Genomic DNA, 57671 nt, shown 5'->3' with positions numbered 1-57671 from the left:
ACCTTTCCTTAATCATGTTTGATATTGATCATTTCAAAAAAATCAATGATCAATATGGACATTTAACAGGAGACATGGTCTTAACTCATGTAGCAGCAATAGCAAAAGCGAGTATAAGAAAAGACGATATTATAGTCAGATACGGAGGAGAAGAATTTATCATACTTCTTCCAAATACAAAAATAGAAGAAGCGATTATTCTCTCAGATACAATTAGGCAAAAAGTATTAGAAATTTTTCTTCTTAAAAATAACAAGAAGATTCAAACGACATTAAGTTTAGGAATATCCTCTCACTATGTTCACCCTAGTTGCTTAGGTGACACCATACATGAATTAATTAGAGAAGCAGATGAAGCATTATATACTGCAAAACAAAAGGGAAGAAACAATAGTCAACCATATACTAAGGAATATAGTATGCAATAGAAAAGTCACTGAGGGATTTCAGTGACTTTTTTCAATAAATGCAAATGAATATCTATAATAATTCTATATAACCATCTGTACCATTAAGTCTAATCCTTTGTCCGTCTTTTATTATATTAGTAGCGTTTTCTAGCCCTACCACTGCAGGCAAACCATATTCACGTGCAATAACTGCACCGTGAGTCATTAGCCCACCAACTTCTGTAACTAAACCAACTACCGCTACAAATAAAGGTGTCCAACTAGGATCCGTAAATTTTGTGACTAATATATCTCCTTTTTCTAACTTTGCATCTTCCATACTTAGTATCACTCTGGCACGCCCTTCCACAACTCCAGTAGAAACCGGTAAGGCAGCAAATGAATTAGCTGGAAGGTTTTCGTGCTTATATTTCCCCATAAGAATTTCTCCATCTGATGTTAGTACACGTGGAGGTGTTAGCTTTTCATAAAATAGAAAGTCCTTCTTACGCTGCTGAATCATTTGCTTATCTACTTGTTTCGTATTGATTACTTTTTGCAGCTCTTCCAAGTTGAGATAGTATATATCTTCTTTTTCCATAAGAACTTTTCTTTCAACTAGAGAATGAGCTTCCCTTAATAATGCTTGTTTATATAGAAAATATCTTGTAATCATAGTGTACTTTGGATATTCTCGGTATCCGCTAAAGTTACGAATAAGGTCAATTCTTCGCTTGGTTTCTAATACTTTTCTCTCACCATCAGGTAATTCCTTCAATTTATTCATTATTTCTTGCTCTTTTTTCCAGGCAAACTGTTGTCCTTTCTCAAACTTTTTCTTACTAGCATTCGTCTCAAAGTTTCTGATATTGCCTAAAATCATCGGCAGAATAGTGCTAGGTTTTTCACTCCATCGATTTCTTGTTATATCAATTTCACCAGCACATCTCATTCCATAATTTTCGAGAAAACGAAGAATTACACGTTGTACATTTACTCCACCATGAAAATTAACTATTTCTGTTAAATAGTTATCTTCTCTTACCTCTTTTAAGTATTCTATTATTTCTGGATAAGGTCGAATAACATCGGCAACGTCTAAGAGTGCTAAACCCATTTCCGATGTTATATTGTTTGGTACAGATTGAGATAAAATGTCAGCTACATTTTTCTCTCCTAACCAATTATAAATATTTTCATTAATCCATGCTGAAGCCTCCATCGTAGCCATAATCACCTTTAAGCCCTGTGGATCAAATAAGTGCTTCTTCAATATATGGATGTCTTCTATAATAAAGTTAATTAGCTCACTACCAGACTTCAAATGGAGGTTCTTCTGTAATTCCTTAATGGAGGTTACATTTTTCTCGATTAAGGTAGAGATAGTAGTAGGATCGATTTCATCTGGCATTGGTTTACTAGAAGATTTTTCTTCCTTCTTCTCAAATGCTTGCATTGTTTCTTCTTTTTGAAAAAATTCTAAAAATCCTTCTCTCTCCACAATCGTCATCAGTGCATCTTTTATAAGTGGATCGGATTTTCCGAGTGAATCTATTATATTTTTTCTGCTAGATGGAATATTTAAGTGATTAGTAATATCAACAAATAGGCGTCCACCAGCTGTTTTCATTGGTGCACTCGTTGTTAAAAGATAAAATGATAATCCTAATGGCTTCATGGAATCTGTCATCATTTGTTGGTGACCAACAGAAACATAGACATGCTTTTCTTGGTCTGTTTCTATAGGGATGGGAAATAGAGTCGTAATGGGTCTACTTTGAACAATATGAAATATATTATCTATCAAACACCACTCAATATCTTGTGGACATTTAAAATAAGCTTCAATTTTTCTGGATATTTTCTCAAGTTGTATAATTTGATCCTCTGAAAGACTAGATTGATTTTTAACAAGTAAGTCTTGTTCCTTTATTTCTGTTCCACCCTCCTCTAATACATGCATCACCCTATTTTTACTAGCAATGTTTGATTCTATTATCTTTCCTTTCTGCACTTTATAATTGTCGGCTGAAATTATGCCAGAAACAATTGCCTCTCCTAGTCCAAAACTCGCATCTATAGAGAGTACTGTTCTATTTGACGTCAAGGGATCTGCAGTAAATACTACTCCTGAAACCTCTGGGAAAATCATTCTTTGAATAATAACAGATAAATATACTCTGTCATGACTAAACCCGTTTTGCATACGGTACGTTACTGCACGATCAGTAAATAAGGAAGCCCAACATTTACGAATATGTTCTAATATAGAAGTCTTCCCTTTTATGTTTAAATAGGAATCTTGTTGCCCAGCAAAGGAAGCATGTGGTAAATCTTCAGCAGTTGCACTTGAACGAATGGCATAGGCATGATCATCACCGTACCTTTTAAGAGAAAGAAAAATTGCTTGCTGAGCGTTAGAAGGAATTTTGGTGATCATTATTTGTTGTCTAATCTTCCTACTAATATCCCTAATTTGATCTCTATCTTCCACTGAAAGCAACTTTAGCTGACCAAATAATGTGTTCAATAACTCATTTTGTTCTAATGTTTTTCTAAACACAAATGTTGTCACACAAAAGCCCTCTGGTACGGAAATATCAGGAATCTTACTAAGCTCTCCTAAGTTCGCTCCTTTTCCACCTACTAGCATTTGTTTCGTATGATCCACTTCGCTAAAATCCAACACATATGGTCCCATTCTATTCCCTCCTATAGAAACACCTTAAATTGTAGCTGAAAATAGCTACTTCACTTGATTAATCATATCAACTAAATAATGAAAAAACAGACTAATAAAAGTCTGTTCAGCATGCTATAATTAAACTAGGGAGAGATAGAGTTTATTAATGAAACTGTTCTTTTCTTTTTTTATTTTTGAAAAAAAGACGGACGAATTGGTTAAATAACCCTTTATTTTCCAGTTATATTATTTAAAATTCTTATTCATCACTATAACGTTTAAGAAGTTTATCCTGTGTCGTTCAGTCTATTATTTACTTAATAGTAAAAGTAAATAACTAGCTGAGCAAAGAAATAATGCAATGTTTGTTACTACATATATGATATTCTGTCCTAAACTAAGTTTTGTCTCTCTCTTGACTTTTATGAAATAGCGATAAAAATAGATAGAACAAAGAAGTAGTATTATTGCAGTGATTTGAAATATAAGCTCTAGTATTGTAATCAAGAAAACCGCTCCAATCTGAGTCTAAATTCTCTTACAAACCCTTCAGACTTATTCTCTCACATTACCTCTTAACCCTATTTAATAAATATAGTCATTTTCCATATGATTTAATTATCTATTTTCTTCATAATAACTGCACTCACTAACAAAATCACTCCTATAACTAATCCTATTAATTGAACTAATAGAATATCACCTGTTCTAAAATATTGAATGGTGAATATTCCACCAAATATAATAATCATCAAGAAAGCAGCTCTAAACAAGAAAGTAACCATTTGAATGATTCCTCCTAATTAATACTTTAAAACCTAGAAAGAATAAGTTACTATCTATAACCTCGGAATACATCTTCTATATAATTTGCGATAGAAAGCTATTTATTTTTGTTTATATAAAAATAGGAGCTTCCTCCCATCATAAATCCACCAATAATTGCAAAAATTGTGCCCAACGCAACCCAAATTTCATCTAAAAGAGTAGACAAAATGATACCTAGTAAAAATAGAACAAAGCCAGACAATAAGAAAACAATAAACTTTCTCATAACCATCTCCTTTTCTACTACCATTTTTTCTCGGAAACATGCTCAGTACTTCTTTAATCTGTAACCACATCATAATTAATAACTATTTCGTTACCATCGAAATTAATTACCAACCATTCACTATCAATAGAAATAAGCCCTCTTTCATATCCTAGATGATATACAATATTATTATCTTTTTTAAAGTACTCTGTTTCCGATGGTGTGCCTAGTATATTTATCACCTCATTCTTTGTCATTCCTTTAAAATCATAATTTAGTAATAAATCATCTATTATTTCTACTCTTTTGGAAGGTTTCTCACTCCATTTACTCGAAGTGAAATTTGAATTATATTCATTTAGCCCTAACATAAACAGACAAACTAAAACTGGAATGAGGCAAATGATGGTGACTTTTTTAAAATTTTTATGTACTTTCATTTCAGCTAACGAGGAATCAATAAACTGTTTCCATACTATGTATTCAAAAAGTAGTAGGAAAAGAGACGGTATTAAAATAGCAGATATACTTACAATACTAAACAAAGCATTAAATACATGTATGATAAAAATATATATCATAGATAGCAAAAGATGCAAAATTACAAATAGTACTAACATATTCCATAAGATGCTCTGTTTTTTGGTCAAAGTTTCTCCCCGCTCGCACAACAACTGCTTTAGCTTGCTATTGTTCCGTATAAAAAACTTGGCTTTATACCAAGTTTTTTTTACTGTTACGTTTAATAATATAATCTGTTATAAATCCAACAATAAAGCCAACTATAATAGGGATAAAGGATATGCTTGTTTCAAATATTGTTCCTTCAGAATCACTTCCACCTGTAATAGATATACGGAGTAACTCTATATGCAAGATATTTCCTATCGTGTATAAAAGGACAATAGCTATTAAGGCTGCTAATAAAGGAAAAGAAATATATTTTTTTTGCAAAAGTAACACCTCCTATTTTTATTACGAAGAATCAGGAAATAAGATTCAAAAAATGGTAAAAATAGTTCATTTTTGCTCTTTAAATCAAATGAAAGTAGAGAAAGAGCTATCCGTTATTGCTCGTTTTTATTTAGTTTTTGTATACCTAAGTTCAATATAAAACCAATCATACTCCAGATATTTAACACTACACTTGCAAATAATAAAGAATATTTGACAAGCGGTGGTCCATCTATACTTGATGAAATTACTAGAATGCTACAACCTATTATTAACAAAGAGAACAAGAATGGTAAGTTCTTCACCATAATCTCCCACCTCCAATCATCCTTATTATACCATAATTGTTTATTATTACTGGCCGTTGATTCTAAAGGTACTAGCTAAACTCCCTATATACCTCTAAATATTATTGTTTTTTATTATATTTAAGCTTCTTACTATAAGTATAAAAAGAAACAAAATTTAATGAAATGGTAACCATTAATAATACGACGGATGCTAATGACACTGCATACATAGTATCCATAAGTGCACTCCAATCTTCTATCACTACTAAATGATAGGTATAAAAAATCTGAAAACATAATGAAATACCACAGGCACTTAAGCTTAGTAAGGAGCTAACAAGCAAACTGTGACTACTATATTTCTGCAATCTCAATAGATACACAATTGGTATGAACCATGCAATCAACCCGAGAAGTAAACTGCCTATATTGAGCAAACCAAAATCTAGCATGAATTAATCCCCTTTTTAGTATTCGTTTACTTTGTTTTTCTAGATTAAGCTTTCTTCCTTTTTTACTAACATTTCGATGATACTGTGATAGTGAGGTTCTCCATGATTTATATCCAGAAGATAGCTATCTGCCATTTTTATAGTTTGATATCCTGTGAAGTAATTCATTAATTCTTCCTTAGAAAAGTAGTGGATATAAGAGTTTGTTGCTTGGCGGTAAAAGGTTAAGTCATTTAATCTTTGATGTCCATTATTTCTATTTCTTTCAAGACTCGGGTCTTTTCTATCAAAGACATTTATATAGATGAAACCATCTTTCATCAAGCCCTTTTTAGCCTTTTCTATAATATTTTTTATATCCTTTTCTTGAAAAAAGTTAAGAACATTAGCCAATATAATTAAAGAGTAGGTGTTCTCCTTAATTTCAAAACTTGTTACATCACCTACTTCTGCTTTCATTGCTAGATTATTTTCCTCTGCATACTTCTTTGCTCGTAAAACAGCTGTTTCTGAAATGTCTATCCCCTCCGTAACAAAACCTCTTCTTGAAAAATAAAGTGCATTTCTTCCTTCTCCCATACCAAGATCCAACACCTTGCTCTTTGACTCTAGTAAACTTGTATATTCAACCAATGTATGTATTGGCTGTAATCCCCATAAATTATTTTCAGTTTTAGCATACTGTTTTTCCCAAAATTCTTGATTTCCGATCATATTGGCTTATACCTCTTTCCCTTTTTATTAAATCATTAATTTTTTGAATATATGTTAAATTATGTAATTTATTCTTATTATACTATATCTCCCTCATAAAGAGGAGCGGTATACAGGAAACAAGGTATACTTATTTCGTACACCTTGTTTAGAAATTCATTTGGATGGTCCTAGTAAGAGATTGTATTAAGAAGACATAGAAACGGGGTGGTTAACTATTAATAAATGATGGAGAACTATTTATTTACACAACCGTTACAAAATTTTCAACATTTAGACGGTATAACTCATACCCAACAAGAATTAACGCATAAACACCAGTTTTATCCTTAATTAATCCTTGAAATGTTCCATAAGCTGGATGACCATAAAATGGCACAGTAGCTTTTAGTGTAAAAGTGATACCTTGATTTCTAGCTATCCCCGCGAATAGACCTTGTTCTGTAATAGGAATATAAACAGAATGGTCATTATGTTTCTTTTTATCATCATGTTTCTTTTTATCGTCATCTTTCATTTTTTCCCAAGGTTTTTCTCCATTTGGTTGCATCATCATATAATCTTCCCCTTTGTTAGTAGAATTTTCATTCATAGAACTCAGATTCTCTATAGGCTTGTCCTTTACAATTCTTCCATCATTTAAATTAACCTGACCCATATTATTGTGCTTATGCTTTTCAAATAACTGTATTTCAAATGAGAATTTCATTGTTAACCCCCTTTCGAATGTATTCTTAATACACTAATAGTATATTAAGACTTACCAATCGGAGAAACCGCTTTTATCTATTATTATGTCTATTTTCAGAAAATTGATAAAAAGGTGGAAAAGGTAAAAAAGAAGTTATGTATATGAGTAAGATAAGGAAGTTCTTGTTAAAAAACTATCTAAATTGAATATTTGCTACCCACATTACACATTAGAATACAAGCTAATGTAAATTTAAAAAGAGGCTGGACAAAAAGTCTCGATAAGTGAAAAAACTGAAGTCGACTAGTGCGATTTCACTTTTTTCACTTATTTTAGAGATATGTTGGCAATAGCTTATCTTCTTGCCGCATATTTTCGTATATTTACAGCCATTAATGCGGCGCCGGGTTCGGTTTCTACTTTTGATCTTCCACGAACCGAGAATAGAAAAGGCTTTGTCATTATCTCGTCATTTCATTTCTAAATCTAAAGGCAAAATTATCTGGATTCATGTTAGAATCTTAAACATAAGGACCCTTCTTTCGGATAAAATTTGGTGTGGTAAACTGATTTTATCAGAAGTAGTCCTTATGTTTATTGAAAAACAAACAAAGCCGTGAAATTTTACTTTTCGTAAAATCCCACGGCTTTTTCGTCTAAAAAGAGGGTTTTGTCCCAACTTGATTTAAGAATTCTCTTACATGCTTATCCTACTAGTTTATCAATTTCCTTCTTGACCGTTGTTGCTTGAGATCCAATGACAATTTGCAAATGATGCTTATCAATCTTTATGACCCCATGTACACCAGTCTGTTTAATCTTATCCTCATTGATAATATCTGTATCCTTTAATTCCAGACGAAGCCGAGTCATACAGTTATCATTTGTGATAATATTGTCTTTCCCCCCAATATACTGGAGTATTTTTTTAGCCATATACTCATGATTAGAGTGAGATAGCGTTAATTCTTTTTCTTGCTCAGAGGATTCTACTCCAAATTCAATATCTTTTTCTCTGCCAATAAGGGGAATATCCCTTTTTATTATTACATAGTAGAATGTAAAATAGTAAAGTGCAGCAAAAGCAAGCCCCACTGGAATAATTAAATAGCCTCTATCAGATAAATTCATATTTAAAATAAAATCGACAACTCCAGCTCCCCAAGAGAAACCATGGCGTATGTGCAATATGTAAAGAACTGCTCCAGCTAAGCCAGTATATACTGCATGTAAAAAGTATAAGAGTGGAGAAGTGAATAAAAATGTAAATTCAATAGGTTCTGTAATACCAGTTAAAAAGGAAGTCCCTGCTCCTGAAACCATTAGTGATTTTGTTTCTTTCTTTCTTTTCTTCTTAGCTGCTCTGATAATCGCCAAAGCAATTGCTGGAACTCCAAACATCATGGAGACATAGAACCCACCAATAAAATATCCTGCAGTCGGATCTCCACTTAAAAAACGAGTAATTTCCCCAGTCACAACTTCTCCTGCTGAAGTTTCATATTCTCCTAGACCAAAGTATACATAAGTATTAATAACATGATGCAGACCAAAAGGTAGTAAGAAGCGGTTTAAGAATCCGAAAATAAAAATACCTAAAGCTCCTAGCCCCATTAATGTTTGAGCAAATGTATCAATTCCTGATTGGGCATATGGCCAGATTATTGACATAAGCCCAGAAACTGGAATCATTGTGAAAATTATAACGGTAATTGGGAACTTTTCCTCACCAAAGAATGCTAGCATACTTGGAAGCTTCGTATCTTTGAACTTATTATAAATAAAGGCAGCTAATAAACCAGCCAATACACCACCAAACACACTCATGTTGAGTGCAGGATCCATGATTTTAAGTCCTTCTTTTAAAACAATGATAGATAGAAATCCAGTTAATGCCGGTATTCCTTTATCCTTTGTTTTTGCAAGACCCATGGCAATTCCAATTGCGATAATTGCATCCATCTGATTCAATATAACTCCTGCAGCTTGGTACAGAGGGATATCTAATAAATCTTCTGCACTTAAACGTAGTAATAATCCAGCAATAGGCAAAGCAACAATTGGTATTAGCAAGGACTTTCCAAACTTCTGTAGAAAATTTTTCATAATATGAATCCCCCTCTATATATTATTAAGTGGTTCTTAGATGTCCTTAAATGTACTTAATTGAATGTCGTTTCTATTTCTGAATAGTTCGATAATTTTTTCGCTCATTAAAAGCTCTAATTCATCCACTCTTGGATAGGAAAAAGAAGATCCAGATAGAATTTCTTTATCAAGATAGCCAGGATGTGACATGACCTCCACTGAATGATTGCCCTCAAATATTTGGTCTAATGTTTGGTTATCTTTTATAGATGACTCTAGGACGTATAAAAAAGAATCAGTAGTTTTTACTCCTTCTTCTTGCAATATCCTTGAATATTTCGGAACCATGTTGTTTCGTACAGGTAAATCATATTCTTTTGCCAGCTTTATAAATATATTAGGTATGTCTCCAAATGAATTGGTATGGTGATGACTATCAAGGTGTGTTGGTATTAATCCATAGGACAAAAACTTTTCAATCTGTGCCTTCCATTCTTGATAGACTTCCTCATAATCAATCGTGAATGCTCCTTTATAAAAATCAACCTTTCGAAAATACCCATTGCTATCTACAATTGTTTTGTGCTGATTTAAAAGTGGTTTTCCACAAGTCAAGACTAGATGGATACCTACACCAAGCTCTTGATGCTGTTTCGAAAGTTCTGCCGCATGATCTGCACCAGGCATATTTGTCATAAAAGTGGTAGATGTTAATACGCCTAATTGATGCGCATCAACGATTCCGAAGTTGATTCCTCTTGAATAGCCAAAGTCATCTGCATTGATGATCAGTTTTTTCATTTCATATCCTCCTATCGTATTGAATTGGGAACTGTATGTTTTGATTATAAGTTTTATTAACTTACCTTAGAGTGAAAAAACGAAAGATACTTACTAGTTTTATTTTTGGAGATTAAAAAGAATTCCCGTATACCTGTTTATGGTGTAAGTAGAAGTTTATAACTGATTCATAGATGGGAATTGAATTTTAGTACCGAATTTGGAATGGAAGTAGATCGACGTATATTGGTGCAATGAATAATATGGGTAGTGATTAACCCCAAAAAATCTTAAGTGTATTCGCAAATATCAAATTATGTGGATAAATAACTTAGATCCAAAATTTCTTAACAGAACATATAAGTATATGAGATTATTAACCAATTATTTTTGTAGCTCTGGCCAAAAATCTTTATTTGCTTCTATTAAATCATCTAAAATTGCCTTTGCAGTGGAGACGTTGATTACAGTTCGATTCAATGTTAAAGCTTGAAGTAGTTTGGTGTAACTTTTTTCAAAATATCCTTCTACGACTAATTTTTCATAAGCGTATTGGTTCTCTATTAAACCTTTGTAGAAAGTAGGGATTTCCCCAACAGATAATGCTTTAGGTCCGTTTTTCGTTAGGATTACAGGTACTTCTACCATAGCTTCTGATGGTAAATTAGATATGATACCATTATTCTCCACAATCAAAATAAATCTCTTCTCTAAGTTGTATGCAAGAGATTCTGCTGCTTTAATCATGAAGACACCATGAATATCGACATGAAGTCCTTCCTCTCCTTGTGCAGTATTGTTCTTAATAATGCGGTCACATAAATTGTGCACACGATTTTGACGACCTTCGATCACTTTTCTTGCCCTTGTATGTTCTGGATCCTCTTTTTCTACCATTTGATCTGGATAAAAATAATATTGTAAATAAGTATTTGGTAAGTACTCAGGTAAATCTATCATCAATTGGCGTGCTTGTTCGAAGGTTTTTTGCCAAGATACATCATTTGCAATTTCTTTATCTTCTGGTCTGAATCCTCTCTCGAGAATAAGGTTCTTTAATGTCTCTGTATGGTCGTTGCCTTGCTTATCTAGAATTTTAGTGAACCATCCAAAATGGTTAAGTCCAAAGTACTCAGGTACGATATCCCATACATCTATATTAAGAATTTGCGCATAACTAATCATAATGGCAATTGGCATGTCGCAGATATTTAGAAGTCGATTATCCTTTGGGAATTCTCTTTTCAAGGCTATGGAAACGATAGCTGCTGGATTTGTATAGTTTAAAATCCAAGCTTCAGGTGAATATCGACGAATATCATTGACTAGATCTATCATATCTTTAATAGATCGTAACCCATAGGCCATTCCCCCTGGTCCGCAAGTTTCTTGGCCAACAACACCGTATTTAAGAGGGATTTGCTCATCTAGTTCTCTCATTGCTAGTCCGCCGGTACGAATTTGAACGAAAACAAAATCTGCATCTTGAAACGCTTTTTCTTTATCCGTAGTATACGAGAAAGCTTCAAGTTCTGGATAGCGCTCCTTTAATAGAATTTCAGTAGCTTTTGCATTTCGTTCCTGACGTTCCTTGTCCGTATCATAGAAAACTAATTCTCTGAGGGGAAAATGATCTTTTTCTTCTATTAAGCTCATCATCATTCCCATTGTGTAAGTGCTTCCACTTCCAGCAATAACCAATCGTTGTTTTTTCATATTGAGTGACCTCCTTGTTTTTTATTTCTTTTACATAAATTATTTATATCACTAAAATAAAACAAATACAATACTAATGTTGTATTTAATTTGTATTAAGTGTTATATTGATAATAAGGAATGTTGAATGGTAATGGTTTGCATTTGAGTGTGAGAGTGATTTTATGTATAGTTGTATAGGGTAGTACTAATACAAATACAATACAACAAATACTGGTGGTGCAAGTTTTTTGACTATTCATTCTCCTTTATATAAACAAATTGCAGAGAGAATTAAGAAAGAAATAATTATAGGTAAGTTAAAAAAAGATGATGCCATTCCTCCTGAAATAAAGCTTTCTGAAATGTATGATGTCAGTAGAGTGACCATTCGACAAGCGATTGGACAACTTGTTTCAGAAGATTTTCTTTATAAAATAAGGGGAAGTGGCACCTATGTGAAAGGAGAGAAAATTGAACAAGATATATTCAGACTACAAAGTTTTACTGAAGAGATGAGACAGTTAGGTAAAATTCCCTCTAATGAAATATTAGATTTTCATATGCAAGAAGCAGATGAAGTAGTGCAGGAGAAATTACAGTTAGATGATGAAGAAAAAGTCTTTTTTATTCGGAGATTACGGTATGCAGATGACGAGCCATTGATTTTAGAGGAGACATATATGCCGGTTTCTCTATTTCCAGATTTGTCTATTGAAGTGATGAGACATTCTAAGTATGCCTATGTTGAAAATAAAGGTTATATCATTAAAGAAAGACAAGGTGAGGTATTTCCGTTCTATCCAACTGAAGGGTTAAAAAAGGTTCTTCAACTAGAGGAGCATGAACTGACATTGTCGATGAATTTGTGGGCGGCACTTGATAATGGAACAATTTTTGAGTACACGAAGTTATACTTTAGAAGTGATAAGTACACCTTTAAATTTGTGTCGAAACGAATATAAAAGGAGACTTTATAATGGAAATAATGGAAGTTAACTCATTCGATGAAATGAGTATTAAAGCAGCGGATATGATTGTGAACCAGATTAGAGAGAAATCTTACTCTGTGTTAGGTCTAGCAACAGGCGGAACCATGTTGGGGGTTTATGAGAAGCTAGTCGAGGATTATTTGGTAAATAAGACTTCGTACCTTAAAGTTAAAACGTTAAATTTAGATGAGTATGTGGGGTTAGATTACAGGGATATAAATAGTTATCGTCATTACATGAAGGAGAAGTTATTCGATTATATTGATATTCCTTCTAAACAGACTTACTTGCCAAACGGTATGGCGAAAGATTTGGAAAAAGAGTGTCTACAATATGAAGAGTTAATAAACCATTTTGGTGGGATTGATTTACAGCTGCTAGGTATTGGAGAAAATGGGCATATTGGGTTTAATGAGCCAGGGACTCCCTTTCAAAGTTTAACGCATGTGGTGGAGTTGATGGATTCAACTAGAAAGGCAAATGCTAGATATTTTTCATCTTTAGAGTCTGTTCCGACACAAGCACTTACAATGGGTGTTAATACCATTTATCGTAGTAAGAAGATTCTTCTACTGGCCTCAGGTATAAAAAAAGCTATGGTACTCGATCGGCTAATAAACGGTAATAATGTATCAGAGGATTTACCTGCGTCCATTCTAAAAAAACATAGCAATGTTATTATTATTGCGGATAAAGAAGCGTTATCCCTTGCGAAGTTGAATAGTAATTCTATCTTTTAAGTCAGTGAATTTAAAGAGTGTGTAAAATAGTCACTACCAGCAACTTCTATAGATGATTGAATGAGAGGATTGGACCTAAGTATTTCAGCCAATGATAGATCCGAACTATTAGAAGTTACTATTTTCTATTAGTTTGGATCCTTTTTGTAGTTCTTGAATTTTTCGGGCTAGATGGGAGACCACTGAAAAAATGATAGTAAGTATAGACATTTCTTTTATTTATAGGATACTACTAGTTTGGAAAGGTTCCGCTCGACTCCTACGGGAGATGTGAGACAGTCCGAGACCCTGCAAGAGCGAAGAGGCTCAGCGCGAGCACACGGAAAGCCCTCCCCCCCCTCTCTATTCAGCCGAATGGTTAAATTTGCTACATTTTTCATTCCTAAGATTCCATTTAGGAGTTTGTCTACAGCCTTCAGTCTAATCTATAATAATGGATTAGACTTCCGTATGTATATTTAATTGTTATTTATTAACTTCTTTTAAAATTTCCTCTCTGTCTTTCCCCCCCTACTTTTCAAGATTTTTAGGATTCTCCACATAAATAGCTAAAACATACCCACATTCTGAACAATAATAGGAGGTTAGAGGAGATGATCTGCTTTTCGGATTATCATAAGGAAACATATGCACTACACCATTACCAGCATGAATGATTCCTTTCTTGATTTCGCTATTGCTACACTTAGGACATCTATCTTCCTTCACTTTGGACCCCTCCGTTCTTTATAAGGTGAATTTCTATTTAACATATTCTTCTACTAGATTAAATACGAATCAACAACCTTAAAGTTTCTTTTTCTATTAAACTAGCACCACTTAAATACCGATTCCTAATAAAGCATGGTTTCAATATAGATTTATCTAATCGTTTAATAGCTTAGATTTTTTCAACTATGATAGAAACTTGAATTAAAAACTACTATTTATAACCTTAATCAATTATCATATAGAATTTTCATTAATTATGCCTTTTAAGAATGCAATCTTTTTACTGTCTTTATGATTATTTTTATCTGCTCGATAACTATCTTTTGATGAGGATTCATACACACTTAAATATTGCTCATCATTTAATAAATAATACTTTATGTCTTTCAAAACATGCATTTCTAGTTCCTTTAATTGAACACCTGCAAAGCTTGGAAGAGTGTCGATAATTCCGAATTCAACAGATATGTCTCCATTAGAGAATTCATGTTCATGGAGATCCATTAACTCATACCCCAAAGAGTTCATTATAGTTACTATTTCATCCCAGTAATAGATGTTGGATTCTGGTGAAACCTCCCACCCTCTTTCATCACCTGGAACGTGAATATCTAAATCTTGTGCATCCCAACTTCTATTAGTAAGCCTTTCTAATCCAACGGAGCCCATTATTAATGGAGTAATGTTTATCTTATTAAGTCTTTTTGCAATCTTGATGAACTCATTAAATTTTTTATCTTCCATTAAGCCTACCTCCTATCCTTTATCACTATATTATTAAATACTTTTATTTTCACCTATCTCTTTTAATGCCAAAAGCCCCAATATCTTTAGAGGTAATTCTTTATTCGGTACTAAGTAAAAATCATGTATTAACATTTCTTCATAACTCCTTATTTTTTTCCATTAAATAATACCATTTTTTCCTATTATACTGTATACAAAATGGATACAGAAAACAACTGTGTTTCTGCTGATTGATATGGAAATTACCTCGATTTCCTTATGTGAATAATAATAATATTCAGTTATTTAAAATAGCTACTTACTATACTATCTGCTAAGTTGTAAATAATCTCTAAGCATAATGTAGATATCAAAGTATATCCTATAAATGTTTGGAAATATTAAAGCAGAGGTGAATTTTATATGGGAAAAATGGTGCTAACTTCTTCTGAAATTGGCTCTTTATGGGGCGAATACATAAATGGTACTGCAGCACATATGGTAAATAAATATATGTACTCTATTATAGAAGATAAAGCAATAAAAGCATTGTTTCATACTGCTATTAAAACATCCGAACACCAAAAGAATGAGATTAGTAAGTTCTTCACCGAAGAGGGTTTCCCCGTTCCAATTGGGTTTAATGAAACCGACTTATATTTAGGCAAAAAAAGACTTTTTTCAGATGCATTTTGCCTAAATTATTTACATATTATGTCCATACATGGGATATTAGGGCATAATACAGCTCTTTGCATTTCTGTAAGAAAAGATTTGAGAAGCTTTTATGATGCATGTAGTAAATCTGGAACGCAAATGTATCATCAAACACTAGAATTATTACTTGATAAAGGCTTATTTCAAAGAGATCCTTTGTATTATTCTTATGAACATCCGAGTTTTATATCAAATGAAGATTTTAAAAATGGTTACTTTGGTAAAGGTCGAACACTTGCTGCAACTGAAATAATTAGTCTCTCTCTAAACCTTAAGAAAAATATAATGGCTAAAACTCTTTCTATTGCATTCTCTCAAGTAGCAGGCTCTAAAGATGTTAGAAAGTTTTTGGCAAAGTCTGAACAAACTGCTGATGCGCAGATAAAAGCATTAGCAAAGATACTTCAAGCTGATAACTTACCTGTACCAAAATCTCTAGAAACAGAAGTAACCACTTCTACTGATTCACCATTTTCTGATAAATTGATACTTTTCCATGTGGGTTTTTTATTTCAAGCAGCACAAAATTATCATGGGGCTGGTTTAGCATCAGCAATGAGAACAGATTTAGTGGCTACTTACGAGAAAACAATTATAGAAAATCTTATGGTTACAAAAAATTGGTTTGAAATTATGGTCGAAAATAAATGGTTAGAACAACCACCACTTGCTCCAAATAGAACAGAAATCGCTAATCAAAGATAGACATTTAAAGCCCTTCCAAACTGGAGGGCTTTTCTGATAGTAATTTAAAGCAAGCGAAAGGTACCATCCAATTTCTACAAAGTTAGCATTGATCACACCGCTCCATTATAGTCCCTAACATCTTACATATTTACGTTTAAAACCAATTCTTCCTCTATCCACTTCTTTTTGAATAGTTTCATAAGCATTTAAGAAGCTGTTTTTCTTATTTTCTCTCTTCACCTCTACAATTCCTATTGCATTCGCTATCTGTAAAGCCTTTTCATGTAAAGGCTGAAAGGAAACGCCTACTGTATAAACAAAATTATTCATTGAAGCTTTCGCTCTTTCTGGTGCATCATGGATAGTATTTTTCACCTTATCAAGCATATTAGAAATCTTCTCTTCGGAAAATTCATGATCAAGGCGATTTCCCAATAACCAGCAGTAACAGCTCCAGCCTGCTGACATGATTAACTCTTTACCACTCTCTATCCATTTATCAGCAACTTCTTGCGCAATATCTGTTTCAGCTAAAGTAACAGCTACAACATAATCAGACAGCATATAAAAGTAAGCTCCATCTATCCAACGATTAAAATCAGCTTCGGTCATCGCTTTTGGATCGGCAATAATTCCTGCAAAGTACATAGCATCATAGTTCCCTGTTGCATAAAGCTCTTCTGCTAATAATTGATTTATTTTAATTTTCTTTACAATAGGTTTCATTGCACCTGTAGCTACTCCATAAAGTGGTTCTCTGGCACCATTAGATACGTATATTTTTTTTGTTCTTTCCTTGCCAAGTGCTTCAAGCTCTTGCAAAACCATTTCTTCATTCATCACTAAACACTCCTTTATTAAGTTTCTCTTATTGTCATATTTCAATTTACTCATCTATAAACTGTTGCCAAGGTAGTGGCAATGTATTTCTCTGGTTACCTTTACATATTAACATGATTAACACTATTAGTAGGGAAATATCGTATCATCTTTACATTATCTAATATTATTCATGAGAAAGTATTTCCAAAAAAATGATCAATAATCTGCTAGTCCACTATGTTATAATTCTCTTACATGTTCATCATAACCAATATTTGCTATACTCTATATACAAGAACAACAAAAAGAGGTGATATTATGTATTGGAAACCGTTATTTGAATTAGATGTACCAGTAGCACACTTCAGCTTCTAATGGAGTGATGGTTACTACCTCTCTCCGTTAGAGCTAATCTATTAGTCTAACTTAAATAACGGAGGGAATAAAAAATGAAAAACACCTTATTAGGTTCTTTATATTTAATAATAGCTTCTAGTATTTGGGGCGGAATGTATGTTGTAGTAAAAGTGGTTGTAGCAATAATTCCACCATTAGAATTAGTATGGTTTCGCTATTTAGTTGCAATAATAGCTTTAGTAATAATTGGGCTTATTACTAAGCAAAAATGGCGGATAGAAAAGCGTTTTATTATGTTAATTGTTGCCATTGGCGTTATAGGTAATACCATTTCTATAGTGGCACAAGAAACAGGAACCATGCTTTCTACTGCACAAATGGGTGCTATTATAACTTCTTCTACACCAGCATTTATGGTCGTTTTTGCTTCTCTTATTTTACAAGAGAAATTAACCTTTAAAAAAGGAATATCTGTCATTCTTGCTTCAATTGGCGTCCTTTTCATTGTTGGGGTTGGAAATATTGGGATGTCAAGTATGTTAGGTGGTATTTCACTTGTTATCGCGGCACTTACTTGGGCACTAATGTCGGTCCTGGTGAAACGTTTGCCAAGTAATTATTCACAAATAGTAGTAACAACTTATTCTATTTCAGTAGCATTCCTTATCTTGACCCCATTTGTGCTACCTCGCCTTCATGAATTATGTATAACAGAATTGACTTCTCCTACTATTTTAGGTGGGCTATTATATTTAGGGATTGTTTCAACAGCCGGTGGTTTTCTACTTTGGAATCGGGGACTACAAATGCTCAATACCTCAAGTGGTGGACTATATTTCTTTTTTCAGCCACTAGTTGGGACACTACTAGGTTGGTTAGTACTAGAAGAAAGAATCAGCACTACATTTTGGATCGGATCTATTTTAATTCTAATTGGTGTTGTTATCGTAATAAGAGAAAAGAATTAAAAGTATCCCCTTTCAAAATGAAAGGGGATTGTAGGATGTTATTGAAGGGTACGCCAATTGTATTACTTCTACTCCAATGCCTAAAGGCCTTCCTCTATTTTATTTTTTCGTGACTTCTTTATCCTCAAATGGATTGATATGCTCCAACATCATTTGTTTTCTGTATTCATCTATCATCTTCTGTTTCCTTTTTCCCATATTTGTATAAAAAGGGTCTACTTTTATCGGTTGAAGAATTAGGTTAAGCACCCATTCAGATAAATAGCCAGAGAAAATCCCCTTATTTCGTTACAACCATGAAATTAACTCAAAATAGACGGAGAATTTCCGGCTATTTTCTTAAAACACATGAAATACAAGGACTTTTTCTTGCTTAACCGGAAAAAATCCCCTTATCATCCTCAAAATAAGTGTCCATATGCATTTAACCGGATATTCTCCGCTTAAGTTGGATGATTGCACCAAAGATTATTAGAGCGAAGTTTCACCTAACTCTCAATGAACTTTCTGCAACTCTAGGCATAACCCAGAATTTACTTTCCTCGAAAAATAAAGCAATCCCCCATTACTTGAAGGGGGATTGTTCGAACATTTATGAATTTAAACTATTTGTATTTACTACATTCTGTTTTATCTTTGATACTCTTCCATGCATTACATAGTAAACACCTAAGCAAATCAAAATATAGAAGCTACTAAAGAAATAGAAAGAATCAAATCCAATAGCACCGCCAATTATTCCTACGATAAACGAACCAAACCCAATGCCCATATCAAATAGCGATAAAAAGGTTGCAGTCGCAAGTCCTCTTCTTTGAGGAGCAGCCTTTTGGATAGCAATGGTTTGCAGACAAGGAAACATGGTTCCATATCCTAAGCCAATTAATGCTGCAGCAAGTAAAAACATCCAAGGACTTTGTACCATGCTTAGTATAATCATTCCAACAGCAAAAAGAATAATACATGGATAGATAATCACATTTGCTCCATATTTATCAAACCATCTACCAGCAAAGGGTCTTGCTAGTAACATAACAATAGCATATACAACAAAAAAGTACCCTGATACACTAACAAGACCCTTATTTTCTGCATACACAGAAACAAACGACAAAATGGAAGAATAAACAATTCCAAATAAAGCAGCTACTAAACTAATTTTCACTGCTGTTTTCTCTAATAATTGATTCATTTGAGGTCCTTTATTCTGTTCTACCTGAAGTTTCTCTTGGACATTCGATTTTGGAATAGTAATGAGGACACCAAGTATTAAAGCCATACAGGCAAAAACCATCGCTAAAATGAATAATATAGTACTTCCCCATGTGTTAATAGCCTGTAGCCCTAGAAAAGGACCTATAACCATAGCTAAGTTCATACTCATAGAGTAATAACCCATTCCTTCTCCTCTTCTAGTTTGAGGAAGAAGATCCGCAACAATCGTTCCCGTAGCAGTTGTTGCCATTCCAAACCCAATTCCATGGATTGCTCGAACTAGTAATAATCCCCCCAATGAGTGAGTAATAGGATAAAAAAGACTTGCTCCTAAAAAAATGATTAAAGAAATAACAAACAAATTTTTTGTTCCTATTTTTTGCATTATATTCCCGGCAATGGGGCGAATAATAATGGCGGTAATTAAGAAAACGGTAACGATTAAACCAGAACTTGATTGCTTAGCCTCTAATTCTCTCAAAGCAAAAACGGGTAAAGATACAAGTAAATAATAAAATGTTAAAAATAAAAAAAAGTTACTTACCCAGATTTGGATAAATCCCCTTGTCCATAAAGCTTCCTTCTGCATACTATTCCTCCCTGAAGGTTAAAGAGTCAGACCATGAAGTAACAATGAATTTTAACTGTTCATAAGAAGTGTCTGGCAACTTCTGAATTAATAATTCATTAGCCTGTATAACAGCTTGCTCCCATTTAGGAAACTCTTTAAGAGCTAAATCTGTTAACACTACATGATTTGAACGCTTATCACTTCCTTTTACTTGCATGACATAGCTTTTCTCCACTAATTTTTTAATAGTACGTGTTACTGGCGGTGCTTCAATTGCTAAGTATTCAGCTATTTCCCTTTGTGTAAGCGGTCCTTTATTTTTCAGTACATATAACACTGTCCATTCTGAATGATAAATGTTGAAAGGCTGTAAGCTTGAATTTAAACTTTTTGTTAATTGTCTTGCAAGTTGTTGTATGGAATGAAATAATTCATGTGTTTCACTCATGTCTTTCTCCTATCTCACAATTAGTTACCTAGGTAACTATATCACAAAAGAAACTCTTTCGGCAATAGAAGTTTTCCTATAGAATCTATATAATAAAGAAGCACGCTTACGTTATTAGAAAATTACTTAGGAGGTTTAATGATTAAAATATCAAATAAAATCCTATCTATCCTCTTCTTTTGTTTCTACATAGTACTGCTCTTTTATCTATTATTCTTTTCCAATTACAGACAAAATGTACATGGTGTGTTAGCTTATAATTTCATCCCTATTTTAAGCATTGTGAAAGAGATGCAGCATCTATTTCCTTTACATGTATCAGCATTAACAGGTAATTTACTTGGAAATATTTTTGCTTTTATTCCATTTGGATTGTTTATAACTTACTGGGTTAAACAACCTTCTTTAACACTCGTTCTATTTAGCTCTGTTTTATTATCTATTGCTATTGAACTATTACAACTAGTTTTCTATATCGGTGTTTGTGATATAAATGATGTTATTTTAAATGGAATTGGTGGAGGAATAGGCTATTTTATCATGAAGGTTTTCCGAAGCTTACTATTAAATCGATAATTAATACATAAACATAAAGCCTTACAAGCATACTAAATTAATTATTTTCTTTTAGTATGCTTGTCTTTATATGTTATAACAAATAAATGGGATCTCCAATCTTTATTTCCCCTGTATGTATGACAGAAGCATATACACCAAAAAGATTTTCATACTTCTTTACAACATGTTTTAAGAATTTAGGTTCTCTTGCACCAGTTACAGGATCTACTGAAATAATCATACATCTTTCACAAAATTTATTCATTTGTACACTTACTTCATTCCCTATTTGTAACGTTTTTCCGATAAGCATGCTTTCTGTCCATTCTTCATCTAAGTCAAAAATAATATTGCCTCTAAATCTTCTCTCATCCACATTTTCTTCATAGGTGTCTTCCAATTTAGCTAATGATTGTTGAGATATCATCAAAAGATTGTCTACTTCTAAAGCAGGAAAAGGTACAAATGACGGTTCATATACTTCTCTTTCTACTTCTTTCTTAGATTCTTGATTAATTCTTGCTAATAGCTCATCATCATACCAATCATACTTCTTTTCGTCACTTGCTATTACCTCAATTTTTGGATATGTATCTTCTTGCTCCGTACCTACAAACCTTGCTTTATATGTAACCATATTAGGAAATTGCGTAATGGTTAAATGCTTATTATTTGCTTTCTGTACAAATGTGTGACTTCTATCACCATATATTCCATAAGACATCACTTTTGCCTGCTGTAGATTTTCTCCTGTAAAAGATTTCACAGGGTGTCTAATTATATTTGTCACTTTTCCGATCATCATTTTTCCTCTCTCCTCCTTTTATTCAATAGGCTATTACTGCTTACTTGTTTATATTGACAGCCTTTCTTTCATTAAAACAGAAAAACTCTCTTAAAACTACTAATTTAAGAGAGTGAGGTACCGTTATGGTTGTGTTTCTGTTAAATCAACAGAAAGAAGTCTTTCCGTTCTTGTATCAAAAGTCAAACTTACATTAACACCAATTTCTTTTTTATCTTGTTTTATAATTAATTTGAATTTTTCTGTTGATGTGCCTTCTTTATCCTCTTTTCCTACATGCAGATAATCTGTAATCTCACTTCCAGGGTATTTTTCTTGAACCTTTGTCATAGCAATTCTACCCCATTTTACATAAGAAGGTAGTTCTTCTGCTTGAACTTGTGCATGCATGCTTGTGAATAATAATAGAAAACTAAACACACTCATGGTTATTAAAGGAAATTTAGTTAATTTCATTCTATCTTCTCCTTTCTTGGCTATTTCTAGTATGAGCAAATTCATTCTTTATATGTATAAATATTTGTTAACCTATATTATTTTAAGTTGACACAAAACGAAAAGGAAAGTATATTTGATAAAGCAAGACTATAACAGAAAGGATGAATGAATATGAACCACTGGAAACCAATAGAAATAACAATGGTAGCTCTATTTGTCGCATTTATGGCAGTTGGTGCTAATATAACAAGTTTTCTAGTTATAGGAGGAGTACCTATTACCCTACAAACATTCTTTGCCATTTTAGCCGGTCTATTATTAGGAAAAAGATTAGGAAGCTTTGCGATGATTACATATATGTTCATTGGATTAATAGGAATTCCAATATTTTCTGGAATAAGTGGAGGACTTATTGTATTAACAAAGCCATCATTTGGATTTATTTTAGCATTTATTGTGACGGCATTTCTTTGTGGCTTATTCGTGGAAAAAAAGAAAACAATGACTACCTTCCTATTTAGTGCATTTATAGGATTACTTATAAATTATATATTAGGGACTCATTGGATGTATTTAGCATATAAGGTTTGGTATGCTGCTCCAGCAGGCTTTAATTATGCCCTTGTATGGAGTTGGATGATATTACCTTTCATTAAGGACATTATCTTTACTGTTATTGCCGGTTTATTAGGATATAGAATGTACCAAGTATACTTTAAAAAAAGTACACTATTTAATACAATATCTACAAAAAATAGTGTCTAAAAGGGAGAAAATCTTCCTTTTTAGACACTATTTTATCCATTTCATGATAATTCGACTTAATTAATTCGAACAATGTCATAATATGCGCTTTCCCGAGAAATAGTATTAATATTTCTATCCATCCCTCATCTGTGAGGTTGTTAATAGAAGATAAAACAATAATCTTATTAATCTTCTCACAGGGTAGAGTAGAAGAATTGCAATAATAAAATGTCTATTTCTTCAAATTTCTTTCATTGTAAAATGGGCTCCATAGACTTATTTTTTGTACATTTCATTTATTAATTTTTCATATACACATTTTATGTTTCTTATGCTTAAACGAAACCTATTATTGTTTAGCAATCATAAGATCATTAATCATTCCATATAAACTTCCCTTCACACTTATAAAACATTTTACCTCTAACTATCCTTTTTTGTCTTTCTTTGTAACATATTGCGCTTTCCCAAGAAATATTTCTCTATGCTTTAAGGTATAGTTTTTTAGATAATAGGAAAAAATAAAGATAAATGTAAAGGAGGTAAGTCAAATGGATATTAGCATGACGGCTGACGATGTAATGGTTGCAATTAAACAATTACGTTCAACCGGTGAGAATTTGAATAAAAAGAAGATAAAACATAGCCATCCAGAATTAATGCGACATGCTCTTCATTATTTTCCAGATTGGAATACTGCATTAGACAAAGCGAATTAACGCATTCTATTGCATCCATACTTCTTAGTTTATACATATTCAAATCAACATGTTAGAACCATCTAAGACTTGCTAGAATAAAGGAAAAGAGGCTTCCACATGTAATGTCTATGCACTGGGTAAATAGACATTTAAAGGATTAGCCTCTTTTTTGAATGGATAAACGTAAGAGAAAGGTTTGAGTAAGATGAAAGAATTCTTCGTTTTACTGAAGAATGGTAATAAATCAGCTTTACTAGCGACAATCATTAACACCATAATCGCCATTATAAAAGGAATCGCTTATTTTATGACAGGAAATGTTGCCATGTTTGCTGAGACCATGCATTCTTTAGGTGATGCAGCTAATCAACTCTTTGTATTTATTGGTTCTGCTTTAAGTAAGAAATCCCCTACTAAAAGATTTCCTGGTGGTTTTGGCAGACTTGTAAACTTAGTATTATTATTTGCCGTACTAGTAGTAGGAATTATGGCCTATGAAACGATTCGAGAAGGGTTTATACATACCTTTTATCCAGAAGAATCCACTGGTTTTCTTTTAACTTTACTCGTATTAGGTGCATCTGTTTGTTTGGAGTTTTATGTACTAATTCGTGCTATGAAAGAAATAGTTCTAGAATCTAATGGAACTGCAAAAGGAAGAGGATTATTTAGGGCAAGTCTTTCATCTCTAAAAAATGCGAAGCCCGCTACAAAGTTAGTCTTCTTAGAAGATTCAGTGGCAACTGCTGGTGGAATATTAGCCATTATAGCTGTAACAATCGCAGAGTATACAAATTTCAAACAAGCAGAAGGGCTCGTTTCCATCATTATTGGTGTGATGATGTTCATTGTCGTCACAAGAGTATTTCTTGACAACGCAGCAGGTGCCATCGGAGAAGCAGATGCGGAAATGGAAGGAAAAATTGGAAATATTGCCATACGAGACCCAGATGTTCGTGATATCCAAGCACTTGCCGTATATAAAGAAGGCGAAGATTTTCATGTAGAATTAAGTATCGAAATTGATAGTAAGTTAACAGTTGAACAAGCTGATAAAATTCGTAATCGGATAGAGAATCAAATTCTAGGAGAAAAAGGCGTTTCAGATGTCATAATTGAGTTTGACAAGGATGATGGAGTATTAAATTGGACTAGGACTGATAAATAAAAGTTAAAAAGCGTATAAAGAGACATGAAGGAGTGTGTCACTTCATACGCTTAATGCTCTATTACTTTTTTACAGCATCCTCAAACGGAGCATAAAACACATCTTTAGGAGCTAACATATCTGTTTCCGTCTCTTCCTCTCTTCCATTTATTTGATACGAGCCTGCAGGAAAATAATCATAGAACCCTGATTTTAAATGTAATTCCATATAATATTCATCTAGTTCTCTCATTAAAATGTGATATTTTTCTTTATCAAGGATATCTCCATATTCGTCCAGTTCAAAGTTATCATTTACTAACTCTTCAAATTCAGGATAGGACTCTGATGCAATATACAAATCTACATCACAGCACTCCATACAAAGCAATACTTCTTCTCCTTTGACACTTTCATACCCGTTAGACACCATTTTTTTTAAGAGCTGCTCTAATTTGTCTCCGTTTACTAATTTCATGCTAGTCTTCATTTTTCTACCTCCATAACTTACATATACAAGTTTGTTATATTTATCATACAGAAAAACAAGTACAAAGGAAAAGAATATCCCTCGTACTTGTTTGTATTAAGACATAACAATACTTTGTAGAATTTCATAAGACTTTAATCGATCCTCTTGTGAGAAAGCTTGTGTATTTACAATCATCTCATCTGCTTGTGTTTCTTCTAAGAAAAAGGAAAGTTTGCGTTCAACTGTTTCTTTTGATCCAATAATAGATGCTTTTAATTGTTGATAAACCACTGCTTTTTCATGTGCATTCCAAAGCTCATCCATATTTTCTACAGGAGGCTTTACTTGTGTAGGATTTCCTCGAATAAGACTTAAGAATTGTTGCTGAGAAGAGGTAGCTAAATAATGAGCTCTCTCGTCTGTTTCAGCTGCTAATACATTAACACCAACCATTATATAAGGTTTCTCTAATACATTTGATGGTTTAAAGGATTGCTTATATATTTCAATAGCAGGTTTTGTGTAATCAGGAGAAAAATGGCTAGCAAAAGCAAAGGGAAGTCCTAATTCACCGGCTAGTTTTGCGCTAAAGCCACTTGATCCTAATAGCCATATTGGAATATTTGTTCCTTCTCCTGGAATGGCTCTAACACGTAAGTATGTTTCTTCATAGGGTTTTAAATATTGTCGTAACTCGTCTAGCTGATCTGGAAAATCACTACCATCACTTTGATTATTCCTCCTTAACGCTCTTGCTGTTAACTGATCACTACCAGGAGCTCTTCCTAATCCTAAGTCAATTCTGTTTGGATACATAGCATCTAATGTGCCAAACTGTTCCGCAATTACTAATGGCGAGTGATTAGGAAGCATTATTCCCCCAGATCCCACTCTGATCTTTTTCGTACCACCAGCAATGTATCCAATTAATACAGAGGTTGCACTACTTGCTATACCTGGCATACTATGATGCTCTGCCACCCAATATCGGTGATAGCCCCATTTCTCTGCATGACTAGCAAGTTCTAAACTATTTTTAAAGCTTTCTCCTGGATTACTTCCTTGAACAATAGGTGCTAAATCTAGGACTGAAAACTTTATATCTTTTAATGATTTCCCCATTAATCTCTTCCTTTCCCGTCTACATTCCTACTATATAATGCTCGTCCTCTCATTACAAATGAACTGCTTAGACTTATTTTTGTTCTTCTAGATAATTTAATGTTCCTTGATGATAATTAACAAGAATATCATCAATAGGAAGATAAGGAGAGACTATGGGTACTTTTTTTTCTTTAAGTATGCGAATAATAGGTTTAGCCTGTGATTTAGAATCAACGATTTTCCAGCGATTATTCTTTCTTTCAATAAGTAGGTCAATAATACCTAAATGATTTCCCCAAAAACCTGCTTGCACTGCGGGTTTTCCATTAATCAAACCCCTTTCATGATCAATTAGTTCTGATCCCTTCTCTCCCTTCATTGGGAAAAGCAAATGAGAATGACCAAAAAGAATCACATCTATATCTTTTACTTTACTAACTGCTAATACATTATTTCCTTGCTTTTCTTGATTTCCTTCGTCAGATTGTAAGCCTGCATGAACTAATGCAATAATAATATCAGCACCTTCTTTTTTCATTTGCGGTACTATTCTCTCTGCAGATTCTTGCATATTCTTAATAATAAGATTGTCCTCAAAATACTCTTTATCCCATTCTTGTGTAATAGGCGTAATAAGACCAAGAACACCAATTTTAAGCTCTACCTTTTCACCCATTTCATCTACTACTTCTTTATTTAATAGTAAGTAAGGAGGAAATAAATACATATCATCACTTTCTAAATGATTTTGGTCGTCTAAATAAATATTGGCATTTGTATACGGAAATGTAGCACCCGCAGTACTAGTCCACATATAATCTAATCCAAAGTTAAATTCATGATTGCCAACAGTTGCTCCGTCATACTCCATCAGATTCATGGCTTTATATGCGGGGTGAATATCGGAAAAAAAGAGCAACTTAGACTCTGCAACATAATCTGCTATAGCACTTCCTTTTAAAATATCCCCAACATCAAATAATAGGTTATTTGGTGATTCTTTTCTGGCTTGCTGTATTAAACTTGCAACCCGATTATAACCGAATTCTACTGTTCGCTTCTTTTCTTTATAGTCATAATCTAACAAATAAGAATGAGTATCAGTCGTTTCTAAAATACGTAATTTCACATAGGAAGTGTCATTTCCTATTTCGTTTGCACGTAATGAATATTCAGGTTTGATAAAAATAAAGCATAATGCCAGAAAAAGAATGGTATGCAGTCTTTTTTTCACTTGAACATCCCCTTTGTTGCTACTTCTTCTTAACCTCTCTAAAATGGCATCTTTTTATGTAAAATCTTCATGAATTAATGTTATCCTCCTTCATACGAAGAAATATGCATAAAAAAATTGTCAACTCTTTAGAAGTTTTGAAAGCTTTTGTCTTCTTGCAGGATTATCCTTTCTCTGTCTATAACCTTTATAGGTATAGAGCTCTACTGAACATACATAATCTATTTTAAGGGAGAGATTGAAATGAAATCATACACAATTCGAGAAGCATCGCAAAAACTAACGATAAGTCCTACGCGCATTAAGCAATGGGAAAAAGAATTAAAAGGGTTATTAATTATACCGAGAACAAAAAATGGTACACGTTTTTATACAGAAAAGGAGATTTCCTTATTAGGTGAGGTAAAGAATTTATATAATGAGAAAAAAAACGCCAGAGATGTAAAAGAATCGTTAGCGATGCTTGTCCAACCACCTACTATTAATGAAAAGGAAGATAGTATTTCTACTAGTACAAACTTAGTTGAAATCGTTGATGCAGCTACCATCGAAAAACTAGAACAACAAAATGGGCAAACAATGATGGAAAATAATATCGGAGTACTACTGGCTTCTTTGGAGACATATAAGCAAAACCTTTTGGAGGAAGTAAAAGGTGAAATCAAAAATGGAATAAAAAAAGAAGTGGTTGAAAGTATAGTGAAAGAAATAAATCACGGAAAAGAAGAAACCATTTATGAGATTAATAAATCATTACATAAGGCCAAAGAAGAAGCTAATGAGAATATCGAAGAAATCACCAATATACTTACTAGCAGTACGGATAAAACTACTTCTGAATACCAAGAAATACGCACTAAGATACAAAGACTTTCTCAAATATCTAAGTCTGAAAGAAAAACCTATTCGAAACAATGGACAAATACAACAGCCACTTCACAGGAAATTAAGTCCATGATTCAGCATTTATCCAAATCAAATGAAGAATTAAACAAATCAGTCGAACAATTATCTGAAAATGACCGTACATTATTGGAGAGATTACGATTAGATAAAGAAGAAATGACAAATGAGATACAACAAAGAGAAGCAAGTTTTCAAGAATTAGTACAATCTTTTAGAGTGGCTGCCACAGCTACAGAACCCAAAAAACAATGGTGGAGAATTTGGGCATAACAATAATTGGGCTGTTTTATATTGGGAGAAAGAAAGATCATTACTTTTCTTTATAACTCTCCTATATAAAACAACCCTTTTTAACCTTACAGTAAAATATGATAAGATGTAATGGTAAAACGCTTTTAATACATATCTATGGAGGTACAAATGACTGATCATTATAAGATATTATTTTTAGATATTGACGGTACAATTCTAACACCAAATGACACCATACAAGATTCAACCAAACAAGCTGTTCATTTAATAAAAGAAAAAGGAATGGAAATCTTCCTTGCTACAGGTAGACCACTACACGAAATCATGGATATCGGAGAAGAATTGGGTATTCATTCATTTATTGGCTATAACGGTGCATATGCCATACATAATGGAAAAGATGTATTTAAAGTTCCCATGAGTGCTGACCTTATAACAAACTATCTTGATATTGCCAAAGATAATGATAATGAATTAATTTTATACACTAACGCCAATAATTTATTAACAAATCCAAACGGTGTCATTACACAAGAATTTTGTAAAAAATTTCATTTAAGACAGAACCGAACTTTTACCTTGGAAGATAAAGAGAATATTCTTGGCATGACCATCACTAATGTAAAAGAAGAAACAATTCAAACATATGAAGCTTATCCGGACATTCATTTATCACAAGTGAATATAGATGGATTTAAACATTCCTATGATGTTATTAGTGATAAAGTAAATAAAGGCTTTGCTGTATCCTTTATTTTAAAAGAACTAGGTATCGACAAGGAGCACTCTATTGCTTTTGGTGATGGGTTAAATGATAAAGAAATGCTTCAAACAGTTGGCGAAGGATTTGCCATGGGAAATGCACACGATAAGTTGTTTTCCTATGCAAAACATAAAACAACCTCTGTAACTGATAATGGAATTTTCAATGGACTGAAACAACTAGGGGTTATTGAAGGATAAAAGGAGGGTTTCCCCTCCTTCTTCATTCAGCTTTTTCTTCTACTTCTTTTACTTCTTCTACTTCTTCTACTTCTTCTGGTGTATAACTTGTTAATTGTTGACTAATTTTTTTATGGTAATAATCCTCGTTCATTTTATAAGAAATTTCGAAAGATGGACTTGTCGCAAATTCCTTTTTGATAAAGTAAAAATTCTCGTCATGTACAGCTTCATCTAATCCCATCATAATCACAATTTCTAGTGAAATTAAATTTTTATTTCTCGTAATATTAACAGTCGGGTTAGTTGATCTTGCCACTTTATTCATTAATTTCTTATTAAAAAGCATGGAAAAATATAATTCATTCCCACTTTTATTTTTCTTATTTAGTTTCAGTAAATAGGAATCCCCCAAATCTACTAATTTCTCACGATCCATTTCTTCCATAGTTAGTATTAGCTTTATGTACGTGTCTTCTACTGGGGAAATATTAATTTTTGTTGAACTCATTTGTATCCTCCTCTTACTTGAAACTGCAAAATGAACACTTCTTATCCTATGACATTTCTGTATAATCTATAACAAAAAAATCATATTCTAGGTTCCACGTTTTTCTATGCAGCATTTTATATAATAGTATAATTGGACCTGTTATGACAAGTTCTTTTATAACAAAAAGAATGTTAGGTAGCTCATTAAAAATATCTTTTTAAAATTTCGTATTAATTTAACCCTATTTTCGACCAGAAGGACATAGGCAGCTTTAAGGTAATTTTACTGGCATCGGTGTATAATAGGAATTAACTATATGATATAGTTATTAAATTTCTATATATGGGGTGTAAGGAAAGAATGAAAGAAATTAAAACACTAGCTGAATTCGAACAAATTATCCATAATGGAGAAACAAATATTATTAAATTTTTCACCACTTGGTGTCCAGATTGTACTAGAATGGATATGTTTATTGGCGAAATTATCGAAGCAAATGCAGATAAAAATTGGTTTAGTTTAAATAAGGATGAATTACCAGAGCTAGCTGAAAAATACGATGTAATGGGTATACCTAGTCTACTTATTTTTAAAAACGGGGAAAAAACAGGTCATTTACATAGTGCAAATGCTAAAACACCTGAGCAAGTGGAAGAGTTTTTAGCAACTAATTAAAGATTAAATAAAAAAGACGAATGAACTTGCATTCGTCTTTTTTTGTTGCCTCACTACTATATTATCCCCATTATCAACCAGTATTTCGTAATCCTGCTGCTATTCCATTAATGGTTAACAATACTTGGTTCATTAATTCAGGATCAGGATTCTCTTCTTCACGCAGTTGTTTTATTAATTCCACTTGGAAGAAATTTAATGGATCTACATAAGGATTTCTACGATAGACAGATTCCTGAATAGATGGTGTATGATCCAACAACTCCTCTATTCCTGAAATTTCTAAAAGGATCGCCTTCGTTTTATTGAATTCTTCTTTAATATTTTCATAAATCCGTGTACCAATATCCTCATTTTCAACAAGTTCAGAATACTCTCTTGCTGTTGTTAAGTCAGCCTTCATGAGTGCCATTTGTAAATTATCAATAGTAGATCTAAAGAATGGCCATTTTTGGTACATATCTTTCAATTTGTTCATATTCCCAGGATCTTTTTGAGCAAACTCTGTTAATCCTGTTCCTGAAGCATACCAGGCTGGTAATAGCTGTCTACTTTGAGTCCATGCAAATACCCATGGAATAGCTCGCAAATCTTCAAAGGTCGTTTTATTTTTTCTACTCATTGGTCGAGAACCTATATTTAAGTTCCCTACCTCATTTAGAGGAGTAGCTTCTTTAAAATAAGTCATAAAATCAGGATCATGGAAAACTAGTGATTGGTATTTCGCTAAAGCAATGGTTGAAATTTCTTCCATACTATTTTCCCATTTACTTCTTTCATCTTTATGACCTGTTAAATCGTCTTTTGAGATATGTGCAAAAGCTTTTAATAAGGTAGAAGTTGCTTGTTCTAGACTACGGAACGCAATATCTTCTAATAAATATCGAGAGGATAAAACTTCTCCCTGCTCCGTAATCTTTACTCCGTCTCCTAATGTTTCTGCAGGCTGAGAAAGAATACTTCTATTTAATGGACCGCCTCCACGACCTAAAGATCCACCACGTCCATGGAAGAATTTCAATCCAATCTGATAAGAACTAGCCATTTTATGGATTTCTCTCTGAGCTTTATATAGCTTCCAGTTGGCAGTTAAAGTTCCACCATCTTTACTTCCATCAGAATAGCCCAGCATAATCTCTTGCTGATCATTCATTTGGCGTAAATGCTCTCGGTAAACAGGCAATTTAAAGAGTGTTTCTACAATCTCAGGTCCAGCAATTAAATCATCAATTGTTTCTAAAAGTGGTGCAACATTTAAATGACTTTCTACTGTTCCGTCTGCATGTAATCGATAGATACCAGCTTCTTTAGCAAGTACTAAAACTTCTAGAATATCACTAGGTGCTTGCGTCATACTTATTAAGTATACATTTATCGCTTGCTTACCAAATGTTTGATGTGCTTCTCTAATCATCGTAAATGTTTTAATCATTTCTTGTGTTTCTTTAGAGTAATCTTCATTCAGTAATAATATTGGTCTTGGATCGTTTAAGATTGTTTCAAGAACCTGCATTTTTTCTGTTTCAGACAATTCTTTATAGTTGTCTACTATGCCAACTTTACGAAGTATTTCATCCATAGCAGCTTCATGTTCTCCACTATGATTTCGAATATCTAAAGTGGCCAAGTGAAAACCAAATAATTGTACTTGACGAATTAATTTTTGCAAGTCTTTTTGTTGATGATCTTTTGGCTGATGCAAGGCAAAGCTTTTTTGAATTAATGTTAAGTCATCAAGCAATTCCTGTGCATTTGTATAACCCTTTTCTGACTTACCATAATGATACAATCTTTCTAGAATAATAGAGAATTTACGACGGTAGATTTCTTTATCTACTTGCCATTTTCTATCAGAGCTTAAATATAACTGTTCTTCTTCCGCAATCGTTTGGATTAATTTTGAACTTACTTTCACTCTGTTTGTAGAATGACTGAATTTTTTCATAAGTTCATTCACTGCATCCATATACTTTCTTATCACTAACTCATTTTGTTTGTGTAGTGTTTGCCATGTAACTTCAGGAGTTACATTTGGATTACCATCCCTATCTCCCCCGATCCATGATCCAAAGGATAAAAAGTTAGGTACTTTCCATTCAAAATTAGGATAGTGATCACAAAGAGCATCTTGAACTTCTTGATGAATTTCAGGAAGAACATCAAATAACGTTTGATCAAAATAGTATAAACCATTTTTTACTTCATCCATAACGGTTGGTCTAATCTGTCTAAGTTCATCTGTTTGCCACATTATCGTAATTTCTTCAAATAATTCCTCATCCAATTGCTTGCGTTCCTTCTTCGTAATCATTGGATTGTCTAAAGCTTTAATAATATTGGCAATTCTCTTTTGAATCTCCAAGATAGATCGCTTCGTCGATTCAGTTGGATGAGCCGTAATAATTAACTCTAAAGACAGTGTATCTAATACACTTTGTATTGCTTCTTCTGACAAGTTTTTCTCTTTAAAAGCTAAAATGGCACTTTCAATTGAAAAAGGTTGAGCACCATGCTCTTCTTTTAATTGATAATCTCTTCTTCTTCTAATACGATGATTTAACTCAGCAACATTTACTAAATGAAAATATTTAGAAAATGCTCTAATTACTTGTCTTCTTACCGGTTTTTCTAAATTTTGCATTTCTGATTTTAATTGATTGTATGTATGTTCATTGTTTGTTTCTCGCAGTTCTTTTGCCAGCTTACGAATAGATTCAACTTTTTCAAGTAATTCTTGCCCACCATGATGGACTAAAACTTCACCTAGTATGTTTCCTAAATGTTTTACATCTTTTCGTAAAGGCAGACTGCTTTCATTAACTTTTAGTCTCGTTGTCATTAGATTACCATCCCTTAATCTAAATATTGTGTAACACATTACTTAAACTAATCGTATCATTATTTTTCGAAAAATTCATTAAGAAAAATCATAAATTAATAGATAGAAAAGATAGGTTTTTAAGTTTTAATCTATTATATGTATCAATTAATTCAAAAAGGAAAATCTCTCATGAAATTCTTCTAAAATTTTACAATTAATTATTACTAATAACTTAACAAAATTTATTATTTCTTGCATAATGAATAATTATGTTACATTAACTTATACCCTAGTTCTTTAATTTTGTAAACAAATTAATATCCATAGACTAAATTTTGATGGTTTGTCTATCAAATTTATAACATATAGAATAGAGTAGAGAATATTTTCATCCAATTTGAAAGAGAACTAGTATATTGATACATACAAAAAAAGAAGTGAACACTTCTCACTGTAGACAATCTATGAAAAAGCAGGTTGTCTATGTTTAATGAGATACGTTTCACTTCACTTGCTTAATGATGATGGTGCTCTTTAGCTGGGTTATAAATAACAAAACCAGGTTGAGGTAAGTGGAAATATTGAATCCAAACTCCATCTAAAAATTCTTTTTCTCTTGTATCTAACAAGATTGGTATTTCTTTATCAGAAATTACTACTTCATCAAACTCTGTTTGTTGATCTAATTTCAAATCATAATGAGCATGATTACCATGATGTTCTGTTATGTAAACACGCAATAGTTCTCCTTCATTTGCCTTACTTAGCATTTGATTCATCACTTTAACAGCGTGTCGATTCACCTTTACTTTCAAAATCTACTCCTCCTATCAAGTTTGTCTACATTTCTCATCTATTGTAATCTTGGGAGGAGTAGTTTGCAAATAAACGGCTCTGAATTGATAAAATCAATTACTTTAGTACACTAATACTTTCTTGTATTTGCTTCCAATCATTTAGCTCTTTCGCATACATGTCAAACAAATCTTTATTAAGACTATCTAGTGATTCATTCACTTTATAAGTCAAATAGTTCATTCTTAATTCCATATCTATTATGGAACTAATTTTCTTCTCTGTAATAAATTCTTCTATTTCATCTATAAACATAAAAAAGTTATATTCATTAATATGTACTAAAAGCATCCATCCGAGTGAATCTACATACTTTCTTTCTTCTGTGATAGTTATTCTATCTCCAACTTGTAGATTAAGTATGAAAGTATGTTCTGGCCTAGGACAAGTACACTCAATTAAATATTGAAATGGAGTTGTTACAATGAAATCATTTGTCATGTTCATACACCTTCCTACTGGGTTCTCGTTAAATACATTTTAATTGAAAATGATTATCAATGTCAACGATTTTCTAGTAGTCAATTATATTAGTAGGTTTCATATAGAAAAAAATGGCTCAGAATGAATATCATTCTGAGCCATCTTCTCAATAAATGCAACATTAAACTGACTGTGTTTTCATTTTGCTTGGTGATGCTTGGATTTTTTGTTTTTCCGTATTTTTCTTTAAGATTTTTTCTTTAAACGTACTCATCATTATAGAAATAATTAATACGGAAACAACACTGTATAGTCCTCTCAAAATACCAATACTGTATAAGCCGACTACAATAACAATAAAATCACAAATAAAATTCGTTCTACCCATATCCCAGTTAAATTGTTTCTGTAAAGTTAAAGATAGAATTTGAACACCACCTAATGATGATCCATTCATAAATAATAGGATAACTCCTACTCCAATGATCATTCCTCCAATAACAGAACCCACTAATGGATGAAAAGCAAGTGGCGGAAATAACTTAGGAATGATACTTGAGAATATAGTTACAAAAGACACTGCTATTATCGTTGAAATAGTAAACTTTCTGCCCATTTTAAAATAGGAAAGAATATAAAATGGGATGTTTATAAGCATAAACATAAGAGAAAATGAAATTGGGACTAGATACGATACACTTAGTGCTAGCCCTGCTGTACCTCCAGTTACAATAGAGGAACTCTTTAGCACATAAAGGCCAAGTGATGTAATAAAACATCCAAGCATTACAATTACGATTTTTTTCAATTTAAAACACTCCTAAAGCAAACAAAAATAATGTAATAAGAAAGGGGAGGATTTTTTAAAATTTCAAGTGGTTTTTTTGTGGAAATATTATACTTATAATGATAGAATATATCTTGGTGTTTTTACATAACATTTTGAATGTATTATTATTAAAATTCCTATATTTTGAACATTTTTAAGAAACATTACATTCACTTTGATAAAAGGGGTATATTTAATAATGGATCAAATCGACATAGACCTTCTTGGTATTTTGCAGGAAGACGCAAGAATAACAGTTAGTGATTTATCAAAAAAATTATCATTAAGCAGACCAAGTGTGTCCGAAAGGTTACTTCGGCTTCAGGAAAAAGGAATAATCTTAGAATTTAGTGCCAGAATCTCTCCAGCGAAACTTGGCAGAGAAACACTTTTATTTATTCAAATCAGTGAATTAAAAGAGGAACCATATGTTTTTGAGGAATTTATAAAAAAGGAAATGGATATCATTGAATGCCATCGTGTAACAGGCCTTGTAAGCTATACGATAAAGGCTGCTGTTTCCGGTATTGAAGGAATGAGAGAGCTTGTTGATCGATTGATTCCTTTTGGAACAATTAACACCTCTGTAATCTTAGCATCTCCCGTTCCATATCGACATATTCTTCCATATAATAAAGAATCCTAATGGTCTATGAATTATAGCCTACAATACATTAAAACGCTTAGGCACTATTTTCACTATAGCACCTAAGCGTTTTTTTATTATTTCTATATCTTGTAGTGATACTTCCTTTTCCTCAGACTAAAAGAATTTAGGTAGTATTTTATGTCTCTTCAAAATAAAAATATGTACATTTACTTTCCTTCTAAAATCGGAAATAATTCTTCCAAAGAATGAATCTCATATATAGGCAATACTTCGTTTCTTTCCTTATTTTCTCGATTAATCCAAACAGATTTCATACCTATTGTATTTGCACCTAGTATATCTGTCATTAAATTATCTCCGACCATCAAACACTCAGATTTATCCACTTTTAGTAAATCAAGAGCATAGTGAAAAATAGAGGCATCTGGTTTTCCTTTACCAAAATCTCCTGAAATGACAATATGATTAAAATATGGAGCTATTTCTGGTGTTATAGCTAGCTTTGTATTTTGTAGATGTGGAGATCCGTTCGTTAACAATAAAAGTTGGTAATGCTCTTTTAATTGATCTAATACCTTAAAGCTTTCTTCATAAAGAAAAGGAGAATTTTTTCTGTTTATTGGAAATGCCTCTGCCATCTGCTTTCCTAGCTCTTGATCATCAATACCAAGAGATAAAAGTCCTTTCGTCCATGCATCTCTTTGATAGGTAGGGGCTATTTCTCTCATTCTTTTAAATTCTGTATGATCATCCACAAATTCTCCCCAAAGTCCTTCAAACGGATTAATTCCAATCATTTGTGTAAAAGGGAACGTTTCATACCCTTCATATAATGTACGAGCTTCTTTTCTAACAGCTTCTTCTATTTTTTCAGCTGGTATCTTATATTTATCTTCTGCTAGTTTACATGTTTTTATGAAAGCCTCTTTTACACTCTTTTTATCCCAGAGTATGGTATCATCCAAATCAAATATTATTGCTTTTATCATACGATATATCTCCTTTAACTATGTATTTAGTAAGCTATATGAAAGTCATTCCTATTATTCTATAGATTACATTCATTCTCCTCATCCGTAAATAAGGTATTTTTTCTATTCGTGCAGCAGTTACAACTTGTTCTTATATCATCATAGTATTAATGTTTAGAATAATTTCAAGCAATTAAAAGAATTCTATAAAAAAAGCAGTCATTATATCTGTTAGACAGAATGACTGCTTTTCTTTTAAAAATATATTAGCATATCAAATCTTTTTCTTTATAAATAAGACTTTTAGGTAATTACTTTCCTTCAAGCTTTTTATAGAAGCAAAATCACTTGGTAGTTCAAATTGTTCCACTATTTCGTAGCTTGCTTTATTATGATCAAAAGCTGCTAAAATAAAACTCTTAAATCGTTTCATATCAAAGGTAGAACAGTTTGTAGATGCCACAATGATGCCATCTCTATTAGTAATACTAATTACTTCCTTAAGAAGTTTCGTATAATCTTTAGATGCACTAAAGGTATGTTTTTTTGATCTCGCAAAGCTTGGTGGATCAAGTACTACCATATCAAAGGCAAGTTTTTTCTTGACTGCATATTTAAAATAATGAAAAACATCTTCTACTATTATCTTTTGTTTTTCTAAATCAAGATTATTTAATAGGAAGTTTTCCTTTGTTTTCTTCAAACTACGATTTGCTAGATCAACACTTGTTGTAGATGCACTTTGTCCCATTGCCGCAGCAACTGAAAATGCTCCCGTATAAGAAAATGTATTAAGGACATTTTTTCCTTTTGCATATTTATCACGAATCGTTTTCCGTACATCACGTTGATCTAAAAAAATCCCCGTCATGGCGCCATCATTTAAATCTACAGCATATTTAATGCCATTTTCAAGGATAGTTATTGGAAAATCACCTTGTGTACCTGTAACGAAATCGTCACCTTCCATATATGTTCCTTTTTGATCAAATCTTTTTTTCTCGTATATTCCTTTTGCTAAGCCTGTTTTTTCTAGAGCATCTATGACCCAATTCTTATATTGGTAAATACCTATGCTATACCATTGGATTAGAAGAAAATCATTGTATAAATCAACGGTAAAACCACCGATTCCATCCCCTTCTCCATTAAATAATCGAAAGGCCGTTGTTTTCTCATCTGCTAATAAAGATGATCTTTTATGAATAGCATTTTTTATTTGGTCTTGAAAAAAATCGAAATTTATTGGTTGATTTTTATCTCTAGTAAGAATCCAACCGATCCCTTTATTTTGGATTGCGTAATAACCTCTACCAATAAAATGATTCTGACCTGTAAAGACATCGATCAGTTGACCTTCTGCTAAGTGTTTTGTATTTCTGATCGCTTCCTTCTCTATCAAGGGGCTATTATTAGAAAGACTTTTCTCGTATTTTGTTTCTAATTGTACTTTTACTATATCCATTGCTTCACCTTTTACTTTCTTCATTCATGCATTTCATTATCTCATTTGAGTTAATAGATATCAATGAACAAAAGGAAAAAGGAACCATGTTTTTGATGCGTTCCTTTTTCCTTTTGTTAATTTGTAGAAGATATAATGTGATCAATAATCCCGTATGTTTTAGCTTCAGTAGCGGTCATAAAAAAGTCTCTTTCCGTATCTCGTGCCACTTTTTCCACTTCTTGCCCTGTTCGTTCGGAGATGATTTGATTAAGATGATCCTTTAACCTTAGAATTCGCTTTGCTGTTATTTCAATTTCCGTCGCTTGCCCTTTTGTACCACCTAAAGGCTGATGCATCATAATTTCACTATTTGGAAGAGCAAATCGTTTTCCTTTCGTTCCCGCTATAAGAAGAATAGCGCCGAATGATGCAGCCATTCCTGTACAAATAGTTCGAATATCTGGCTTTATATATTGCATCGTATCATAAATAGCAAATCCAGCAGAAGTGGAGCCTCCAGGGCTATTAATATAAAGGGAAATATCCTTATCTGGATCTTCAGCAGAAAGAAATAACAACTGTGCCACTATATTATTTGCTACTTGATCGTTAATTTCATCTCCTAGCATGATAATTCGATCCTTCAGAAGTCTAGAATATATATCATAAAAACGCTCTCCATGATTGGATTGTTCAATCACATAAGGTACAGTACTCATTTTAGATTCCTCCTTCTTTATGCGGCCATTAGCATAACACTTTGCTTAGCATATGGCTGTTTTGCCTGATATTTCTTCACGTATTCGGTGATTAATTCTCTTGGATCTTCTTGCTTAAGCACCTTATAATAAAGACTACTTATATTGGACGTGTCACTTTGATCTTCTTCATTAACTTGGCTACCAAGTTTTCTTAGCTGATTCCTCGCTCTAAAAAGAATGGATTTCACTGCTGTTTCTGTAATCATTAAGCATTGTGCTGCTTCTTTTAATTGAAATTGAAATCCCTCTACAAGCATATATACTGTACCTTGTTTAAACGTTAAATTATCAGCTAAATGTTCAGCAACCACCATTTTTGGCAATAATTCATGTATCGTACTGCTTTCATTTGTAAGAAGTTGAGGAAGTTCTTTCTTTTTTCTTATCCAATCTAAACGCTGATTATTAGCTATTTTCTTTAATAATGCAGGTGTGAGCTCACGACTTTCATACTTATTCATCGCCTTTAGAAAGGTCTCTTGAATTAGGTCTTCTTTTTCCCATTTATCCTGAGCAATATATTGACAATATTGATCCAATTTCAGATATAATTCATTAAATTCATATTCCTTTTGTTGTTGCTTCACTTTTCTTCCTCCTTTCTTATTACTTATTAAACGTTTGAATACTATAAAAAGATACGGGTGTAATAATTTTTTTAGAAATATCATACCGATCTCAATATTCCAAATCGAAACCCTACAAAACTAATTGGATATAGAGAAACTGTAAAAACTATACAGATTAAAATAAATTCTGGAGTTAACAAAGGAGCAAATATCGTGATAGGAATAATACGGAAGATAATAAAAGACATTAATAGTACATTAGGTATAAGAGAAAAGAAAAAGGTTCTGATTAAGATTTTTTTAGCACCTAATCCGAATTCTTTCCCTAATTCGTATCCTACAAATAACCAATATATAAAATATAAGATAATCAGGATAGATGGACTACTGGTTAATGCCATCCATAGTTTATTAATAATTGGTACAGGAAAAAGATGATAGATAACTGTCAATAAACAGCCACTGATAAAAAAACATAAATTGGCAAGAAAAAACATCCAATGTGACTTATTCGGGGTAAGGGAAATCACTTGATATATAGAAGCAATAGCAGTAGGTGATCCTAATTTTTCTAGAACTATTTTCATCGCCTCTTCTTCCCTGCATGCTTTTTCCTGACAAATTTCCTCTAATAAATCATAAATATGCCTATTATACTCTGTGCAAATATCCTCGCTGTATTTCTGTTTCTTTAATAACTGGCGAAGCTGCTTTATATATTCTTCTCGAGTGGTAATCATATATTTTTACTACCAATTACTTTATCAATGGTTTGAACAAAATTTCTCCATTCATTTGTTTTTTGTTCTAAAATAAGTTTTCCAGCATCTGTAATCCGATAATATTTCCTTGCTGGTCCTTTCTCCGATTCTTTCCAAAAAGAGTTTACATACTCTTGTTTTTCTAACTTATGTAACGCCGGATAAAGAGTACCCTCTTTCACTTGTAAAGAATAGTCACTTCGTTTTTCCATTTCTTTTACTAGCTCGTAGCCATACATTTCTTTCTCTGCTAATAATTGAAGAAGAATTAAAGACGTACTTCCTTTTACTAATTCTCGATTAAACATAAAAACACCTACCTAGAAATAAAATGTACTATTTGACTATCATTGTATATCCCATTATCAATGAATGCAAGAAATTACCTTTCATTTTCTCAATCCTATACATACCCATTCGCTATGTATAATTTAGAGTGAATCAGGTAAATAATAGGATACTTTGTTTAAGATAGGTGGAAAGGTGTTTTTAATGGCAAAAAATCATAAAAAAGAAGGTATTTTAACCATTATTATTCGGTATCTCATGTTAACTTTAGGAGCAGGATTTGCGGCAATTGCTATCGATTTATTTTTAGTTCCGAATACAATTATCGATGGAGGATTAATAGGAATCTCTCTAATTATTAACTATATGTCTGGTTTTAGTTTTGGTATTCTGGTTTTTATCATAAACTTGCCTTTTCTTTTTGCAGGATATAAATACATCGGTAAAAAGTTCTTTTTATCTTCTCTTTACTCCATTATAATGTTGGCCATATTTGAATGGTTATTTCAATATATTGAATCTCTGCCTATAACAACACAGCCTTTACTTGCGACTGTGTTTGGAGGATTACTTTTAGGAGCAGGTGTTGGGATTGTTATTCGTAATTCTGGAGCACTGGATGGTACTGAAATTCTTGGGATTTTACTTCTTAGGAATATACCTTTTTCTGTTGGAGAATTTGTTATGTTTATTAACGTCTTTATTTTCTCATGGGCAGGATTTGTATTGGGATGGGAACAAGCTATGTTTTCTATTCTTACATACTATATTGCTAGTAGAGCAATTGATGCCATCATACAAGGATTTGATGATACGAAAGCGGCAATGGTCATTTCCAATGAATATGAAGAAATTTCAGATGCACTATCTGATCGACTTGGTAGGGGTGTAACAAAATTGAAAGGAACAGGAGGATATTTAGCTCAAGAAAAAGAAGTACTGTATGTCGTTTTCACTAGGCTTGAGGTGGCAAAATTTAAAAGCATCGTGCTAGACATTGATCCAAACGCATTTATTACCATTATGGATACACAGGAAGCACATGGAGGGAAATTTAATAAAACTGCTAATCATTAAATGCTTACCTGTAGAGAAAAATTGCTATTACTTCTTTTTTATAAAAAATAGCAGATCAAATAAATATTCCGAACTATTATAGAAATAATTCCAGAATAGTTCGGTATAGTTATTACTATTTGATTAAAACTCTTTAATCAAAAGGTATCAAAAGGAATATGCCTTATATTAATGAAAGAATAATAGGCAATGTGATTAAACTTGCTAATGTACTAAAAAAAGTTGCTGTTGAAACAAATTGCGGTTCTGTATCATACTGAAGTGCATACATAGTAGTATTCGCAGCAGCAGGCATACCAGCTAGTAAAATCATAATCTGTTTTAATAGATCATCAACAGGTAATATCATTGTTAATCCCCATGCAACTAGAGGAGCGACAATTAATTTTAATGTTAAAGCAAAAGAAAGAGAACCAATTTGTAAATTCCGAGTAGAAATTGTGGCAAGCTGCATCCCAAGCACTAACATAACAGTAGGAATTGCCGCATCTCCTACTAGCTTAATAGCAGTAAGCATCGTTTCTCCAATTGGTATCTGAAAAAAATGAAAAAGAGCACCAAGTAAAGCTCCATACATTACAGGAACTCTTAGTACTTTCTTCATTGTTTCATTCATGCCAGCACCTTCACTAGAACCTTTCGCGGCATAGTAAACACCTATTGTAACCATAATAAGTTGCTGAATGACCATTAAGATAACAGCATATTTTAAGCCAGGTTCTCCAAATACAAATAGCACCAAAGGCGTACCATAATTCCCATTATTCATAAAAGCAGAAGATAAGATCATTCCACAGGTTTTTCTTACTGTATATCCTTTAAAAAATCCTACAATATAAATAATAAGAACAACGGAAAGTACTAAAACAAGAGCATAAATTGCCATCCATAAATACTCCATATTAAAAGTTGTTTCATAAAATACACTAAATGACAATAATGGAGTCATTAAATATACGGTCATTGTTGAAATCGTCTTCGGTTTAATATCAAGGGTTTTTTGACCAATAAACCCTACTCCAAAGATAAAGAAAATAGGTAATAAGACACTTAAGTATTCCAAAATAACATCATCCATTCTGCATTTACTTGATAGTTACACTATGTATAATCCATTATAATACACTCCATTTTTCGCAATAAGGTGTATAGATAAATAGCAAACTAACTATCTAGTTATAAAAAAACTATTACATTATTCTTAGGTTAGGAATACAGAGGGAAAAGTCACCTCTGTATTCTAAGATATGTGCTGTAATAATTAGTTTCTTACTTGACCTTCTCCGTAAACAAAATATTTAACAGAAGTTAATGCATTTAATCCCATTGGTCCTCTAGCATGTAATTTTTGTGTACTTATCCCAATTTCCGCTCCGTAACCAAATTCAAATCCATCTGTAAAACGAGTACTAGCATTATGGTACACACAAGCTGCATCAACAGTTGATAAAAACAGCTCTGCATTTTTTTCTGATGCGGTAACAATTGCTTCTGAGTGCTTCGTTCCATATGTATTAATATGCTCGATAGCTTCTATAACATCCTCTACCACTTTCACACTTATTTTTAAAGCAGAATACTCTGTATACCAATCTTCCTCTGTTGCTTCTTTTGCTAAAGGAAAATTTTCTTGGACCATTTTATCTCCATATATTTCGACGCTTTGCTCATGTAACGCATTCAATAAAGCTACCCCGTGAGAATGAAACCAGTCTTTTTCCATTAATATCGTCTCTAATGCATTACATACAGAAGGGCGCTGCACTTTTCCATTTAAACTAATACTAAATGCCATTTCTTTATCAGCTGATTGATCGATATAGAGATGACAATTACCAGCACCTGTTTCAATAACTGGTACAGAAGCCTCTCTTACGACTGTATCAATCAACCCTTTTCCACCTCTTGGAATTAAAACATCTAAATATTCTTTTAAATGAAATAGCTCCTTTGCTGTTTCTCGGCTTGTATCTTCTATCAATTGTACTGCATCCACTGGTAAAGCCGATTTCTTCAGTGCACTATGAACGGACTTTACTAGCGCCATATTAGAAGCACTTGCAGAAGAACTTCCACGCAAAATAATACTATTACCCGTTTTTAAAGAAAGACTTGCCGCATCTATCGTAACATTAGGTCTAGCCTCATATATCATCCCCATTACTCCAATTGGCACAGACTTCTTCAAGATTTTCAAGCCATTTTCTTTTTCTATTTCTTCGACAACTGTTCCAACTGGATCTTTTAACTTCACAAGCTGTTCAAGTGCTAAAGCCATATCTTTTACTCTTTTTTCATCTAACATAATTCTATCAAGGACGGAGGTAGACAATCCTGCTTGTTTTCCATTTTCTAAGTCTATTTTATTTTCATTTATTATATAATCCATATCTGTAATAAGCTGTTTGCTAATTAGTAAAAGTGCTTCATTTTTTTCTGTTGTTGTTTTATTTAATAGTTCATAGCTTGCCTTTTTAGCAAGTTTTCCTTTTTGTTTCACTTCTCCCATATTAAACACTCCTTTATTAGGCTTGAACCCATTTATTTCGATGAATGACTTCTATTGAAGTTGGCTGATTAACACTTTCTTTATTATTTCTATTTGCAATCAACTGGGAAAGCTCTTTAGAAGAATATTGAACTTCTCCTTTTCCAATCCTATTTTTCTTCCCATATACTTCTACAACACTACCCTTTTCAAATTCTCCGTCAATTCTTACAATACCTGCTGGTAATAAACTACTTCCTTTTTTCAAAAGTGCATTTTCAGCACCACTATCAACAAAAATCTTACCTTGTACAACAGAATGTAGAGCGATCCATTGACGATTACTATTAATGGAGATTAAATCTTCTGAACCAATATAGGTTCCATCTCCTTTACCTTCTAGAATATCAATTAGTTTTAATTCGCCAGTTCCATTCCCTATAAATACTTTCACTCCCAAAGTAAGTGCCGTTTCAGCGGCGATAAGCTTTGATTTCATACCACCAGTCCCAACTTTTGAACCAGTACCTTTAGCGCCATCCAATAATTCTTCTGTAATTTCAGGAAGATACTGATAACGTTTGGCATGAATATTATCTTTCGGATTACTGTCATATAACCCATTAATATCTGTTAAAATAATTAATTGATCTGCATGAACTAATCCACTTACAAGGGCTGATAACATATCATTATCTCCGAAAGTCAATTCTTCTACAGAAACGGTATCATTTTCATTGATAATGGGCAGTATTCCTCTTTCTAATAGCTCCATTATGGTAGAGTAAGCATTTCTATATCGCTCTCTTTTAGAAAAATCATTTCTAGTTAGAAGAATTTGAGCAGGAATAATTCCATATTTACTTAATTGATCATTATAGCTTTGAATTAATAAACTTTGACCAACTGCTGCAGCTGCTTGCTTTCCTTTTAATGTAACAGGTCTTGATGGATATCCTAGTTTCTTAAATCCTGCGGCAACTGCACCAGAAGATACTAATATCACTTCATGCCCCATTTCTTTCAGGGTAGAAATACTGGAAATATGATCGATAAGCTTTGCTTGATCAATTTCTCCTTTGGCATTAGTTAAAGAACTACTCCCAATCTTTACGACTACTCTTTTTTTCTCCATTTGTATCCTCCAAGATAACTTGCTTTTTTCTATATAAAAAAATAGCCCTACTTCATCCTAATTAAAGGACGAAATAAAGCTATTCCGTGGTACCACCTTTATTGAAACCATACACTTCATTATGTATGGATTCCACTTTGTCTGGTAACGTCAGATATACGCCTATTTTTTATAGGACTTGAAGGGTAGGTTCAGTGGACTCATGTTATGAAGTCTCTCAGCTCATAAACTTCATTCTCTTTTACATTAGTACCCCACATACTGGTCCTTCGCTACGTTCTTTGTTCTTTTTACTCATTATAAGCAGATTTTTATTTACTTTCAATAATATTTTGAAAAGTATAAAGAAAAATTGATTAATTAGTAAACAGACTTTCTTTATTAATCGCCCAGTTTCTAATAGCGAGAGCAACTCCATTTTCTTGATTAGAAGCTGTCACAAAATCAGCCACTTCTTTTACCACTTCTTGAGCATTTCCCATAGCAACTCCAATTCCAGCTTGATCTATCATACTGATATCATTTAAACTGTCTCCTACTGCCATTACTTCATCCATCGTGATTTGTATTAGTTCACAAACCTTTTGTAGACCTTTTGCTTTATTAATCCCTAAAGGATTTACCTCGATATTTACGGGGGAAGAATTAGTAACTTCAAAACAGTTCCTTGTGTGTAACTCTTTAATGATAAGCTCCCTTATAGTATCTTCTTCGATATGAAAACCGAATTTCAACCATTGTGATGTGCTTAAATCTTCTGGCATTTGGTCTAACCATAATCTTTCACTGCTTGTTGCCCACGTTTTGACTTTATGCTTTTGGGTTAACTCCCATAACCATTGAATATGTTCTAATTCCACAAGATTTCGCTCGATTAAATTGCCTTTCCAATCCCAAATTTCACTTCCATTAACAGTAACTAAATAAGAGTTTAATAAAAGACTTTCCGCATGCTCCTTACATGTAGCAATAGATCTTCCTGTACTTAATACTACGTGAATTCCATGTTCCTGTGCTTCTTGAATTGCTTGGCGGTTTTCTAACGGGATTTCTCCATTTTGATCTAGCAATGTTCCATCCATATCTAGTGCAATAAGTTTGATCCTCTTTTGGATATGTTTTAATGTCATTCTGCATTTCCTCCTATTAGTAGAAGTGATGTACTAAACTCGACTGTCATTAGTGCGAAAAGATCCATTCTACTATCTATCTGTATGTATGTTCACTTTCTTGAAAGCTATATAAAATAAATGCGACATTTTCTATCTATTAACATAGTATACTTTTTCCACTTCACTATGTTTAACGTTTTAGTAAAATAACAAATATTTAACAACAACTTTACAACAACATATGCACTAATAAAATCAAAGTGATTTTTATGCAACTCTTTTCTTATTTATGATTATTTTACTACTACTAACACTATGTAATATCATACCGATCATCACAACAGCTATTCCTGTCATACTTAGTGGTGTTGGTAAATGAGATCCAAGGAATAGTATTTCTCCTATAAGTGCAAATAATACTTCAAAGGATTGTGTTGCCTCTACAGCTCCAAGACTTGTCATATTATTTCTTACCATATCCGTGGCTTTAAAAAATAAAACAGTAGCACAAATACCAGAAAACACTGCAACCATCCCAGATTGTACGATTTGTTGATTGTTCGGTAAGCCATCCTGTAAAAATCCTATGACAGATAGTATGATCCAAAAAGGCATACTAGCAATTGTCATTCCTAAGACTCGTTCATATACACCTATTCTTCCATCACAATGCTCCATCATTTTTCTATTTCCTAATGGATAGGCAAATGATGCTAAAATAATAGGTATTAAACAAAATAAGGCGTCTTTCACCGTAATGGATGCAGCAAACTCTATCTGCATAATAAATACTCCGAGTACAATGATAGAAGAAAAAGTCAAACTTTTAAATGGTATTTTCCTTCTAATCTTTGTGTATATTCCATGTTTATTCTTACTAGTTTCATAGAATAATGGAGCAAGGAGTAGTCCAGATACAATGGTTAATTGCCAGGTACCTGCTATTAGCCAACTAGGTCCGAAGGCAGACGCAAAACATATACCTCCATAAAAAATTCCGAAACCAACTGTACTCCATAATAACCATACTTTTGGATATGCTTTGATATCATCCCATACTACCTTTAATTTATTCCTAGATGCTACAATAATTAGTAAAAATGGAACCATAAAAAAATAACGCAAGGATGCACTCCAGATCCAGCTTCCTCCTGCGATATCCATTGATTGATTTAATACAAATGTAAAAGCAAAGAAAAAAGCAGCTAGTATTCCTAAAATAATTGGTTTCATCATTTCCCCTCCTTTATTCACTTATATCCAATATATCGCATATCAGTGAAAAAAAGTAGAATTTTTTCATTATTAAAATAATGATTCAACTAATATAGCTAGATGAAATAGAAAAAGAATGCCTAAGATTAGACATTCCTTTCTATTTCATTCAGATAATTAGGTTACTATTGTCTGTCCGGTCATCCGAAGTTTTTTCTCTATTCATTTGATTTATCTTTGGTATTGAACTCGATGTAAGTTAGCGAAAATACCGTTTCTTTCAATCAACTCATCATGCTTACCTTCTTCTGCGATTCCATTTTCAGTTACGACTACGATTCTGTCTGCATTACGAATGGTTGCTAATCGATGAGCAATTATTAAAGTTGTACGGTTTTTAGCTAAATCATTTAAAGAGTTTTGGATAATTAATTCCGTTTCCGTATCAAGTGCAGAAGTGGCTTCATCTAGGATTAAGATTGGCGGGTTTTTTAAGAACATACGAGCTATTGCTATTCTTTGCTTTTGTCCTCCAGAAAGCTTTAATCCTCTTTCCCCTATTTGTGTTTCATAGCCATCTGGCAACTTATTTATTAAGTCTTCTAAGTGTGCTTTTCTAACTGCTTCATGAATTTCTTCATCTGTTGCATCTAATTTTCCATATGCAATATTCTCTTTTAGTGTGCCTGTAAATAGAAATACATCCTGCTGAACAATTCCTATTTGAGAACGTAGAGATTGCATGGTCATATGACGAATATCCATGCCATCAATGGTGATAGCACCCGCATTCACATCATAGAACCTTGGAATTAAAGAACAAATAGTAGTTTTACCTGCACCAGAAGGTCCAACAAAGGCAATTGTTTCACCAGCGCTAATGGATAAATCTATATCCTGTAATACTGGGTTACTATCATAACTAAAGCTCACCTTGTTTAACTTGATATTTCCATCTAGGGAATTCACTTCTATTGCATCTTCACGATTTTGAATTTTAGGTTCAGAGTCTAATAACTCTAAGAATCGCTTAAAACCTGCCATCCCTTTTGGATATAATTCTAATAATGCACTGATTTTGTCAATTGGTTTTTGAAGAATATTAACAAACAATACAAATGATACTAGTTCACCAATCATCATTTCTCCATTAAATGTTAACCATGCTCCATACACTAAAACTGCTAGTGTAAAGAATCTCATTAACATATATACAGAAGATGATGTAAACGACATTACTTTATAAGCCCCAATTTTTGCTTTACGGAATCTTTGGTTATTTGTTGAAAATCTAGAGATCTCATACTCTTCATTTGTAAAGGATTGAACTACTCTAACACCAGAAACACTATCTTCAATACGAGCATTCACATCTGCAATGTCGCCATACATAGATCCCCATGCTTTGTTCATGCTTCTGTTACAATACGTGATTAACCAAATAAGGATAGGAACTATAATAATAACAATAAAAGCTAATTTCACATTAATAGTTAGCATAATCCAAAAAGAACCAACAAAAGTCATAATGGCAATAAATAAATCTTCTGGTCCGTGGTGAGCTAATTCGCCGATATCAAATAGATCATTTGTTATTCTACTCATAACATGGCCTGTTTTCGTATTATCAAAAAACGAAAAAGATTGTCTTTGGACATGTGTAAATAATTGAGCTCTCATATCTGTTTCAATATTAATCCCTAGCTTATGACCCCAATAATTCACGATATATTGAAGATATGTACTTGTAATATATAAAGCTAATAAGCCTATGCTGACAGAAACAATGGTTGCCCAATTTCCATCTGGTAGTAAATCGTCGATAAACCATGATACAGCTAATGGAAATGCCAACTCTAACAATGCTACTACAATAGCACTACTGAAATCTAAGGTAAATAATTTCTTATGTGGTTTATAATAAGTGAAAAAACGTTTTATCATCTCGTACTCCTTTATTATCTTTGTAGCATGAAAATGGTACTATCATACCCTCCTTCAATTATCAGATTCGCTCATTGAGAATCATTATTGATTATATTATTTTCTGCTTAAGAGTACAAGAATTATTTTTAAATTCGAAATAATGTGGATGCTAGCATTTTTTTACTTTAAATATAAAATCATATGTGATTCATCTAAGTAAGCCCCTTTATACTTTAAAGCATTTAATTCTTTGCCAAAAATCTTAAAACCAAAAGATTCATATAGGTTTGTTGCTTTTTTATTAGTGGAAACAACACTTAGTATCAATTGCTCCAATTTATGCTCTTTTGCCAAAGCTATAACAGATTGAAGCATTTTTCTCCCTAATCCTTGATTCCTATATTCTTTTTTTATATAGAATAATAAAATATTTCCTTTGTGCTTTAATTTTGTATAGACTTCTCTCTGTAAAGTAATAGTTCCAATTAGCTCTTCTGAATTAAAACACCCTATTGTCATTCGAAAAGGATCTTTTAATTGAGTAGAAACGGCTTTGATAGGAGAAGAACGGTTTAATTCCTCTTCTAGTGTTAATAAAAATGCTTCAGGACTTTCTTTTAAAGCTGTTAATCGTAAATTCCAGTATGCTTTTGCTTCTTTTGCATGTAGTAACCTTAACTCCAATTGCTAATTCACCCCTTCTTTCCTTAGTCTAGCGAAAATATATATATCTATAGTTTAATTCTCTTCTATTAAATACATTCCTCCTTCCATTGTTCATTTAAGGACAACTTAACGTACATTTCGTGTTAGAATGAGAAAAATGAATTTTTAAAATGAAAGGTTGTCTACTTATGCATATTGTACACTCTACTTTTCATGTACCATCGGAAAAAGCAGGAGAGGTTATTGAAATTTATCAAAAACGTTCAAGACTTGTTGATAAGAATCCAGGCTTTCTTCGTTTCTTATTATTACAAAATGATAAAAACAAAGGAGAGATAACGGTTCATATGGAGTGGGAGACGAAAGAAGATTATTTAAAATGGGTAAGAGGAAATGAATTTAAAAAAATTCATGAATTAGAGAAAAAATACCCTGATCAAGAGCTAGCTTCCATTATTCCCAATGTAAAACAATTCTCCATCGTTGCAGAATAATCGATAAGCCTAGCATAAAGCTGTGATTTTCCATGCTTTATACTAGGCTTATGCTTTCCCCTCTTATGGTATGGGACGGATGTCTTATCTAACAGATTCTTTACTTTCTTTTTTACTTGCTGCAATCAATTCTTGTATTTCTTCTAATTTATTTTGCTCAAATAATTCTACTATTTTACTGCCGACAATTACTCCATCACAATACTCTGTCATTGCCTTGACATGTTCTGGTGTAGATATTCCAAATCCTGCTAATACAGGAATAGGACTAACTTCTTTTACTTGTAACAAATGCGGTCCTAAATGTTCATTAAAAGTAGTTCTTGCACCCGTTATCCCTGTCACTGTAACGGCATACAAAAAACCATTTCCCTTTTTTGCAATCATTTCAATTCGTTCTATGGGACTAGTTAACGTTACTAGACGAATAATCTCAACATGATACTTCTTTGCAAGACCTAAAAGTATTTCTTCCTCTTCCACTGGTAAGTCTGGAATGATGATACCATTAATAGAAGCTTTTTCACAATCCTGGAAGAATGCTTGTAATCCATAAGCTATAACGGGATTTAGATATGTCATCATAATTAAAGGGATGGTTGTTGATTCTCTAAATGATTGTATGGTTTGAAATACACCCTTTAATGTTGTTCCATTTTGTAATGAGCGGATACCTGCTGCTTGGATAATCGGGCCATCAGCTACTGGATCAGAAAACGGAATACCTAATTCTATTGCTGTTGCTCCTGCTTGTTCAAGAAAAAGGATTTTTTCCTTTAAAGTATCTAGTCCACCATCTCCTGCCATTATATAAGGAACAAAGGCTTTATCTCCATTTTCTAACACTTTATTGAACGCTTCGTTTATTGTTATCATCTTAATCCTCCATTCTATCCATTACTGTGTTTACATCCTTATCTCCTCTGCCAGATAAGCAAACAATAATACCTTCTTCTTTTGCCATTGTTCCTGCAAGTTTCACTGCATAACTAATTGCATGTGCACTTTCTAATGCTGGAATAATACCTTCTACTTTACATAACAGCTTTAGTGCTGAAAACGCTTCATCGTCTGTTACTGACTCATAGTTGACGCGTCCAATATCATGTAAATAACTATGCTCTGGGCCAATACCTGGATAATCTAATCCTGCTGAGATAGAATGTGCTTCTTGAATCTGGCCGTCTTCATTTTGTAATAAGTACATATAGGAACCATGTAAGACACCTGGTTTACCTTTCGAAAGAGAAGCAGCGTGTTTATCTGTATCGAGGCCATGTCCAGATGCTTCTACACCATACAAAGCTACACTCTTGTCTTCGATAAACGGATAAAAGATTCCCATTGCATTGCTTCCGCCACCAATACAAGCAACAATTGCATCAGGTAATGTATTTGTTTTCTCTAAATATTGCTTTTTTGCTTCTATTCCAATAATACTTTGGAAATCTCGAACCATCATTGGGAAAGGATGTGGTCCCATTACTGAGCCTAAAATATAATGTGTATCTAGTACGTTAGAAACCCAGTATCTTAAAGCCTCGTTACAAGCATCTTTTAGTGTTGCGCTACCTGATGTTACACTAACAACTTTGGCTCCTAGCAATTCCATTCTGAAAACATTTAGCTTTTGTCTTCTAATGTCTTCTTCTCCCATAAAAATAGTACATTCTATATTTAAAAGTGCGCATGCTGTTGCTGTTGCTACGCCGTGCTGACCTGCTCCTGTTTCTGCTACTACTTTCTTTTTCCCCATTCTTTTTGCGAGTAGGGCTTGCCCTAAGGAATTATTGATTTTATGTGCTCCTGTATGATTTAAATCTTCTCTTTTTAAGTAAATTTTTGCTCCACCTGCGTATTTTGTTAGGTTTTCTGCGAAATAGAGTGGTGTTTCTCTGCCTACATAATCTTTTAATAATAATGATAGTTCTTCTTGGAAGCTTGGGTCTTGTTTTGCTTTTTGGTATTCTGTTTCTAATTCTAATACTGCTTGCATGAGTGTTTCTGGTACATATCTGCCACCAAATTTTCCGAAATGGCCTGTTTTATCTGGAAATGTGTATGTTTCTGTCATTTTGTACTCCTCTTTTCTTTTTGGTTTGAGATGTAAAGATATTTAGTAGAATAATATTATAAAAAACTGATTAATAAGGACGTTGATTTCCGCTGCAGGGGTTCGCTCCAATCAACTTGGTAAATATTTTAGCTATCTCACAAATGCTAAATAGATATATTCATGAAAGGCAAAAAACGATTGATTTTTTGTATTAATGCTATACTTTTTATGTGTGAATGCTTAAACCCTAACCTTCTAAAAACATTATCACTTTCTTCTGCTATATTAAAAATCTGCTTGATCTTATGTCATTGCCTTCTGTAAAAACTCTTTTATCTTATTAAAATCTTTTTCTCCATTTGTCTCTACACCGCTGCTAACATCTAGCATGTAAGGATTTGCTGATTCTTTGGCTAGTTGTAGATTTTCTATGTTTAATCCTCCTGCTAGTATTACTTTTTTGCCTTGGAAGTCTTGGTTATTTAATAGGCTCCAATCGAAGGCTATTCCGTTACCTCCGTGGTATTTTCCTCTTGGGCTATCTAGTAATATATATTCACAAGCATATTCTCTTACATTTTCTAAATCTTCTATAGTAGCAATACTAAATGCTTTAATAACTGGTATGTTAAAACTTTTTACAAATTCAGGGGATTCGTCTCCGTGAAGCTGGATGACGTTTATTCCTGATACTCGAACGATTTCATCAATAGTCTCTTTAGTCTCATTTACAAATACCCCTACTTTTACTAACTCTTTTGGCAGCTGGTCTATAATTTCTTTCGCTTTTTCAGGAGTAATTTTTCTCTTACTTTCTGCAAAAACAAAACCAATGGCTTTTGCTCCGTTTTCTACTGAACATGTTGCTGCTTCTATTGTTTTTATTCCACATATTTTTACATTCACTTTTATCACACCTTTAGCGAAACTTTCATTTCTGATAATGTTTGCTCTAAATCTGTTGCTCTCATAAAGGTTTCTCCAACTAGTATTGCTTTGGCTCCTGATGCTGTCACTCTTTCTACATCTTCCAAACTTGAAATACCACTTTCACTTACTAAATATCTATTATTCTCTTTAATAAGAGCTGCTAATTGCTCTGTTGTATCAAGTGTTACTTCAAAGGTCTTAAGATTACGATTATTCACGCCAATTAATTTAGCATTTGTTTTTAGTGCACGCTGTAATTCATCTTCATTATGAACTTCTAATAATACCTCTAACTCTTTTTCTGTAGCATAGTTGTAAAGTTTCTGTAGTTGATCATCATCTAATGCTGCTGCAATTAATAAAATAATATCCGCTCCATAATGCTTAGCAAAATCAATTTGAATGGTGTCAATAATGAAATCCTTACATAAAATCGGTACATTTACTGCTTTTCGAACAGCTTCTAAATCTTGATATGTTCCTTTAAAAAAAGGAGTGTCTGTTAAGACAGAAATAGCGTCCGCCCCAAATTGCTCATATTGTTTAGCCTGCTGTTCTGGGTCAAGATGGATATTAATATCTCCTTTAGAAGGAGAGGCTCTTTTAAACTCGGCTATGATAGACAAGTTTGTGTTCTTCTCTAATCTAGCTATAAGTGACCTTTTAATACTACTTTTCTCTTCAAAAGTTAGTTCTTTTTTCCGATCATATAGCTCTTTTACTACCTGATGTTTCTCTGCAATAATGGTATCAAGAATAGTCATTATTTTATCTCCCTGCCTTTTCTAACTGTTTAGAAGAATTTACTAGTAACTGTAATTTGTTTAAAGCTGCACCAGAATCAATGCTCTCTCTAGCCTGATTCACTCCATCTAAGATGCTACCCGCTCTGCCAGCTGTATAAATTCCGATGCCTGCATTTAGCAATATCGTATCTCGATATGCTCCACTTTTTCCTTTTAAAACATCTAGAAGGATTTCCGCATTTTGTTTAGAATCTCCGCCTTTTATTGCCTCATTTGAGTAGCTAGGGAGGTTAACATCGCTAGGATGTAGAACCATTTTTTCTATTTTACCGTTTGATAAAATTACTAATTCATTATCACCTTGTAAAGAAGCTTCATCCATTCCACCAGCACCATTTAACACGACCGCTCTTCTTCTTCCTAATTTTTGTAAAACTTCAGCGAAAGTTACTGTTAAATCAGGACGATAAATGCCTAACACCTGTGATTCAAGTGCAATAGGGTTTGTTAAAGGTCCAATCAAATTAAAGATAGTGGGAATACCAAGTTCTTTTCGAACCTTCATGATTCTTCCCATCTTTGGCTGTACATGTTGTGCAAACAAAAAGGTAATACCTACTTCCTCTAATTGCTGTTCGCATTGTTCTGGTGTCATTTGCAGCTTAATACCAAGCTTTTCAAGTACGTCTGCACTCCCTGTTTTACTTGATACACTTCTATTTCCATGCTTTGCTACAGGAATACCTGCACCTGCAAGTACAAAAGCAGATGTACTACTAATATTAAAGCTTTGAGATCCATCACCACCTGTTCCACAGTTATCCATACAGCCTAGAATAGAATTAGAAAATGGTAGTGTTTGTTTTCTAACTGCTTTTACAATTCCGACAATTTCTTCTACTGTTTCGCCTTTCATCTTTAAACTTGTAACAAAGGAAGCTATTTCAGTATCAGTTACATCCTCCGAAAAAAGGTGGCCTGCGGCACTTTCCATTTCAGTCTCAGATAATGATTGTTGCTGAATTAGTTTTTCTAAGTATTTTTTCATTTTGACACTTCCTTTCTTGTTTCCAGGATAAAGTTTTTCAGTAATAGTAAGCCTGTTTCTGTCCCAATAGATTCAGGATGGAACTGGAAACCATATAAAGGATATTCTTTATGCTTCATTGCCATAATTTCATCATCATCCTCTGAATAAGCAAGAATAGTAAACTCATCACTTAACGTATTTTTATTAATTACTAATGAATGATATCTCATGACCTCAAGCGGTTTTTCTTCATCAAAGAAAATGGAAGTTGTTCTTAATCTTGATGTTTTTCCATGCATAATATTTTTAGCTCTTATCACTTCCGCTCCAAATGCATAACCAATTGCTTGATGACCTAAGCATATTCCTAAAATAGGATATTCTTTATGCAATTCTTGAATAAGGTTAATCAAGATACCAGCATTCTCTGGTCTACCTGGTCCTGGTGATAATACAATATACGCTGGATTTAGATCTCTAATTTCTTCTACTGTTATTTGGTCATTACGGACAACCTTTATTTCTTCTCCTAGTAAGCCCAAATATTGATATAAATTATAGGTAAAGGAATCGTAATTATCGATTAATAAAATCATGTTGTCCCTCCAAGAAAAGTCTTAATTTATGAATCGTTTCTTCGTACTCTTTTTCTGGAATAGAATCATATACAATCCCAGCTCCTGCTTGAATATATGCTTTGTTCTCTTTGATTACCATTGTCCTTATGGCTAAAGCAAAGTCCATGTTTCCATTTTGTGATATATAACCTACTGCTCCAGAATAAATACCTCTCTTAACACCTTCTAACTCATTAATAATTTGCATAGCACGAATTTTTGGTGCACCAGATACGGTTCCTGCTGGTAAGCATGCGACTAATGCATCTACACTAGATAAACCTTCTTTTAACTGACCACTAACTTCCGAAACTAGATGCATAACATGTTTATATTTTTCTACCTTTATATACTTATCTACTTGCACACTTCCAAAATGACTTACTTTTCCCACATCATTTCTTGCTAAATCCACAAGCATTTTATGTTCAGCTAACTCTTTTTCATCTTGTAATAAATCACTTTCATATTCCCTATCTTGTTGTAAGTCTATTCCTCTAGGTCTAGTACCTGCAATTGGATTGGTTATTACCTTTCCATTTACAACTTTTATTAAGCTTTCAGGAGAACTTCCAAGGACCGCATACTGTTCAAAATCAACGAAATACATATATGGTGATTGATTCTTTATTCTTAACTTTCGA

General features: G+C 32.9%; 63 protein-coding genes (2 of these 63 cut by a window edge). 15 read left to right on the top strand and 48 right to left on the bottom strand.

Going from position 1 to position 57671, the window contains the following annotated elements:
- A protein-coding gene (locus F9279_RS01995; protein ID WP_152110945.1) for a histidine kinase N-terminal 7TM domain-containing protein crosses the window boundary here: on the top strand, positions 1-428 show its 3' portion. 1141 nt of this gene lie to the left of the window's left edge; 428 of the gene's 1569 nt are visible here — the last part of the coding sequence; its start codon lies off the left edge, out of view; its stop codon occupies positions 426-428.
- 52 nt (positions 429-480) lie between these two features.
- On the opposite strand, the gene ppsA is transcribed toward F9279_RS01995, so the two are convergent.
- From ppsA to F9279_RS01940, 12 genes are all read right to left on the bottom strand, one after another.
- Entirely contained in the window at positions 481-3090 is a 2610-nt protein-coding gene (gene ppsA / locus F9279_RS01990; RefSeq protein WP_152110944.1) for a phosphoenolpyruvate synthase, read from the bottom strand.
- 596 nt (positions 3091-3686) lie between these two features.
- Positions 3687-3857, bottom strand: coding sequence for a hypothetical protein (locus F9279_RS24880; RefSeq protein WP_193224400.1), 171 nt, complete (start codon positions 3855-3857; stop codon positions 3687-3689).
- 98 nt (positions 3858-3955) lie between these two features.
- Positions 3956-4126, bottom strand: coding sequence for a hypothetical protein (locus F9279_RS24875; protein ID WP_226793106.1), 171 nt, complete (start codon positions 4124-4126; stop codon positions 3956-3958).
- A gap of 53 nt (positions 4127-4179) precedes the next feature.
- The gene (gene bamE, locus F9279_RS24870; protein ID WP_193224398.1) at positions 4180-4548 is read right to left on the bottom strand and encodes an outer membrane protein assembly factor BamE; all 369 of its coding nucleotides are present in this window, start codon (positions 4546-4548) and stop codon (positions 4180-4182) included.
- Between the two features lie 274 nt (positions 4549-4822).
- On the bottom strand, positions 4823-5062 hold the full coding sequence (locus F9279_RS01975; protein ID WP_152110940.1) for a hypothetical protein: 240 nt from the start codon (positions 5060-5062) through the stop codon (positions 4823-4825).
- Positions 5063-5175: 113 nt separating this feature from the next.
- Positions 5176-5370 (bottom strand): hypothetical protein, encoded by a 195-nt coding sequence (locus F9279_RS01970; RefSeq protein ID WP_152110939.1) that lies wholly within the window; start codon positions 5368-5370, stop codon positions 5176-5178.
- 101 nt (positions 5371-5471) lie between these two features.
- Positions 5472-5804, bottom strand: a complete 333-nt coding sequence (locus F9279_RS01965) for a hypothetical protein (protein WP_152110938.1) — start codon at positions 5802-5804, stop codon at positions 5472-5474.
- A gap of 39 nt (positions 5805-5843) precedes the next feature.
- Complete coding sequence (locus tag F9279_RS01960; protein WP_152110937.1) at positions 5844-6518, bottom strand: class I SAM-dependent methyltransferase; 675 nt, start codon at positions 6516-6518, stop codon at positions 5844-5846.
- A gap of 244 nt (positions 6519-6762) precedes the next feature.
- A complete protein-coding gene (locus tag F9279_RS01955; RefSeq protein WP_152110936.1) occupies positions 6763-7227 on the bottom strand; it encodes a hypothetical protein in 465 nt (154 codons plus the stop codon).
- Between the two features lie 687 nt (positions 7228-7914).
- Positions 7915-9315: a PTS transporter subunit EIIC gene (locus tag F9279_RS01950; RefSeq protein ID WP_152110935.1), complete on the bottom strand. Its 1401-nt coding sequence runs from the start codon at positions 9313-9315 to the stop codon at positions 7915-7917.
- Between the two features lie 36 nt (positions 9316-9351).
- Positions 9352-10098, bottom strand: a complete 747-nt coding sequence (gene chbG, locus F9279_RS01945) for a chitin disaccharide deacetylase (RefSeq protein ID WP_152110934.1) — start codon at positions 10096-10098, stop codon at positions 9352-9354.
- A 363-nt stretch (positions 10099-10461) separates the two neighbouring features.
- The gene (locus F9279_RS01940; RefSeq protein WP_152110933.1) at positions 10462-11793 is read right to left on the bottom strand and encodes a 6-phospho-alpha-glucosidase; all 1332 of its coding nucleotides are present in this window, start codon (positions 11791-11793) and stop codon (positions 10462-10464) included.
- 230 nt (positions 11794-12023) lie between these two features.
- Here F9279_RS01940 and F9279_RS01935 point away from each other — a divergent pair, with 230 nt between their 5' ends.
- Together F9279_RS01935 and nagB are read left to right on the top strand one after the other, a co-directional pair.
- Positions 12024-12737 (top strand): GntR family transcriptional regulator, encoded by a 714-nt coding sequence (locus F9279_RS01935; RefSeq protein ID WP_152110932.1) that lies wholly within the window; start codon positions 12024-12026, stop codon positions 12735-12737.
- Between the two features lie 14 nt (positions 12738-12751).
- Positions 12752-13504, top strand: coding sequence for a glucosamine-6-phosphate deaminase (nagB, locus tag F9279_RS01930; protein ID WP_152110931.1), 753 nt, complete (start codon positions 12752-12754; stop codon positions 13502-13504).
- A gap of 510 nt (positions 13505-14014) precedes the next feature.
- Here nagB and F9279_RS01925 read toward each other — a convergent pair.
- Positions 14015-14212 carry a PF20097 family protein gene (locus tag F9279_RS01925; protein WP_152110930.1) on the bottom strand — a complete coding sequence of 66 codons (198 nt, stop codon included), beginning with the start codon at positions 14210-14212 and terminating at the stop codon, positions 14015-14017.
- 237 nt (positions 14213-14449) lie between these two features.
- Positions 14450-14959, bottom strand: coding sequence for a phosphoribosylanthranilate isomerase (locus F9279_RS01920; RefSeq protein WP_152110929.1), 510 nt, complete (start codon positions 14957-14959; stop codon positions 14450-14452).
- Positions 14960-15364: 405 nt separating this feature from the next.
- On the opposite strand from F9279_RS01920, the gene F9279_RS01915 reads away from it, so the two are divergent.
- Positions 15365-16363: a DUF3231 family protein gene (locus F9279_RS01915; protein WP_152110928.1), complete on the top strand. Its 999-nt coding sequence runs from the start codon at positions 15365-15367 to the stop codon at positions 16361-16363.
- A 114-nt stretch (positions 16364-16477) separates the two neighbouring features.
- Here the strand turns inward: F9279_RS01915 and F9279_RS01910 are convergent, their stop codons facing one another.
- The gene (locus tag F9279_RS01910) at positions 16478-17185 is read right to left on the bottom strand and encodes a DNA alkylation repair protein (RefSeq protein ID WP_152110927.1); all 708 of its coding nucleotides are present in this window, start codon (positions 17183-17185) and stop codon (positions 16478-16480) included.
- Between the two features lie 431 nt (positions 17186-17616).
- Between F9279_RS01910 and F9279_RS01905 the strand changes: the two genes are divergently transcribed.
- On the top strand, positions 17617-18492 hold the full coding sequence (locus F9279_RS01905; protein WP_152110926.1) for a DMT family transporter: 876 nt from the start codon (positions 17617-17619) through the stop codon (positions 18490-18492).
- A gap of 99 nt (positions 18493-18591) precedes the next feature.
- Here the strand turns inward: F9279_RS01905 and F9279_RS24865 are convergent, their stop codons facing one another.
- From F9279_RS24865 to F9279_RS01895, 3 genes are all read right to left on the bottom strand, one after another.
- Positions 18592-18741, bottom strand: coding sequence for a hypothetical protein (locus tag F9279_RS24865; RefSeq protein ID WP_193224397.1), 150 nt, complete (start codon positions 18739-18741; stop codon positions 18592-18594).
- 343 nt (positions 18742-19084) lie between these two features.
- On the bottom strand, positions 19085-20296 hold the full coding sequence (locus tag F9279_RS01900) for an MFS transporter (protein WP_152110925.1): 1212 nt from the start codon (positions 20294-20296) through the stop codon (positions 19085-19087).
- Between the two features lies 1 nt (position 20297).
- Positions 20298-20726, bottom strand: a complete 429-nt coding sequence (locus F9279_RS01895; protein WP_152110924.1) for a MarR family winged helix-turn-helix transcriptional regulator — start codon at positions 20724-20726, stop codon at positions 20298-20300.
- A gap of 138 nt (positions 20727-20864) precedes the next feature.
- Here F9279_RS01895 and F9279_RS01890 point away from each other — a divergent pair, with 138 nt between their 5' ends.
- On the top strand, positions 20865-21302 hold the full coding sequence (locus F9279_RS01890; protein WP_152110923.1) for a VanZ family protein: 438 nt from the start codon (positions 20865-20867) through the stop codon (positions 21300-21302).
- 73 nt (positions 21303-21375) lie between these two features.
- On the opposite strand, the gene F9279_RS01885 is transcribed toward F9279_RS01890, so the two are convergent.
- Entirely contained in the window at positions 21376-22089 is a 714-nt protein-coding gene (locus tag F9279_RS01885) for an MOSC domain-containing protein (RefSeq protein ID WP_152110922.1), read from the bottom strand.
- A gap of 123 nt (positions 22090-22212) precedes the next feature.
- Positions 22213-22545 carry a DUF3889 domain-containing protein gene (locus F9279_RS01880; RefSeq protein ID WP_152110921.1) on the bottom strand — a complete coding sequence of 111 codons (333 nt, stop codon included), beginning with the start codon at positions 22543-22545 and terminating at the stop codon, positions 22213-22215.
- Between the two features lie 153 nt (positions 22546-22698).
- Here F9279_RS01880 and F9279_RS01875 point away from each other — a divergent pair, with 153 nt between their 5' ends.
- The 3 genes from F9279_RS01875 to F9279_RS01870 all read left to right on the top strand — a co-directional run bounded on the left by F9279_RS01875 (position 22699) and on the right by F9279_RS01870 (position 25143).
- Complete coding sequence (locus tag F9279_RS01875) at positions 22699-23292, top strand: biotin transporter BioY (protein WP_152110920.1); 594 nt, start codon at positions 22699-22701, stop codon at positions 23290-23292.
- Between the two features lie 533 nt (positions 23293-23825).
- A complete protein-coding gene (locus tag F9279_RS24860; protein ID WP_193224396.1) occupies positions 23826-23993 on the top strand; it encodes a hypothetical protein in 168 nt (55 codons plus the stop codon).
- Between the two features lie 187 nt (positions 23994-24180).
- On the top strand, positions 24181-25143 hold the full coding sequence (locus tag F9279_RS01870; RefSeq protein WP_152110977.1) for a cation diffusion facilitator family transporter: 963 nt from the start codon (positions 24181-24183) through the stop codon (positions 25141-25143).
- A gap of 61 nt (positions 25144-25204) precedes the next feature.
- On the opposite strand, the gene F9279_RS01865 is transcribed toward F9279_RS01870, so the two are convergent.
- The 3 genes from F9279_RS01865 to F9279_RS01855 all read right to left on the bottom strand — a co-directional run bounded on the left by F9279_RS01865 (position 25205) and on the right by F9279_RS01855 (position 27932).
- Entirely contained in the window at positions 25205-25612 is a 408-nt protein-coding gene (locus tag F9279_RS01865) for a hypothetical protein (protein WP_152110919.1), read from the bottom strand.
- A gap of 96 nt (positions 25613-25708) precedes the next feature.
- A complete protein-coding gene (locus F9279_RS01860) occupies positions 25709-26716 on the bottom strand; it encodes an LLM class flavin-dependent oxidoreductase (protein WP_152110918.1) in 1008 nt (335 codons plus the stop codon).
- A 73-nt stretch (positions 26717-26789) separates the two neighbouring features.
- The gene (locus F9279_RS01855; protein WP_193224395.1) at positions 26790-27932 is read right to left on the bottom strand and encodes a metallophosphoesterase; all 1143 of its coding nucleotides are present in this window, start codon (positions 27930-27932) and stop codon (positions 26790-26792) included.
- A 243-nt stretch (positions 27933-28175) separates the two neighbouring features.
- On the opposite strand from F9279_RS01855, the gene F9279_RS01850 reads away from it, so the two are divergent.
- Both F9279_RS01850 and F9279_RS01845 read left to right on the top strand, forming a co-directional pair.
- A complete protein-coding gene (locus F9279_RS01850) occupies positions 28176-29108 on the top strand; it encodes a MerR family transcriptional regulator (protein WP_152110916.1) in 933 nt (310 codons plus the stop codon).
- Between the two features lie 150 nt (positions 29109-29258).
- A complete protein-coding gene (locus F9279_RS01845; protein ID WP_152110915.1) occupies positions 29259-30053 on the top strand; it encodes an HAD family hydrolase in 795 nt (264 codons plus the stop codon).
- Between the two features lie 22 nt (positions 30054-30075).
- On the opposite strand, the gene F9279_RS01840 is transcribed toward F9279_RS01845, so the two are convergent.
- Entirely contained in the window at positions 30076-30543 is a 468-nt protein-coding gene (locus F9279_RS01840) for a hypothetical protein (RefSeq protein WP_152110914.1), read from the bottom strand.
- Between the two features lie 342 nt (positions 30544-30885).
- Here F9279_RS01840 and F9279_RS01835 point away from each other — a divergent pair, with 342 nt between their 5' ends.
- Positions 30886-31200, top strand: coding sequence for a thioredoxin family protein (locus tag F9279_RS01835; protein WP_152110913.1), 315 nt, complete (start codon positions 30886-30888; stop codon positions 31198-31200).
- A 73-nt stretch (positions 31201-31273) separates the two neighbouring features.
- Here the strand turns inward: F9279_RS01835 and ppc are convergent, their stop codons facing one another.
- The 4 genes from ppc to F9279_RS01815 form a co-directional block, all read right to left on the bottom strand.
- Positions 31274-34039, bottom strand: coding sequence for a phosphoenolpyruvate carboxylase (gene ppc / locus F9279_RS01830; RefSeq protein WP_152110912.1), 2766 nt, complete (start codon positions 34037-34039; stop codon positions 31274-31276).
- Between the two features lie 497 nt (positions 34040-34536).
- The gene (locus tag F9279_RS01825; RefSeq protein WP_152110911.1) at positions 34537-34836 is read right to left on the bottom strand and encodes an iron-sulfur cluster assembly accessory protein; all 300 of its coding nucleotides are present in this window, start codon (positions 34834-34836) and stop codon (positions 34537-34539) included.
- Between the two features lie 97 nt (positions 34837-34933).
- Positions 34934-35323 (bottom strand): hypothetical protein, encoded by a 390-nt coding sequence (locus F9279_RS01820; protein ID WP_152110910.1) that lies wholly within the window; start codon positions 35321-35323, stop codon positions 34934-34936.
- Positions 35324-35480: 157 nt separating this feature from the next.
- Positions 35481-36107, bottom strand: coding sequence for a YitT family protein (locus tag F9279_RS01815; RefSeq protein ID WP_152110909.1), 627 nt, complete (start codon positions 36105-36107; stop codon positions 35481-35483).
- Between the two features lie 220 nt (positions 36108-36327).
- Here F9279_RS01815 and F9279_RS01810 point away from each other — a divergent pair, with 220 nt between their 5' ends.
- Positions 36328-36774 carry an Lrp/AsnC family transcriptional regulator gene (locus F9279_RS01810; RefSeq protein WP_152110908.1) on the top strand — a complete coding sequence of 149 codons (447 nt, stop codon included), beginning with the start codon at positions 36328-36330 and terminating at the stop codon, positions 36772-36774.
- Positions 36775-36944: 170 nt separating this feature from the next.
- On the opposite strand, the gene F9279_RS01805 is transcribed toward F9279_RS01810, so the two are convergent.
- The 6 genes from F9279_RS01805 to F9279_RS01780 form a co-directional block, all read right to left on the bottom strand.
- Complete coding sequence (locus F9279_RS01805) at positions 36945-37727, bottom strand: HAD family hydrolase (RefSeq protein WP_152110907.1); 783 nt, start codon at positions 37725-37727, stop codon at positions 36945-36947.
- Between the two features lie 256 nt (positions 37728-37983).
- Complete coding sequence (locus tag F9279_RS01800; protein WP_152110976.1) at positions 37984-39174, bottom strand: class I SAM-dependent rRNA methyltransferase; 1191 nt, start codon at positions 39172-39174, stop codon at positions 37984-37986.
- Positions 39175-39290: 116 nt separating this feature from the next.
- Positions 39291-39896, bottom strand: coding sequence for an ATP-dependent Clp endopeptidase proteolytic subunit ClpP (gene clpP, locus F9279_RS01795; protein WP_264298212.1), 606 nt, complete (start codon positions 39894-39896; stop codon positions 39291-39293).
- Complete coding sequence (locus F9279_RS01790) at positions 39893-40504, bottom strand: sigma factor (protein WP_193224394.1); 612 nt, start codon at positions 40502-40504, stop codon at positions 39893-39895. Before F9279_RS01790 ends, clpP begins: the two co-directional genes overlap by 4 nt.
- An 80-nt stretch (positions 40505-40584) precedes the next feature.
- Positions 40585-41226, bottom strand: a complete 642-nt coding sequence (locus F9279_RS01785) for a hypothetical protein (RefSeq protein ID WP_152110904.1) — start codon at positions 41224-41226, stop codon at positions 40585-40587.
- A complete protein-coding gene (locus F9279_RS01780; protein ID WP_152110903.1) occupies positions 41223-41555 on the bottom strand; it encodes a PadR family transcriptional regulator in 333 nt (110 codons plus the stop codon). The genes F9279_RS01785 and F9279_RS01780 overlap by 4 nt, the downstream gene beginning before the upstream one ends.
- 184 nt (positions 41556-41739) lie before the next feature.
- On the opposite strand from F9279_RS01780, the gene F9279_RS01775 reads away from it, so the two are divergent.
- A complete protein-coding gene (locus tag F9279_RS01775; RefSeq protein ID WP_152110902.1) occupies positions 41740-42612 on the top strand; it encodes a YitT family protein in 873 nt (290 codons plus the stop codon).
- A gap of 163 nt (positions 42613-42775) precedes the next feature.
- Here the strand turns inward: F9279_RS01775 and F9279_RS01770 are convergent, their stop codons facing one another.
- The 7 genes from F9279_RS01770 to F9279_RS01740 form a co-directional block, all read right to left on the bottom strand.
- A complete protein-coding gene (locus tag F9279_RS01770; RefSeq protein ID WP_152110901.1) occupies positions 42776-43675 on the bottom strand; it encodes an AEC family transporter in 900 nt (299 codons plus the stop codon).
- A 198-nt stretch (positions 43676-43873) separates the two neighbouring features.
- The gene (locus F9279_RS01765; RefSeq protein ID WP_152110900.1) at positions 43874-45121 is read right to left on the bottom strand and encodes a glutamate-5-semialdehyde dehydrogenase; all 1248 of its coding nucleotides are present in this window, start codon (positions 45119-45121) and stop codon (positions 43874-43876) included.
- Between the two features lie 16 nt (positions 45122-45137).
- Positions 45138-46235 carry a glutamate 5-kinase gene (gene proB, locus F9279_RS01760; protein ID WP_152110899.1) on the bottom strand — a complete coding sequence of 366 codons (1098 nt, stop codon included), beginning with the start codon at positions 46233-46235 and terminating at the stop codon, positions 45138-45140.
- Positions 46236-46591: 356 nt separating this feature from the next.
- The gene (locus F9279_RS01755; protein ID WP_152110898.1) at positions 46592-47365 is read right to left on the bottom strand and encodes an HAD family hydrolase; all 774 of its coding nucleotides are present in this window, start codon (positions 47363-47365) and stop codon (positions 46592-46594) included.
- A 249-nt stretch (positions 47366-47614) separates the two neighbouring features.
- Positions 47615-48580: a multidrug resistance efflux transporter family protein gene (locus F9279_RS01750; RefSeq protein WP_152110975.1), complete on the bottom strand. Its 966-nt coding sequence runs from the start codon at positions 48578-48580 to the stop codon at positions 47615-47617.
- 213 nt (positions 48581-48793) lie between these two features.
- The gene (locus F9279_RS01745; protein WP_152110897.1) at positions 48794-50506 is read right to left on the bottom strand and encodes an ABC transporter ATP-binding protein; all 1713 of its coding nucleotides are present in this window, start codon (positions 50504-50506) and stop codon (positions 48794-48796) included.
- 162 nt (positions 50507-50668) lie between these two features.
- Positions 50669-51172: a GNAT family N-acetyltransferase gene (locus tag F9279_RS01740; RefSeq protein ID WP_152110896.1), complete on the bottom strand. Its 504-nt coding sequence runs from the start codon at positions 51170-51172 to the stop codon at positions 50669-50671.
- Positions 51173-51342: 170 nt separating this feature from the next.
- On the opposite strand from F9279_RS01740, the gene F9279_RS01735 reads away from it, so the two are divergent.
- Positions 51343-51648 carry an antibiotic biosynthesis monooxygenase family protein gene (locus F9279_RS01735; protein ID WP_152110895.1) on the top strand — a complete coding sequence of 102 codons (306 nt, stop codon included), beginning with the start codon at positions 51343-51345 and terminating at the stop codon, positions 51646-51648.
- 84 nt (positions 51649-51732) lie between these two features.
- Here the strand turns inward: F9279_RS01735 and trpA are convergent, their stop codons facing one another.
- From trpA to trpE, 7 genes are all read right to left on the bottom strand, one after another.
- Positions 51733-52524: a tryptophan synthase subunit alpha gene (gene trpA / locus F9279_RS01730; protein WP_152110894.1), complete on the bottom strand. Its 792-nt coding sequence runs from the start codon at positions 52522-52524 to the stop codon at positions 51733-51735.
- Between the two features lies 1 nt (position 52525).
- Entirely contained in the window at positions 52526-53722 is a 1197-nt protein-coding gene (trpB, locus tag F9279_RS01725; RefSeq protein WP_152110893.1) for a tryptophan synthase subunit beta, read from the bottom strand.
- 285 nt (positions 53723-54007) lie between these two features.
- Positions 54008-54610 (bottom strand): phosphoribosylanthranilate isomerase, encoded by a 603-nt coding sequence (locus F9279_RS01720; protein ID WP_152110892.1) that lies wholly within the window; start codon positions 54608-54610, stop codon positions 54008-54010.
- A 5-nt stretch (positions 54611-54615) separates the two neighbouring features.
- Complete coding sequence (gene trpC, locus F9279_RS01715; protein WP_226793121.1) at positions 54616-55401, bottom strand: indole-3-glycerol phosphate synthase TrpC; 786 nt, start codon at positions 55399-55401, stop codon at positions 54616-54618.
- 1 nt (position 55402) lies between these two features.
- A complete protein-coding gene (trpD, locus tag F9279_RS01710; RefSeq protein ID WP_152110890.1) occupies positions 55403-56428 on the bottom strand; it encodes an anthranilate phosphoribosyltransferase in 1026 nt (341 codons plus the stop codon).
- Positions 56425-57006, bottom strand: a complete 582-nt coding sequence (locus tag F9279_RS01705; protein WP_152110889.1) for an anthranilate synthase component II — start codon at positions 57004-57006, stop codon at positions 56425-56427. Before F9279_RS01705 ends, trpD begins: the two co-directional genes overlap by 4 nt.
- Positions 56987-57671, bottom strand: the final stretch of a protein-coding gene (trpE, locus tag F9279_RS01700) for an anthranilate synthase component I (RefSeq protein WP_152110888.1). It continues 722 nt past the right edge of the window; the window shows 685 of its 1407 coding nt (coding positions 723-1407); its start codon lies beyond the right edge, outside the window; it ends in the stop codon at positions 56987-56989. Before trpE ends, F9279_RS01705 begins: the two co-directional genes overlap by 20 nt.

It is taken from the genome of Bacillus sp. B1-b2, assembly GCF_009183415.1.
Taxonomy (GTDB): domain Bacteria; phylum Bacillota; class Bacilli; order Bacillales; family Cytobacillaceae; genus Niallia.
The sequence above is the reverse complement of the archived record's forward strand: the minus strand, read 5'-3'. Positions and strand labels throughout refer to the sequence as shown.

Bases quoted from the DNA above. Each gene is read 5' to 3' on its own strand.
- F9279_RS01890 (WP_152110923.1), top strand. From the start codon at position 20,865: ATGATTAAAATATCAAATAAAATCCTATCTATCCTCTTCTTTTGTTTC.
- F9279_RS01745 (WP_152110897.1), bottom strand. From the start codon at position 50,506: ATGATAAAACGTTTTTTCACTTATTATAAACCACATAAGAAATTATTT.
- F9279_RS01755 (WP_152110898.1), bottom strand. From the start codon at position 47,365: ATGACATTAAAACATATCCAAAAGAGGATCAAACTTATTGCACTAGAT.
- F9279_RS01765 (WP_152110900.1), bottom strand. From the start codon at position 45,121: ATGGGAGAAGTGAAACAAAAAGGAAAACTTGCTAAAAAGGCAAGCTAT.
- F9279_RS01910 (WP_152110927.1), bottom strand. From the start codon at position 17,185: ATGAATGAAGAAATGGTTTTGCAAGAGCTTGAAGCACTTGGCAAGGAA.
- F9279_RS24860 (WP_193224396.1), top strand. From the start codon at position 23,826: ATGGATATTAGCATGACGGCTGACGATGTAATGGTTGCAATTAAACAA.
- trpA (WP_152110894.1), bottom strand. From the start codon at position 52,524: ATGATAACAATAAACGAAGCGTTCAATAAAGTGTTAGAAAATGGAGAT.
- F9279_RS01785 (WP_152110904.1), bottom strand. From the start codon at position 41,226: ATGATTACCACTCGAGAAGAATATATAAAGCAGCTTCGCCAGTTATTA.
- F9279_RS01735 (WP_152110895.1), top strand. From the start codon at position 51,343: ATGCATATTGTACACTCTACTTTTCATGTACCATCGGAAAAAGCAGGA.
- trpD (WP_152110890.1), bottom strand. From the start codon at position 56,428: ATGAAAAAATACTTAGAAAAACTAATTCAGCAACAATCATTATCTGAG.
- bamE (WP_193224398.1), bottom strand. From the start codon at position 4,548: ATGAAAGTACATAAAAATTTTAAAAAAGTCACCATCATTTGCCTCATT.
- F9279_RS01895 (WP_152110924.1), bottom strand. From the start codon at position 20,726: ATGAGTGAAACACATGAATTATTTCATTCCATACAACAACTTGCAAGA.
- F9279_RS01705 (WP_152110889.1), bottom strand. From the start codon at position 57,006: ATGATTTTATTAATCGATAATTACGATTCCTTTACCTATAATTTATAT.
- F9279_RS01810 (WP_152110908.1), top strand. From the start codon at position 36,328: ATGGATCAAATCGACATAGACCTTCTTGGTATTTTGCAGGAAGACGCA.
- F9279_RS01835 (WP_152110913.1), top strand. From the start codon at position 30,886: ATGAAAGAAATTAAAACACTAGCTGAATTCGAACAAATTATCCATAAT.
- F9279_RS01865 (WP_152110919.1), bottom strand. From the start codon at position 25,612: ATGAAGACTAGCATGAAATTAGTAAACGGAGACAAATTAGAGCAGCTC.
- F9279_RS24875 (WP_226793106.1), bottom strand. From the start codon at position 4,126: ATGAGAAAGTTTATTGTTTTCTTATTGTCTGGCTTTGTTCTATTTTTA.
- F9279_RS01805 (WP_152110907.1), bottom strand. From the start codon at position 37,727: ATGATAAAAGCAATAATATTTGATTTGGATGATACCATACTCTGGGAT.
- F9279_RS01870 (WP_152110977.1), top strand. From the start codon at position 24,181: ATGAAAGAATTCTTCGTTTTACTGAAGAATGGTAATAAATCAGCTTTA.
- F9279_RS01915 (WP_152110928.1), top strand. From the start codon at position 15,365: ATGGGAAAAATGGTGCTAACTTCTTCTGAAATTGGCTCTTTATGGGGC.
- chbG (WP_152110934.1), bottom strand. From the start codon at position 10,098: ATGAAAAAACTGATCATCAATGCAGATGACTTTGGCTATTCAAGAGGA.
- F9279_RS01840 (WP_152110914.1), bottom strand. From the start codon at position 30,543: ATGAGTTCAACAAAAATTAATATTTCCCCAGTAGAAGACACGTACATA.
- F9279_RS01860 (WP_152110918.1), bottom strand. From the start codon at position 26,716: ATGGGGAAATCATTAAAAGATATAAAGTTTTCAGTCCTAGATTTAGCA.
- F9279_RS01845 (WP_152110915.1), top strand. From the start codon at position 29,259: ATGACTGATCATTATAAGATATTATTTTTAGATATTGACGGTACAATT.
- F9279_RS01905 (WP_152110926.1), top strand. From the start codon at position 17,617: ATGAAAAACACCTTATTAGGTTCTTTATATTTAATAATAGCTTCTAGT.
- F9279_RS24880 (WP_193224400.1), bottom strand. From the start codon at position 3,857: ATGGTTACTTTCTTGTTTAGAGCTGCTTTCTTGATGATTATTATATTT.
- ppsA (WP_152110944.1), bottom strand. From the start codon at position 3,090: ATGGGACCATATGTGTTGGATTTTAGCGAAGTGGATCATACGAAACAA.
- F9279_RS01880 (WP_152110921.1), bottom strand. From the start codon at position 22,545: ATGAAATTAACTAAATTTCCTTTAATAACCATGAGTGTGTTTAGTTTT.
- F9279_RS01970 (WP_152110939.1), bottom strand. From the start codon at position 5,370: ATGGTGAAGAACTTACCATTCTTGTTCTCTTTGTTAATAATAGGTTGT.
- proB (WP_152110899.1), bottom strand. From the start codon at position 46,235: ATGGAGAAAAAAAGAGTAGTCGTAAAGATTGGGAGTAGTTCTTTAACT.
- F9279_RS01950 (WP_152110935.1), bottom strand. From the start codon at position 9,315: ATGAAAAATTTTCTACAGAAGTTTGGAAAGTCCTTGCTAATACCAATT.
- F9279_RS01955 (WP_152110936.1), bottom strand. From the start codon at position 7,227: ATGAAATTCTCATTTGAAATACAGTTATTTGAAAAGCATAAGCACAAT.
- F9279_RS01850 (WP_152110916.1), top strand. From the start codon at position 28,176: ATGAAATCATACACAATTCGAGAAGCATCGCAAAAACTAACGATAAGT.
- F9279_RS01920 (WP_152110929.1), bottom strand. From the start codon at position 14,959: ATGGAAGATAAAAAATTTAATGAGTTCATCAAGATTGCAAAAAGACTT.
- F9279_RS01820 (WP_152110910.1), bottom strand. From the start codon at position 35,323: ATGAACATGACAAATGATTTCATTGTAACAACTCCATTTCAATATTTA.
- trpB (WP_152110893.1), bottom strand. From the start codon at position 53,722: ATGACAGAAACATACACATTTCCAGATAAAACAGGCCATTTCGGAAAA.
- F9279_RS01940 (WP_152110933.1), bottom strand. From the start codon at position 11,793: ATGAAAAAACAACGATTGGTTATTGCTGGAAGTGGAAGCACTTACACA.
- F9279_RS01885 (WP_152110922.1), bottom strand. From the start codon at position 22,089: ATGATGATCGGAAAAGTGACAAATATAATTAGACACCCTGTGAAATCT.
- F9279_RS01900 (WP_152110925.1), bottom strand. From the start codon at position 20,296: ATGCAGAAGGAAGCTTTATGGACAAGGGGATTTATCCAAATCTGGGTA.
- F9279_RS01780 (WP_152110903.1), bottom strand. From the start codon at position 41,555: ATGTTTAATCGAGAATTAGTAAAAGGAAGTACGTCTTTAATTCTTCTT.
- F9279_RS01750 (WP_152110975.1), bottom strand. From the start codon at position 48,580: ATGAAACCAATTATTTTAGGAATACTAGCTGCTTTTTTCTTTGCTTTT.
- F9279_RS01800 (WP_152110976.1), bottom strand. From the start codon at position 39,174: ATGGATATAGTAAAAGTACAATTAGAAACAAAATACGAGAAAAGTCTT.
- F9279_RS01965 (WP_152110938.1), bottom strand. From the start codon at position 5,804: ATGCTAGATTTTGGTTTGCTCAATATAGGCAGTTTACTTCTCGGGTTG.
- nagB (WP_152110931.1), top strand. From the start codon at position 12,752: ATGGAAATAATGGAAGTTAACTCATTCGATGAAATGAGTATTAAAGCA.
- F9279_RS01960 (WP_152110937.1), bottom strand. From the start codon at position 6,518: ATGATCGGAAATCAAGAATTTTGGGAAAAACAGTATGCTAAAACTGAA.
- F9279_RS01875 (WP_152110920.1), top strand. From the start codon at position 22,699: ATGAACCACTGGAAACCAATAGAAATAACAATGGTAGCTCTATTTGTC.
- ppc (WP_152110912.1), bottom strand. From the start codon at position 34,039: ATGACAACGAGACTAAAAGTTAATGAAAGCAGTCTGCCTTTACGAAAA.
- F9279_RS01775 (WP_152110902.1), top strand. From the start codon at position 41,740: ATGGCAAAAAATCATAAAAAAGAAGGTATTTTAACCATTATTATTCGG.